Below are 48,152 nucleotides of genomic sequence, written 5' to 3'. Positions count from 1 at the left end.
CCTTGGTCGGGCCGGCATAGCTGTTCGCGCCGCCGAGCGTCGTCGTGCCCGCTCCGGTCTTGATCAGCCCGCCGGCGCCGCTCAGCGTCCCGGTGAAACTATCGGTGCCGCCGAGCCCGCCGGTCGTCAGCGTCGCGCCGAGCAGGACCTGGCCCGCGCCGTTGAGGCCGCCGATCGCCTGGTCGGCACGGATGTCGAGCGTTGCGCCCGAGGCGATGGCGACGGCGCTCGTTGCCGGAATCGCCGAGCCGCTCAGCACCACGACGGTGCCGCCCAGGATGTTGGTCGCGCCGCCATAGCTGTTGGCGCCCGCCAGGATCAGCGTACCGGCGTCGTTCTTGACCAGCCCGCCGGTGCCGCCGATGCCCGCGCCGATCGTCGCGGTGACGCCGGGATCGACGCGGATATTGGTGAGCGCCGTGTCGGTCGTCAGCGTGCCGGTGCCCGAAGCGATCGCATAGCCGTCGGTCATGAACTGCGCGCCGGTTAAGACGATCGCGTCGTCGACCGTGACGGTGCCCGCCGCGCCCTGGAACACGCCGAACGCACCGGCCCAGGCGCTGTTCGCGGCACCGTCGGCATCCGCCCAGTTCGGCAGGCCGTTGATCCAGCTACCGCTGCCGCCTTCGACCGCCCCGTTTCCGGAGGCGCCCGCGCCGTCCCAGAACTGGATCGTGGTCGCCTCCGGCGTTCCATAGACCAGGTTCACCTGGGTCGCGACCGAGGTCTGGATGGTCATCAGCCCGCCATTGGCGCCGCTCGGCACGCCACCGACCACCAGCCCGTTGTCGGTGAGCGCCCCGCTATAGTCGATCAGGCGGTAGACGCCTTCGCCGAAGCCGCCGACATCGGCGATGTTCAGCGTGCCGTCGAGCGTCAGGTCGCCGGCGACGTCGATGCGGTCTCCGGTGCCGGGCGCGGCGAGCTGATAGTTCAGGACCGAGCCCGAGGAGAGCACGAGCCCGGCGGTCGAAAGCGTGCCGACGCCGTCATTGCCCGGCGCGATGGCCGCATCGCCGACCGTGAGCACGCCGCCGATGCTGCCGGCGCCGCTGAGGGTCGTTCCGCTCGCCATCGCCGCCGCTCCGGCCCAGCGGCCCGACAGCGCGATCTCGCCGCCGTCGAGCGCGAGCAGGCCGGTGGCGGTGTTGTCGCCCGAAAGGGTCATCCTGCCGGTGCCGATCTTGGTCAGCCCGCCGAGCTGGCTCATCACGCCCGAGAAGACGGTATTGCCGCCGGCGGCGCCGGTGGTGAGCGTCGCGCCGTTCAACTGGCCGAGGCGCACCGCGCCATCGCCCGAGAGATTGGCGATGGTCTGGTCCCGGCCGACCGGCGCGTCGTTGCCGTCGGAATCCTGGGTCATGTCGTTGAGGTCGAGGATGCCGTTGCCGGTCACCGTCACGGCGGAATTGGCCGAGAAGCTGTCGGCGAGCTGGCCCGTGCGCAGGCGTCCGTCGCCGATCAGCGTGTCGCCGGAATAGCTGTTGGCGGTGCCGAGGACGAGCGTGCCGCTGTTGACGATCTGCAACCCGCCGGTGCCGCTCATCGCGCCGTTATGCGTTATGGTGCGGGTGCGATTGACGATCAGCGTGCCGTTATTGGCGATGGTCCCGGCGACATAGCCGCCCGAACTGGCATCCAGATCGTCGTAGCGCAGCGTCGCGCCGGCCGCGATCGTGGCGCCGTTGCGCAGCGTCTGCGTGCTGGTGATCCCCCAGGTGCCGCCCTGGACGTTCAGCGTGTCGAATCCGGTCGCGGTGCCCAGGATCTGCGATCCCGTGCCGGTCAGATTGAGGATGTCCTCCACCCCGCTCGCGGGGGCGCCCGCGACGCCGCCATCGATGCCGGCGCCGGTCTCGATCGTCAGCGTGTTCACCGTGCCCGCCACGCCGCTGCCGCCGAAGACGACGGCGTTGCCGGAGGCGCCGGCGCCCGTGCCGGCGCTGGTCATGCTGCCCGCGGCGAGGGTGATGTTGTTGAGCGTGCTGGTCGCGCTGAGATTGATCCGGATGCCCTCGCGCGTCGGCGAGCCCGTGCCGCCGTCGCTGCCGCTGATCGTCCCGCGGTTGACGATCGTCGTGTTGCCGGTGCCGATGATGCCGTAAAGACCGGTGATGACGCCGGTGGCCTCGTTGGTCAGGTTCAGGGTGGCGCCGGTGGTGCCGCGCACGCCTTCGCCCTGGCCCGATGTCGCGCCGGTTCCCGTGATGGTTCCGGCATTCACGAGATTGATCGTCGCCGAGCTCACCACGCCCTGCGATCCGCTGATCGTGCCGCCCGCGCGGTTGGTCAGGTTGAGCGTGACCCCGGTGACGGTCACGTCGACGCCCTGCGCCTGCTGGGCCTGCGCGCCGGAGCCGTCAAGGCCGGTGCTGACGATCGTGCCGCTATTGTCGATCGTGACCACGCCCGAATCGCCGCCCGCGGTGCTTTCGCTCAGCCGGATCGCATCGTTGCCGCCGCGGATCAGGCCGCGATTGACGATCGTGACCGTGCGGTCCGGGAAATCGGTGCTGCCGCTGATCGCGCGGCCGTTCGAAGCTGTGGTGGCGACGGCCTCGATGGTGCCGTCGTTGGTGATGACGATGCCGGTTCCCGAGCTCGCGCCATTGATGTTGACCGCCTGGTTGCCCGAAACCTGGAAAGTGCCGGTCTCCGCGACGGTCAGCGTGTCGCTGCCATCCATGTTCAGCGCGTTCGTGCGCGAGGGCGGGACCGTCGTGTCCTGGGCATAGGCCGCGCCGGGCAGCGCCACGAAACAGGCCGAAAGGAGCAGGCGCTTGCGCAGGCCGCGCGTGCGAACCGGAAAAGTCATGGATCACCCTCCCACCGCGGCATGGACTGCTTTGGCTGAGGCCAGTCGTCTGGCCGTCTTCTGATTTGTCATGAGCGGCGGGCTCGCCGGCCGCAGGCACTATTCGAGCGCGGCTATCTTCGCATCCGCATCCAGCATCCCTCTCCTGTTCGCCAGCTTATGCCGCCCCTTGGGGCAGGTGCCGGTCAATTAAGAGGGATAAGGCCAGATCTTAGATCCAGAGTCAACACTTTGGTTAGGCAAATCTGGTATACAAATGTGCATACCAGATGGAGGGGCGCAACTACGACCGCAGCCATGGGGCAGCAGAACGAAACGACCGAGAGGATCGGATCAGGAGAGCTGGGCGCTTATCAGGAAGCGGTTGCGGCTGGCCTCCGCCCTGCGGCGCAGCTCCAGGATTTCCTTCTCTTCCGATGCGTTCAGCATCGCTTCGAGCAAGCGGCTGAAATGCTTGCGCATCGCGGTGCGCGCCGCGGCGGAATCGCGGTTCTTGAGCGCTTCGAGCACGGCCGCGTGCTCGTCATGCCGGCTGTCCTCGTCATGGCCGCAGACCGAGGCATGCAGCGCGCAGATCTCCGGGATCTCGGTGCGCATGCGCCATAGCGTGTTGATGACGAACATGATCGCATGATTGCCCGAGGCCGAGGCGATCGTGAGGTGGAAGGCCCGGTCCGCCTCGGTGGCGGCAGGGCTGCCGTCGTCTGCCTCCGACATTTCGGCGACGAGCGATTCGAGCACCTGGAGTTGCTCGTCGCTGATGGTCGGCGCGGCCAGGGCCGCAGCCTCCGATTCGAACAGCGAGCGCGCCTCGGTGAGCTCGAACGCGCTGACCACCGGCAGGGCGGCGGCGCTCTGCTCGCCGGGATCGCACACATAGACGCCCGAGCCGGTCTTGATCCGCAGCAGCCCCTGCGCCTGCAGCGCGATCTCGGCCTCGCGGATGGTGACGCGGCTCACGCCGAGCCGCTCCGCCATCTCCCGCTCGCCGGGCAGGCGCGAGCCGGGAGGGAAAGCGCCCTCCGCGATCATCGCGGCGATGCGCTCGGCGATATCCTGGAAGAGACGGCGTTCGGCCATGTTGTCCTCAATTCAATTGGATGGGGCGCCTGACATGCCCCAGGCCGCCTCCATTTGGAATAGGCAATTGGTCCACACGATCCCGCTGACCCCGGTTACCGCAAGCGAAGCCGCAGGCTGAGGAAATATTGCGGGCCATAATATTCCACGTTTCGAGTGCTGCCGACGACCGGCATGTATTCGACTCGCGGCTCGTTGAAGATATTGAGCGCCTGGAAGCGGATATCGGCCTCTTTGGTAAGCTGATAGCGCAGGTTCACGTCGAACGTGTCATTGCCTTCCACGTAGCGCAGCTGCGTATTGTCGCTGGTGAATGCCTGATAATAGCGCGAGCGATAGCGATAGATGCCCTGCAGCGAGACCGGGCCGATCTCGTAGAACACCTGCGCCGAGAAGACGTGCTTCGAATAGCCGCTGAGGCTCGCGGCGGGGATCAGGCCCGGAGTGACCTCGCCGCTCGCGCTGTCGACCACGTCGCCATAGCGGATGTCCTGCGTCTCGAAGTTCGACCAGGCGTAATTGTAGCTCAGCTTCGCACCCAGCCCGTCCAGGGGGTGGGGAAGCCAGGTGAACTGGTTCGAAAGCGTCAGCTCGAGGCCGTAGAGGTCGCTCTGGTCCTTGCTGTTGGTGGTCTGGGTGACCGGCACTGAATAGTTTTCGCCGCCGATCAGGAAATCCTCGTCGGCCTCGATCGGGATCCTGCCGCCGGTGAAGCGCTTGTAATAGACCGTCGCGGCGATCAGCGTGTCCTTGTTGGCATAATATTCGAACGCCAGGTCGCCATTCCACGACATGGTCGGCTTCAGGCGCGGGCTGCCGGTGGCGATGATCGAGTTGATCGCGTCGGTGACCGAAGTGAAGCCGGTGCCGGTCTCCAGCGTGATCTGGCGCCCGGCGCCGAGCGCGCTGGGCGCCGGGCGCGACATGGCGCGATAGATGCCGGCACGCACGCGCGTCTTGTCCGAAAGGTCGAAGATCGCGTTGAGGCTCGGCAGCCAGCGCATCGAGCTCGACTTGATCTCGGTGTTCGTGAAGTCGCCGTTCTCGCGCAGGCTGATCGTGCCGTCGGGATTGTCGATCACGTCGAGGCCGCTGCGCAGGCCGCGTGCGGTGACTTCGGTATGGACGCCGCGCACGCCGAAATTGCCGCGCACGGGGATATTGCCCAGATGGCCCGAATAGGTCGCCATCGCATAGCCCGCCAGGGTCTGCTCGGTGACGTCCGCATTCTCCACCGCGCGCAGATCGCCGCTGTTGCCGGGATCCTCGGTGCCTAGATAGTTGCGGAACTGGCAGAGCACGTCGAAGGTCGCGTAGCTGGTGATGGCCGGGCTCGGCGCGTCCGAGAAGAAGCTGCGTTCGGCGAAGGGCGTGCGGCAGGCGAGGTTGACGTCGCGATCGACCGCCGGATCGGTCTGGTCGATGTTGACGTCGTTGCTGTAGCCGAAGAATTTGCGCTGCGCCCAGCGCGCGCCGATATCGACGTGCTCGATGAAGCCGTCGAGCTTGTAGCTGGCATCCAGGCGCCCGGCATAGATCTCGTCGTCGCGGCCGTCCTGCGAGCGGGTCAGCCGGGCATCGTCGCTGAAGGCGTCGTAGTCGGTCGGATCGAAGCGCGAATCATAGGTGAAGACCGGCAGGAAGCTCTGGCTCAGGTCGACATGATAGGGGATGCGCTGGTTGTTGATCGGCGTGCGCACGCCGTAGATGTCGAACGGATCGGTGCGCAGCCGCACCTGGCGAGTGATGTCCAGGCGCTTGGTATGCGAATAGCCGAAATCGGCGGTGAGGGCCAGCCGGTCGGTCGGCTGCCATTCGATATTCCCGCCCAGGCCGAGATATTTCTCGTCGCGCTTGAACAGGCCGGAAAGGGTCTGCAGCGTCGCCGAACCGTCCGCCGAGAGCAGCTCGTGATTGTCGCCGATCTCGACATTGTGGAGATTGTAGCGGCCCTCGGCCGTGCCGAAGTCGTTGCGCGCCTCGCTATATTGGCGGCGCGAATATTGGACGTCGAAATTGATGTCGAGCGTCGGGCTGGGCTGCCACTGGAGCGCGCCGAACACCGCGTTGCGCAGATCCGACGTGATCATCTGCCGATAGGCGTAGGAATTGGATGCGTGGAAATAGGGCGTCCCCGCATTGCCCTGCTGGCGCGTGACCTCGGTGCAGTTCGCCGTCGAGACGACCGCGGCGTTGCAGGTGAACCAGGTCGAACTGGTATAGAAACGCTCGACCGGATCGCTCACATCGTTGCGCTGATAGCCGATCGAGATGCCGATATCGCCGAGCGAACCGGCGTTGAACTGGTCGATATAGCTGACCGTGGCGCGATAGCCGTAAGGGCTCCGGCCGGCGATGCGATCCTGATAGGGATTGTAGTTGCCCTTGATCTCGGCCTGGAGTTGGCGCCGCTTGTAATCGAGCGGCTTGCGCGTCTCCAGCTCGATCAGGCCCGCGACGCCGCCCTCGATCAGGTTCGCCTGCTGGGTCTTGTAGATCTTGATCGCGTTGAACAGCTCGGACGGGAACTGGCCGAAATTCACCGCGCGGTCGCCCGAGCCGTTGGTCGCCTCGCGTCCGTTGAAGGTGGTCATGCTGAGACCCGAGCCGAGGCCGCGGATCGAGACTTCGGTGGGGCCGTAGTTGGAGCGGTCGATCGAGGCGCCGGTGATCGTCGCGATCACTTCGCCGACAGACTGGCCGGGCAGTTCGCCGATCTCCTTGGAGGAGACCGCGTCGACGATCGAATCGGAATTGCGCTTTTCCTGGATCGAGGTCTGGATCGTCTCGCGGACGCCGGTGACGACGATCGCGGCGTTCTCCTCCTCCTGGACCTCGGTGGGTGCGGGGGTGGCTGTCGGCGCCTCGGCCGGCGCCGGAACGGTGTCCTGCGCCCAGGCAGGCGCGGCGCCGATCACCGCCGCGATCGAAGCTCCGGCCAGCAGCGCCAGGCGCACCCTATCCAGGCCGCGCGCGAATCCATGGTTGGTGACGTTCGTCATCCAATTCCTCCCCTAGGTTATTTTTATACCAATTATATGGGCCAATTTCGGCTTGCATGTCAATGCAAGCAAATACCAATTATGCAATCCGGTTGGCCGGGCCGGCTGAAAGAAGGGAGGCGCGGACGAACCGGAATCCGCGCCTCCAGGAACGGAGTCCTCAGGGAAGCAGCTGGCTGCGAAGCTCCGGAACCGCGACCGCCAGGTCATAGGCGACGATCTTCGAGAAGACCTTCGCCCCGGCTTCGCCGACATGCGTGTAGTCGAACTTGGGCGTGACCCGGCCACGCGGACCGATCTTGGGCATGTCGTCCGAAGGGGGGATCTGGGGCGCCGGGCGCGGGCGCAGCGTGGTGCCGGCCCGGGCGGCCTTGAGTTCGTCGGCCGCGGGCGGCGCCATCGCCAGCGACGTCGCATCCGCGGCACCCAGTTCCTCCACCGCCTTGGCGCTGTCGCGATTGAGCTCGAGGATCGGCGTCCGCGTCTCGCTCGCCACCTTGCGAGCTTCGTTCGCCCAGGCGGCCAGCGTGTTGTTGAGCTTGCCGTCGCGGAACTCGCGGCGCGTGAGCGGAGTCACCAGCACCGGAACGGCGCCGGCCGCCCGCACTTCGCTCACCATCTGGCGCAGGTTCGCGGGGAACTCGGTGGCGAGGTCCGTCCAGCGCTCGGCCTTGGTCGACTGGTCGTTATGGGCGAACTGGATGAGGACGTAGGTGGCCTTGTAGCCGCCGACCTTCGCCTCGTTGAGCGCGATCGCCCACGAGCCCTCGGCGCGATAGCTGCGGGTCGAGCGGCCGCCGCGGCCGAGGTTCAGGCAGGCGACGCTCGACTTGACGTGATAGGCGCAGAAGACCGAGGCCCAGCCGCTGCCCGGCGCCATGGTGGAATCGCCGACCAGGATGATCTTGTAGGCCGAGATCGGCGGCGCATCGACGCGCTTCTCGCGCTTTTCGAGCGGCGGCTGCGCCTCGGACTGGGCGAGGGCCGCCCCCGGCACGGCCGCCAGCGCGGCCAGAGTGATCGCAATTTTCAGCATGCTTACCTCCCCGATTGCGGCTCCCGTCCTTCCCTCAGGAGAAGGCGAGGCCGCCGTTGATGTCCAGATTGACGCCGGTGACGAACGCGGCGTCGCTCGACGCGAGGAAGACGACCGCCGAGGCGACTTCGTCCGGATGCCCCTCGCGGCGCAGCGGCGTGTTGCCCGCCGTCGCCTTGCGGCCCTCGGGCTTGGAGAAAATGTCGTGGAAGCTCGTGCCGATCAGGCCGGGGCAGAGCGCGTTGACGCGGATGCCCTGCGGCCCGAGCTCCTTGGCGAGGCTGCGGGTGAAACTCATCAGCGCGCCCTTGGCGGTCGCGTAGATCGAGGCACCCGGACCGCCGCCGTCGCGGCCGGCGAGCGAGGAGAGGTTCACGATCGCGCTGCCCTCGCCGAGATGCGGCAGCACCGCCTTGGTGACGAGGAAGGCCGATTTGAGGTTCAGCTCCATGACATGGTCGAAGAACGCCTCGTCCATGTCCGCCAGCGTCTTGCGCGCGACCATGCCGCCCGCAACATTGACCAGCACGTCGATGCGCTGGCCGAAGGCGGAGACGGTCGCGTCGACCAGCTTCTGCACGTCCCCGAGCCGGGTCACGTCCGCCTGGACGAGGATCGCGGTGCCGCCCGCGGCCTCGATCTCGGCGACGGTGGCCTGGGCCGCTTCCGCGTCGCCGCGATAGTTGACCGCGACCTTGGCGCCTTGCGCCGCGAGTTGCAGCGAAACCGACTTGCCGATGTCGCGTCCGCCGCCCGTTACGATGGCGACCTTGTCCTTCAATTTCATGCTGGGTTCCGTTGCTGTTCAGTCGAGGGGATGCCCCCGGCACGCGGCATGCCGCGTCCGAGGAGCAGGATGGCGAGCAGCGAGAGCGGGACGATCGCCGCGGCGAGCGCGAAGATCGGTGCATAGCTCTGCCGGGTCATGACCGGGACGAGCCAGGTCGTGATGAGGGTGCCGGCCACCGCCGCGGTGCCGCTGATGCCGGCGAGGCTGCCGACGGCGCCGCCGGCGAAATAGTCGCCCGGCATGGTCTGGATGTTGTTGATCGCGACCTGGAAACCGAACAGGATCACCGCGATCAGCAGCACCGCGATGAGCGGGGTCGCGGCCTGGGCAGTGAGCAGCAGCGCGGGCATCATGATCACGCAGCCGATCGCGATGGCGAGCTTGCGCGCGGCGAGCGCGGTCCAGCCGCGCGCGATGAGCAGGCCCGAGAACCAGCCGCCGCCGAGGCTGCCGAGCATCGCGCCGACGAACGGCACCCAGCCGAACAGGCCGATCTGCGCGACGTTGAAGTGGAAGGTGTCGGCCAGATAAATCGGCAGCCACGAGACGAACAGCCACCAGACCGGATCGAGGAAGAAGCGCGCGAGCAGGATCGCCCAGCTCTGGCGATATCGCAGCAGCGCGAGCATGCCGGGGGCGGGCGCCGCCGCGTCCGGGCTATCGGCGGCGGGACGGTGCGCGATATGCGCGCGCTCCTCGGGGCTCAGCCAGGGGTGGCGATCGGGATCGCCGCGATAGAGGAACAGCCAGGGCACGAGCCAGAGCAGCCCGAGCATGCCGACAAGCAGGAAGGTCATCCGCCAGCCAAAGGCCGCGTAGAGCCCGGCCACCGCCGGCGCGGCGATGATCGCGCCGATCGCCGCGCCGGCATTGAAGATGCCCTGCGCGAAGGCGCGCTCCTGCGGCGGGAACCAGAGGGCGTTGGCCTTGACCGCGCCGGGCCAGTTGCCAGCCTCGCTGACGCCGAGGGTCGCGCGGAAGAAGAGAAGGGCGCCGAGCGAGCGGACCAGCGCATGGAGCCCGATCGACACCGACCAGATCGCGATGGCGAGCGTGAATCCCATCCGCGTGCCGATCCGGTCGAGCAGCTTCCCGAACAGCGACTGGCCGACCGCATAGGCGATCATGAACACGGTAACGAGCAGCGCGTAATCCGCCTTGTCCGCGCCGATCTCCTTGGAGACTGCGGGCCACATCACCGCTAGCGCGTTGCGATCGATATAGTTGATGACGGTGACGCAGCCGATCAGCGCGATGACGAACCAGCGCAAGCCCTTGATCCGGGGCATTGCCTCAGTTTCCCTTCGCCGCGTCGAACCGGGCGAAATGGCCCTTCCAGTCGAGCTTCCGGCCGTCGACCGAGGCGCTGTGCGCCGCGTTCGCATCGGCCGAGAAGGCGATGGCGAGCGTGACGCGGCCGCCGTCGGCGAAGTCGATCGTCACCAGATCGGCATCGGCGGTGCGGACATGACCGAGGTGCTTGACGCGGCTCCGGCTGGCGGTGGTCTTCTCCTCGGAAGCGTCATAATTGCCGTGCGGTTCGAGCAGGTTGACGAACTGGACATTCGCGGCGCCGGTCACCCGCTCGATCAGCATCGGCTCGCGGCGCAGGTTGAAGTGCGGATCATTGGCGCCGCTCTCGCCCAGGATCACGCTCGCCCCGGCGGGCGGGAGCATGCGATAGGTGTAGAAGCGGCTGTCGTTGATCCAGGTGACCGCGGCATCGTCCGCGCCCGGCGTGCCCGTCGCATCGACCCAGATGTGCTGATAGCCATTGGCCTTGCCCAGCACCGGCCGCTCGGCGGTGTTCGACAGGAGCGGGAAGGAAATGTCGGTGATTTGCCCGGCATAATGGAGCGGCAGGTCGTAGGTGGCGGGCTTGTCGCCGGCGACGTCCAGGAGGTCGACGATCAGCGGGCTTTCGCCACCCTCGACCGGGAGCTGGACAAGGGTGCGGCGGTAGCGGATGCCGGGCCAGGCGCCTGCCATCTCGGCGGTGCTGATCGTGCCGCGGGCGTCGCTCGACCAGAAGAGCTGCTTGGGCGCGAGTTTGTCGCCGACCTTCCATTTGCCGCCGAAATTGCTGGTCTCGTTCACCACCAGCGTGTTGTGGGCGACGGTCTGCTTCGCCCAGGTCTCGTTTTCCTTGAGGTAGCGCCCGCCGTCCTTGCTCTCGACATTGAGGAAGCGGGCAGCGCCGTAATCGGTGACGATCGGGTGGCCGGCGTCGTAGAGGATCCACGACAGCTTGTCGAAATGGCCATGGCCCATGCCCATCGCGCTGTTCTTGGCAACGAGCACCTGGTCCTTGTCGCCCGGACCTGCGCGCATGATCGCAAGCCCGCCCAGCTCGCCCTTCGGCCCGTCGCTCAGGAACTGCGAGGCGAAGGGGAAGGGCCTGGCCTTGCCGCCAGCGAGATCGCGCGCAACCGCGAGGCCGTCGGGCGTGAGCGTGGTGCGGCCCTGCCACTCGGCGATCGAGAGCAGCGTCGGATCCTTGGTCGCCTGATAGCCGATCGCGACCGACTGATAGAGTTCGTCGGTGCGCAGGCTCTTGTCGGGCATCGCGTCGTTGAACGGGAAGAAATAGCCGTCATAGGTGGTCTGGATCGCGGTGCGGATCGCCTTCAGCAGCACGCCGTCGCGATACTGGAAGATGTGCAGCTCGGGCTGGTTCGCCTCGATGAAGCGCGCGAACAGCTCGAAGGGCAGCATCGCGTAGCGCTGATAATAGGGGCCTTCGGTATAATAGCCGTCCGGCGAGAAGAGCTGGTCGATCTGAGCGAGGAAGCCGAACTTGCCGTCGCCCTTCAATCCCTTGAGCGCGACATTGACCAGGGCCGGATCCCGCAGCGTGTAGCCGATCATGCCAACCGCGGCGCAGGCCCAGGTGGCGTGATTGTGGATCTGGTCGAATTCCGCGGCTTGGCCGGCCGAGAGGAAGGTCGCCATCGGGCGGAAGACCCCGGCGTCGATCGTGGCGCGGTCGGCCTCGGTCAGCATGTCGCGCACCGCGTCATAGCCCTGCACGGCATAGACCGCCCAGACCGCGTCGTTGAGACTCTGCCAGAACAGCCGCCCCGGTCGCTCGCCGCTCGCCGCCGGATGGTTGCCGAGCGTCGGGTAGAGCCTGGCATATTCGAGCAGCATCGCGCGGACGTAATCGGCATAACGGCGCTCGCCAGTGATCCGGTAAAGCAGGCCGGCGCCGTAGATCGCGGTATAGTTCCGCTTGTGCTGCTCGTGCGTGTAGCCGCCGCCCGGATCCTTGGGGACGGGAACGACGATGCCGGCCCGGATCGACTTGTCGACTTCCCTGCGGACGCGCTTCAGCTCGGCGGCGAACAGCGGATAGGCGGTGGCTTCCTTCGCGGTCGCCGCCATCTCGCCGGCGCGGAAGAGCGTGGGCTGGGCGCCGGGCGCAGTCTGCGCGGGTGCAGGGGAGGCGGCGAACAGGGCGGCGCCGGCGAGGAGCAGGGCGATACGGGTCATTGGAGGGTTCCGGGAAGCGGCGAGGGGATGGGCTTGGCATACCAGGAGACGCCGGTATCCTCGCGGCGGATGGGCTGGAGCGTGCGCGGCGCGCCGACCTGGGCGAGCGCGGGATCGGTCGGGTAGAGCAGGCCGTTGGCGGCGCGCGCGAGCGTCACCGCGCGGCGGTCCATCGCGACCGGCAGGGCGGCGGGCCCTTTGGCGGACAGGGCGTTGCCGGTGAAGGCGATGCCCTTGATATCCGAACGCGCCTCGAACGGATCGCCGGCGTCGCGATTGACGAACAGGTTGGCGACGAAGCGCGTCGAGACCGGCGGGAGCGAGAGCTCCTGATCGGCGCCGTTGCCGAGCGTGACATGCGCGGAGTCGATCACGCTGTTGCGCTCGATCAGCGCGTCGTCGACCTGCACGTAGCGATTGAGCGGCGAGTTCGGCACGCCGTTCATCAGCGCGATCGCGCTGTACGAATCTGCGCCCGCGAGCCCCTCGAGATAGTTGTTCCGCACCGTCTGGCGGCGGTTGATCACGCGAATGCCGCCGGTGTGCTTCACGCCGTTGCCGAAGAAGACATTGTCCTCGATCCGGTTGCCGTGACCGTGGCGGAGCACGAACGCGCCCTGGCTCTCGACCACGGTGTTGCGCCGAAGGATATTGGCGCCCGACTTGATCGAGACGATCTCGACCTCGCCGTCGCAGCGCTCGAAATAATTGTCCTCGACCAGGGTGAAGGAGTCGCTCTGCGATTCCTGGCTGGTGCCGATGCGGATCGTCTCGCCGCCATTCTCCCCGAGCGCAGGGCGGGGGCCGAAGTAATTGTGGTCGATGCGGTGGTGGTTATCGAGCGGCACGTTCGCCGCGCGCACCACGACGAGCATCGCGCCGCTATTGGTCTTGCCGAAGAACTGCGAATGATCGACGCGGTTGTTGCGGCCGTAGAGCGCGACCCAGTGATCGGCGTTCGCCTTATCGGGCTTGGAGAAGCCGTCGACGACGATGCCGGTGAGGCGCGAATTCTCGGCCCAGCGCTTGCTGCCGTCGCGGAAGGCGATCAGTTCCTCGCCGGGAGCGGCGCCGTCGCGGAAGACGAGGTTCGAGACGACCAGATAGCGGCCCGCCATGCGCAGGCTCGACTGGCCCGTGAGGACGACCTTGCCCGGCGTCTCGGCGGTGAGGGTGATCGGCTTTGCCTCGGTGCCTTCGCCGGAAAAGCGGATCGCGAAGTCGCGCCATTCGCCATTGGCGAGTACGATCCGGTCCCCGGCGGCGAGCGCCTTCGTCGCGCGAGCATATTCTTGCTGATCGCGGATCAGGTGATCGCGCGCTTCAGCCGGGCTGACGAGCATCGCGAGCGCAACCGCCGTTAGCATCCCAAGTCGCAACGCCCGAATCCTCCCACTCGCCGGCTCTTCTGGCCGATGACTATGGGCTACCAGTTGGGGTCATGATGTGCAAGCCAGTTTGGATGCCAATGTGCTAGACCAAATTTCCGCAATCGGTATTTCAGGTGAAGCCATGTTGAAATAGCCGATCCGGCCGTGCCGGTGCCCGCATGCGCGCATCGCCGGCATGGCGAGAGGACCGGAGAACAGGAAAGACTTGTCATAAGCTCCGCGACGTGACCATCGTCGGAGCGGTAGGTTGCTCCTTCCGAACCAGTGACCATCGAAGCCAAGGAACCTCCATCTCCATCACAATATCGCCAACGCGCGGCATCCATGCGCTATTCTCAGGCCCCACGGCACAAGGCGACCGGTCACGCGGCATATCGACGAATCAATCGGACCAGTTCGGCGATCGCGAAATCGGCAAGGGGATGACGGTCCGCGCGGTGGCATCATGATGCCGATCGAGCTTGTCGATACCGCGGAAATCCCCGGCGGCGGCCAGTTGCGCCTGATGCAGCGCGGCCCGGATTTCTCGATCCAGTTCGGCGAAGACGAACTGATGGGAAGCCAGGCGTTCGACTCCGAAGAGGCGCTGGCGATACTGGCTTGCCGCCGAATGGGCGCGCAACCGGACCGCGTGCTCATCGGCGGGTTGGGCATGGGCTTCACCCTGGGCGCGGCCCTGTCCGCTTTGCCCGAAACCACCTCGGTAATCGTAGCGGAGCTGGTGCCCAAGGTAGTGGCATGGGCACATGGCCCCTTGGCGCATCTCTTCGGTGGCTACCTGACGGATCCGCGCGTCTCCCTGGAGATCCGGGACGTGCACGATGTCATCGAGGGCGCGGCGGGGATTTTCGACGGCATATTGCTCGATGTCGACAATGGTCCCGACGGCTTCATCCATGTCGCCAATGACCGTCTCTACTGCAATTGGGGCCTGCGTGCCGCCTATGCCGCGCTGCGCCCGGCCGGCGTGCTGGCGATATGGTCCGCCTATGGCGACGACGCCTTTGTCGATCGCCTCGAAAACGCCGGGTTTGTGGTCGATGAGGTTCGGCTCGCCGCAACTGGCGGCAAAAAGCGCACGCCCTACACGATTTGGCTGGCTTCCAGGCCCGACTGAGCCGCTTGTCCGCGGACCGGCACGACCCGCCCGCCTCGTGATCGGAAGTCCTCCTAGCAAAGATCGAACTCCAGATGGGACTGTCCCGCTTCTTCTCCCTCACGTCGAACGACATCGCGATCGATCTGGGTACCGTGAACACCGTGGTCTATGCTCGGGGCAGGGGCATCGTGCTGAACGAGCCCTCCGTCGTCGCGATCGAGACCCTCAATGGGGTCTCCCGGGTGTGCGCCATCGGGGCCGAGGCGAAGCTGATGCTCGGAAAGACGCCTGATTATATCCGCACTGTCCGGCCGATGCGCGACGGCGTCATCGCCGATGTCGACATCGCGGAAAAGATGATCAAGCATTTTATCGAAAAGGCGCATGGCGGCCGCAGCCGGTTGCCGCGCCGCCCCGACATCGCGATCTGCATTCCCTCCGGCGCCACCATGGTCGAACGCCGCGCGATCCAGCAGGCCGCCTCCAACGCCGGTGCCGGGAAGGTGTATCTGATAGAGGAATCGATGGCCGCGGCGATCGGGGCGGGCTTGCCGGTGACCGAGCCGATCGGCGCGATGGTCGTCGATATCGGTGGTGGAACTACCGAGGTGGCTGTCCTGTCGCTCCGCGGTCTCGCCTATAGCAATTCGGTCAGGGTGGGCGGCGACCGCATGGATGAGGCGATCACGTCGGGCATCCGGCGCCGGCACAACCTCCTGATCGGCGAATCCACGGCCGAGAGGATCAAGGTCGAGATCGGCTCCGCGAGGCCACCCGCCGACGGGCATGGCAGATCGATGCGCGTGAAGGGGAGGAACCTCCTCAGCGGCTTCCCGGCGGAGGTCGTCGTGAGCGAGGCCGATGTGGCGGGCTTCCTGTCCGATCTGGTGGGGCAGGTCGTCCAGACGGTCCGGTCCGCACTGGAGCAGACGGGACCGGAACTGGCCGCGGACCTCTGCGATCAGGGGATCGTCATGACGGGCGGCGGCAGCCTGTTGGCCCGGATCGATGAGGAACTCGCGGAAGCGACCGGCCTTCCGGTGATTGTCGCGGAAAACGCGCTGACCTGCGTGGCGCTGGGCGCGGGCCAGGCGCTGGAAGATCCGGTCTATCGGGGCGTGATGGCGGAATCCTGACGCGTACGTGCGGCTGTTCGACTGGATCTCCGACAGCAAGCTCAAGATCGGTGATCGGCGAATATCCATCGGCCGGTGCGGCGAAAGCCCATGCCGGCATGCGGAGCCGGGCGACCACGGCACGGGCGAGCTACTTCTGATCCAGTAAGCGAAACCGCGTCGCGTACTTCCCAAGCTCTTGAGCCGAAGGTTGTCCTGGCGCCATATCCATGCGCGAACGGGAGACGGATATGATCCGCGAGATACTGAAGATGGGCGATCCTCGGCTCCTGCGTGTGGCCAGGCCGGTCGAGGATATCCCCGATTTCGAACTGAGGGCGATTACCGCGGACATGTATGAGACCATGCACGCGGCGAACGGCGTTTTCCGTCTGCCTGAAGTGCGGCGGAGGCGCTCGACGACAGGGGCGACGAAGGGCGACACCGCGGCGTACCCGCTGCGGCGCTAGAACCAGTGCGACGCCGGCAAGCCCTATACCCAGCCCCATCCACGCGGCGAGGATCAGCTCGGGCGCGGCATGCGGCACCGTCGCGCGCGACGATGAAGCCGGACGACCACATCAGCACGAACAGGATGGGGGCGGCGGCGAGCAGGCGGCGGCTTTGGCAACGGCCGGAGGAGGTGTCGAGGTATTAAATCCTCACGCCCGTTCGCCCGGTTGCGGACGCGCTCGCGATGTCACCGCATCGTATAGCGCTGCCGCAAGGCAAGGAGATCGACACGGCGCAGGCCCAGCGCATCGCGCAAATACCCTTCGGTGCCGCCTTGGTGCGCGTCGATCACGCGGAAGACCGCTTCGATATAGCTGCGATCCACGCCCATGAACGCCTTCAGGACTTCGGGAGGGAGCTGCCGCCACCCCTGCGAGATGCCGCTATCGACCGCCACGGCCTTTCTCGGATCGAAATAGCGGTTGCTGAGCAGATAGTCCTCGATCACGGTCTCGCGCGGCACGTCGAGCGCCGTCAGGATCAGCGCGGCGGCGACGCCGGTGCGGTCCTTGCCCGCCGAGCAGTTGAAGGCGAGCGGCACATTGCCGGCCAGGAGCTGCTGGAACATGCGGCGATACTGGCCATTGAACTTCTCGAGCGTGCCCGGATAGGACGACGCCATCATCGAACGCGCCTGCTCGGCGGTCCAGCTTCTGGCGGCGCGGAAATCCAGCCCGCCCATGTCCAGCTTATAGTCGTCCGCGAAAACCTTCGGCGTCTTGCCGCCGGGCCAGCGGACCGGCGCCGCGGTGCGCTCCTCGGTGCTGCGGAAATCGCACACCGTGCGGATACCGAGCTTGGCGAGATAGGCGAAATCCGCCTCCGTCAGCCCGTTCATCGCGCCCGAGCGATAGAGCAGGCCCCAGCGCACGGTGCGGCCGGTACGCGTGCGATAGCCGCCTAGGTCGCGGAAATTCTGTCCGCCCTGGAGCGGCAGCAGCCGTTCGTGCGCGGCCTGTGCCTGCTGGGTAGCCCGGGCCTGGCCGTGCACCGCCGAAACGCCGGCAGGGGCCAGGAGAGCGAGCGCGGCGAGCGCGCCGGCGAAGATCTTCGTCTGCATCAGTCTCTCTCCCTTGGCTTTAGAAGCGCAGCGTGCCGTCGACGCCGAAGGTGCGCGGCTCGTTGTAGATCCCGTAATCGCCGCCGATGGAGTAGGCGGCGTGGCTGCGCACGAAGACATGCTGTTCGTTGAGCAGGTTGCGCGACCACAGCGAGACTTCCAGCTTCGCGCCGCGCGTGAGATCGATCCCGCCGACCACGAGGCGGCCGTTCACGATGAACGAGCTGTCGGTGACGGAGGTCGCCTCGCCCGCCATCGAATAATAGCCGTCGGCGATATTGGCATCGAGGTGCGCGCGCAGCATCGTGTCGCCGGCCAGCGGCAGCGTATAGTCGATCGCCCCACTGCCGGCGTTCTTGGGCGTATAGGTGACGTAGACGGTCTGGAGCGCGTTGCCCTGGAACGGATTGGCGGCCTGCGGCAGATGGCCGTCGGTATAGGCATAGCTCGCCGACAGGGTGAGGCGCGGAAGCGGCGTCAGCGACGCATCGACCTCGACCCCCTTGATCGTGCCGTTGCCGGGCGCGTTCAGGGTCTCGATGGTGGTGCGGTTGGTGCCGGCGGTGGGGGCGATGAAGTCGATCTGGATGTCGGTATAGCTCGTCGTGTAGGCCGCGACGTTGAAGCGGCCGCGCTTGTCCCAGAAGCTGGTCTTGAGGCCGGCCTCGAAGGTCGAGACCTTTTCCGGCCCATAGGCACGATAGGTCAGCGAGCGCGAATTGGCGCCGCCGGCGCGATAGGCAGTGCCCCATTTGCCGTAGAGCTCGATATCGTCGCTCGGATCGAGCGTGATCGTCGCCTGCGGATCGAAATGATCCTTGGAGAAAGTGAAGCTGTAGGGCGCATCGGCGCCGTTCACCTTGTAGAGCCGGCCGCTCTTCTTGTCGTGCGTGTAGCGGCCGCCGAGCGTCAGGCGCAGCATATTCGAGAGCACCGCCGGGTTCCAGGTCGCCTGGCCGAAGGCGGCATAGCTGTCGGCCTTGGCCGTGCTGGCGCGATCGGGGAAGGGAGTCGCGGCGCCCGCCGAGAAGGACGGCAGCACCGTCGCGGCGGTGCCGGTCGCGTTCCACTGCATGGTGTTCGGGCTCCAGGCGTCGTCGTCGCCCGCCTCATGATAATAATAGAGGCCCGCGACATATTGCAGCCGGGCGGCATCGCCGACGAGCTGGAACTCCTGGCTGAACTGGTGCTGGCGCATCGACGCCAGGCTGTACCGGCTGAACTGCGCGTTCGGCTGGAACACGCCGGCATGCGCGCCGATGCCGTTGTCGTACTGGTTCTGCTTCAGGTCGCGATAGGACGTGATCGAGCGCAGATCGATGCCCTCCGCGGCGTGCCACTTCAGATGCAGCCCCACACCATAGGTCTCGCCCACGCTGGGCTGTTCCGGTACGCCGATATCGACGGTGCCGGCACGGTCGGGCTGCACCTGGACCAGGGGCGCCAGCGGGGCCAGCGGCGTCGGATTCCGGTTCAGGAGCTGGACGTAATAGGTGCTGGTCGCGTCATAGCCATAGTCGGCGTCGAGCTGTGCGTTGAAATTCCCGCTCGGTTCCCACAGCGCCGCGACATGCGCGCCGCGCCGGTCGACCAGGTTGAAGCCGTCGGCGCCCTGCAGCGTGTTCTTCACGGTGCCGTCGCGCTTGGTGATCATGCCGTCGAACTTGAGGCTGATGTTCGCGAACGAAGGCAGGTCGAGATGCGTCTCGGCGTTGTAGCCGTCGAAGTTGCGCACGCCGATCGTCTGGCGGAGCTGGAATTCGCCCGAGGGCTTGCGGGTCACGATGCTGACCGCGCCGCCGACCGAGTTGCGGCCGAACAGCGTGCCCTGCGGCCCCTTGAGCACTTCGATCCGCTCGACGTCGAGCAGCGCCATGCCCAGGCCCTGCGCGCGGCCGAGATAGACGCCGTCGATATACATGCCGATGCCCGAATCCCGGCTCGGCTGGTTCGAATCGCCGCCGGTGATGCCGCGGATGCCGACGCTCAGGGCCGAGTTGCGCGAGAAGGTGGGCGAGATGCGCAGCGAGGGAACCGCGCCGTCCTGCAGATCGAGCAGGCTCTGGACGTGCCGGTCGGCCAGCGCCTCGCCGCTGAGCACCGAGATGGCGATGGGGGTCTTCTGGAGGTTGGTCTCGCGCTTCTCGGCGGTGACGACGATGTCGGTCAATCCGGCGCTATCCGCTTCGGCCGGAGCCTCGGGCGCAGCGTCCTGCGCGTGTGCGGCAGCGGACAGGGTCAGCGCGCCGATCGCCGCGCCGGCCAGAATCCATGCCCGCAATCCTTGTGAGAATTTCCGTTCCATTGTGCGTCCCCCTTTTCGAGTCGGCCAGCAATTAGAACGGTTGTATGTAACTCCTGTGACACTTGTCTTTGCGGGGCAGATGACAGAATATCGGCGCCATATTCTGGAGGATGCGATGCCCGGCAAGCGGCTGGAAACGGAAGATGCGGCTATTTCCTCGACGCAAAAGCTTGTTTCTGCAACACTTTTGGCTTGGAAGCGGGAAGGGGCAGCCGGCATATCCGCGCGTGCGCTGGCGGGGGCTGCGGGGCTTCCGGTCTCCTCCATCTATTATCACTTTGGCGATCTGGAACACTTGTTGGAGAGCGCGCAAAGCGAGGCGCGCGCCGAAGCGGGCCGCTGGTGCGAAGCGCAGCTGGCCGCGATTCAAGGTGAGGTGCGGGGCGCCGCGGCGCTCGGGCCGTTGCTCGCCACCCTGGTCGACGACTGGTGCGAGACCCGGCGAACGCTCGCCTTCGCCTGGCGCGAATGCCAGCTGATGGCGCTGCGCGACACCCGGCACCTCGCCTCCTCCGCCAAATGGGACGCGCTCTGGCAAGGGTTCTGGCAGGAGATCTGTGTGCGCCTGGAACTCGCCGACATGGCGGTGGCGACGGCCTGGATGTTCGACGGGGTGAGCGCGATGCACCTGCTGCGCTGGCGGCGTCCGGTTGACCGGGCGGCGCTCAGCGAGCTGTGCGATGGCTGGGCTGGGTGGCTCGACGGCCGACTTGCCGCGCCGGCCGCCTGGTTCGAACTTGCGCGCCGCGATGCCGCCGCGCTGATCCCTCCGCCGCCGCATGACGATCCGGTGGCCGACGCCGTCGCAACCGCGGCCGCCGCGACCGTCGCCCATCGCGGCATCGCGGCGCTGACCCATCGCGCCGTGGCGGCGGAGGCGGGCGTGACGCTCGGCGTCGTCTCGCACAAGTTCCGGACGAGCGCCGACCTGCTGCATGCGGCCTTCGAGGCCATTTATCGCCGCATGGTGCCCCATTCGGCAAGCGAGCTGGCCGCCGTCCCGGAAATCGGACGCGAGGAAGCGCTTGCCCGCCTCGATTCCGGCCTCCCGGCACGCGAGGATCTGCTTGGTGCCGACGAACTGCTTTCGGCCAGCGCCCGCGATCCGGCTTTCCACGCCTTTGCCGCGCAACTGCGCTATCTGCGCGGACGGACCTCCGGGCGCTATTTCCAGGCGCTGATGGGTCGCGACCGGCCGATCGGGCCCGCCGACGCGGCAATCGCCTCCGCGCTGATGGCCGGGCGGAGCCGCGCCTATGTCTGTGGCGGCCGGACCCGCACGCCCGACACGCCGACCGGCGATTTCACGGCTTTGCTCGCCCGGCTCGACCGGCGCTGAACGCCGCTACGGAAGCATCGTCACAAACTCGTCATCGCTGCGCTGCACCATGCCCGTGAAAGGGAATTGGAGTGCGCGCAGATTCGCCGGATCGGCTCGGCCTGGCCGGGCTCGCCGCCTTTTCGCTGCCGATGGTCGTCGTCATGGCTGTCGAGATCGCCTGGCGCGTCTATCTTCCGAGCTTCTTCGCGACCACGCTCGGGCTGTCGCTGGGCGTCGCCGGCGCGCTGCTGATGGCCGCACGGCTGTTCGACAGCCTGATCGATCCCGCGATCGCCTGGGCCAGCGATCGCTTCCCCACGCGCTACGGCCAGCGGCGCCCCTGGTTGGTGGCGAGCGCGCCGCCGATCATGCTCGGGGCGGCGGGGGTCTTCTTCGTCTGGCCCTGGACCAGCCTTGCCACCCTGATCGCCTCGGGCCTCTTGCTGCACCTCGGCTATATGATGCTGGTCACGCCGCATGGCGGCTGGGCGTTGGAGATCGCGCGCGATCCCGGCGAGCGGCTGCGGATCATGGGTGCCAAGACCTGGTTCGGAGTCGCGGGCATGATCGTGGTCCTGCTGCTGCCCGCCGCGCTCGAGCGGGGCCTCGGCGTCGGACGGGAGGGGCAGGTCGCGGCGCTGGGCGCGATCCTGCTGCTGCTCTGCCCGCTCTCGGTGTTCCTCATCGTCCGCCACGTCGCCGAGCCCGTGCTGCCGCGGACCCGCGCGGCCGAGCTCGCCAATCCGCTGCGGCTGTTCGCCGGCATCCTCCGCACGCCGGCGCTGCGGCCGATCCTGCTGCTCTATCTGTTCACCGGCCTCACCGAGTCCGCCGGCTCGGCGATCTTCCTCTTCTTCATCGAGGACACGCTCAAGCTCGGGGGCTGGGGCAGCACGCTGCTCCTGCTGCAGGCAGCGGCGGCGCTGGTGACGCTGCCGCTGTGGAGCAAGATCGGCATGCGCATCGGCAGGCGGCCGATGCTGATGCTCGTCTTCGGCTGGCAGATCGCGATCGCGCCGTTCGCACTGCTGGTGCCGGCGGGCATGATGGCGCCGGCGATCGCCTTTCTGCTGCTGCGCAGCCTGTTCATCGGCGTGGACTTCACGCTGCTGCGCGCGATGGTCGCCGACGTGGCGGGCGAGACGGCCGCGACGGGCCTTCGGCACGGTGCGAGCTGCTATTCGATCAGCAACATCACGCTGAAGCTCTCCATGGGCGCCGGCGCATGGCTGGCCCTGTCCGCCATTGCCGCGATGTCGGCCGGAGACGCGGCGCCGTCCGTCGACGATCTCGAAAGGCACGCGATGACGGTGCGTGTCGTCTATGCGTTCGTGCCTGTCGTTACGGGTGCGCTGGCGCTGTTCGTCCTTGGCGCGGGATCGCCGCGTGCGTCGAACGCTCATCGCGGAGCAAATCCGCGCTTGAATGTCGGGCAGGCAATCGGAGGCGGTACGGCGGTGCCAACCCGATCGCAGTGAATGGCAGTCTTGCGAGGCAGTTGCGGTGGCGAAGAAAAATGACAAAAGCGGCGTGATGGCTCTGACACGCGATTTCAGGACGATGATGAAGGACGGAGTGACGCGTGATCCAGCGATCGCCAGCGCGATGCTCGTCGAGTGCGAATGAACCGGAGCCGCGCGATTGGTTGAGCGGCTCTCCCTCAAGGGCGCGCGCCGGATCGCGCTGGCTGCGCAGGGGTTCGGCGTGCGGCATCCCGCCATGGTGGGCGCGGCGCAGTTGCGGCGGACGGTCGAGCGGCTCTCGCTGCACCAGATCGACAGCGTCAATGTGCTGGTGCGCGCGCACTATCTGCCTGCCTTTTCGCGGCTGGGCAGCTACGACCGAGGGCTGATCGAGCGGGATGCCTGGGGGCCGCGCCGCCAGCGTAGGTTGTTCGAATATTGGGCGCATGAGGCGTCGCTGCTGCCGGTCGAACTCCAGCCGCTGCTGCGCTGGCGGATGGCGCGGGCCGAGCGGGGCGAGATCGGCTGGACGATGCTGCGCCGCTTCGCGCATGAGCGGCATGGCGAGGCGAAGGCGGTGCTCGAACGGATCGCCGCCGAGGGGCCGCTCGCCGCGTCGGATTTCGAGAATGGCAGCAGCCAGAGCGGCTGGTGGACGTGGAGCGACGCCAAGCTCGCGCTCGAATGGCTGTTCTGGTCCGGACAGATCACCACTGCGACGCGGCGCGGCAGCTTCGAGCGGGTCTATGACCTGACCGAGCGGGTGCTGCCCGCCGCGATCCTGGACGCGCCGACGCCGGATGCGGCCACTGCACAGCGGGCGCTGGTCGAGCGGAGCGCGCGGGCGCTGGGCGTTGCCACCGCCATCGACTTGCGCGACTATTTCCGGCTCAAGCCCGAGGAAGGGCGCGCGGCGATCGAGGCATTGGCGGAGGAGGGCGTGCTGGTTCCCGCCGAGGTGCAGGGCTGGCGCCAGCCGGCATGGCTGCACCGCGATGCGCGGCGGCCGCGCCGGGTGGAGGGCGCTGCGCTGCTCGCGCCGTTCGACCCGCTGATATGGGAGCGCGCCCGGACCGAGCGGCTGTTCGGCTTCCGCTACCGGATCGAGATCTATGTGCCGCAGGACAAGCGCACCCATGGCTATTATGTCCTCCCGTTCCTGATGGACGGCGCGCTGGTGGCACGGGCCGACCTGAAGGCGGATCGGCAGGGCGGACGGCTGCTGGCGCATCGCCTGACGCTGGAGCCCGGCGCGCCGGCGGAGACGCGGGAGCGGCTGGAAGGCGAACTGGCGCGGATGGCCGAATGGCTGGGGCTTGGCGAAGTGAAGATCGGTGACGTCGTGACGGGAGAAGCAGGATGACCATCCGCTGCAGCTGGGCCGAGGGCGATCCGCTCAACCGGGCCTATCACGACGCCGAATGGGGCGTGCCGCAGCGCGATCCCCGGATGCTGTGGGAGATGCTGATGCTGGAGGGGTTCCAGGCGGGCCTCGCCTGGATCATCATCCTGCGCAAGCGCGAGGCGTTTCGGAAGGCGTTCGCGGGGTTCGATCCGGCCCAGGTCGCCGCGTTCGGCGAGGCGGACGTGGAGCGGCTGATGGGGGACGCCGGCATCGTCCGCGCCCGCGCCAAGATCGAGGCGACGATCCGCGGCGCGCAGATCTGGCTCGACATGGCGGAGAAGGGCGAGGATTTCGCCGATTTCTGCTGGTCGTTCACCGGTGGCAAGGTGTTGACCGGCGAGGGCCATGGCTGGGTCGCCTCGACGCCGCTCTCCGAGACGATCTCGAAGGAGATGAAGCGGCGCGGCTTCAAGTTCGTCGGGCCGACGATCGTCTATGCCTGGATGCAGGCGGTGGGGATCGTGAACGATCATGCGGCGGAGTGCTTCCGGCGGGCCGAAGTGGCGCGGCTGGCGTGATCGAGGCCGCTACCCAAGCCGATGCGGCCGAGATCGTCGCGCTGTGGCGGACCTGCGGGCTCACCCGGCCGTGGAACGATCCGGAAGCGGATTTCGCGCTGGCGCTGGCGACTGGCGGCTCCACGGTGCTGGTTGCGCGGGGCGGGGACGGGATCGACGGGAGCGTGATGGTCGGCTTCGACGGGCATCGCGGCTGGGTCTATTATCTGGCGGTCGCACCGGAGCGGCAGGGGGCGGGGCGGGGCCGGGCGCTGATGGCGGCGGCGGAGGATTGGCTGCGCTCGCGCGGATGCCCCAAGATCCAGCTGATGGTGCGCGCGGGCAATGCGGCCGCGCTCGGCTTCTACGAAAAGCTCGGATTGGAGCGGCAGGAGGTTGTGACGCTCGGCCGTTTCCTTAAGTAGGGCGGCATGAGCATCGCGATCTACGGCATCAAAAACTGCGACACGATGAAGAAGGCGCGTGCCTGGCTGGAGGCCAACGGCATCGACGCGGTCTTCCACGATTACAAGACCGAGGGCGTCGATCCGGCGCGGCTGGCACGCTGGATCGAGACGGCGGGCTGGGAGACGGTGCTCAATCACGCCGGCACCACCTTCCGTAAGCTGCCCGACGAGGCCAAGGCCGGGCTGGACGCGGCGAAGGCGGCGGCGCTGATGCTCGAACAGCCTTCGATGATAAAGCGGCCGGTGCTCGAACATCCGGGCGGGCTGCTGATCGGCTTTGCGCCGGAGCGGTACGCACGCGCGCTCCTCTGAGTTCGCGCGGCTTGCCATCCGATAGTGGCGGATTCCACGATATTGCGGTAACTTAGTCCTGGGGCAAAGGACAATCCCGGGAGAGGGGTCGCATGGCATCCTATATTCGGCAAAAGCCGCCAAGCTGGTTCGTTCCTATCGCCGTATTGCTGGTGGTCTGGGGCGTGGCGGGCTGCACGACGCTCTATCTGCACATCGCCTTCGGCCCCGCGCTCGACCCGAACGCGACCGATTGGGACCGCGCTTATTATGCCGCGCTGCCGCTCTGGCTCACCCTGGTCTATGCCGTGGCGGTGGGTGGCGGGCTGCTCGGATCGCTGGCGCTGCTGACCCGATCGAGGATGGCGGTGCCGCTCTACATCCTCTCGCTGGCCGCGGTGATCGTGCAGTTCGGCTATCTCTTCGGCGCGACCGACCTGATCGCGCACGAGGGCGTGGTGGCGGCGATGGCATTCCCGGCCTTCATCGCGGTGGTGGGGATCTTCCAGATCTGGTTCGCCAAGCGCGCGGAGCGGCGCGGCTGGATCTCGTGAATTGACCGCCGGTTGACTCATTTGACTCGATCGAGGGGTTTCCGGTTGACCAAGTTGACTCGTGCGAGGGGTGTCCGGTTGACCGGGTAACCCGGCCATCCTGCCGAATTTGCTGGGGGAAGGGCGGCTGCGGCGCATCGGGCCACCGCAGCACGCCAAATCCTACATTGGAAGGCTGGTCATTCCCCTTCCCATTGGAAGACCTCCTCCAGCGGCTTGCCGAAGACGCGGGCGATGCGGAAGGCGGCTTCCAGCGTTGGGGAGTATTTGCCCGCCTCGATCGCGGCGACCGTCTGGCGGGTGACGCCGATCCGTTCGCCCAATTCGGCCTGGGTCATCTCGCCGGCGAGGAAGCGCAGCGTGCGGATCTGGTTGGCGATGTGCGGCCTAGCCATGCCAGCCTCGGCGATAGCCGGCGATCTGCGCGCCGTAATGGACGATCTCGGCGATCACGATCGCGCCCATGATGCCATAGGCCATGCCCACCGCGCGGACGCCGAAATGCATGCTCGCGGCGACGCAGACGACCAAAGTGAGCAGCACCGGATAGGCGAAGGCATAGGCACGCCGGGAGATCGCCCGGTCGCGTTCGTCGCTGCCCGCGCTTGCATCCCGGGGCGAGAGTATCGCGGTGACGATGCTGGCGACCGTCACCAGGATCGTCTGCACGATCACCGCGCCGATGAAGCCGGCGAAATAGACCGGGCCGGGATGGCGCCAGCCGGTCGCCGCCATGAAGCCGAAATAGCCGCCCCAGACCAATATGGTCGTGACGACCGAGATCCAGGCGATCTTCTCCTTGAAAGGCATGATGCACCTCATGTTCGAAATTGCATGCTCAATGTTATATATATCTGACATTGAGTCAAGGTTAGTCGACATGGGTGAGCGGTCGGCTGGCATGTGCGGCAGGGCGGGGCTAAGGGGGCGCGCATGTCCCATCAGACTCTCGACGTCGCGCCGAGCCGCGCCACTCCCACGCCCGTGCCGATGAAGCGGCTGACGGTTCCCGCGATCCGCAGCCGCAAGGGCAAGGAGCCGATCGTGATGCTGACCGCGTACACCACGCGGATGGCGCAGCTCCTCGATTCGCATTGCGACGCGCTGCTGGTGGGCGACAGCCTGGGCCAGGTGATCTACGGCCTGCCCTCCACGCTGCCGGTGACGCTCGACATGATGATCGCCCACGGCGCCGCGGTGGTGCGCGGCAGCCATCATTCGGTGGTGATCGTCGACATGCCGTTCGGCAGCTATGAGGCGTCCCCTGAGCGCGCGTTCGAATCGGCATCGCGCATGCTGGCGGAGACGGGCGCGGCCGCGGTGAAGCTGGAGGGCGGCGAGGCGATGGCGCCGACCGTCGCGTTCCTGAGCGCGCGGGGGATTCCGGTATGCGGCCATATCGGCCTCACGCCCCAGGCAGTGAACGCGCTGGGCGGCTATGGCGCGCGGGGGCGCAGCGAGGCGGAGCAGGCCAAGATATTGCGCGATGCCCGCGCGATCGCCGATGCGGGCGCCTTTGCGATCGTCGTCGAAGGCGTGGTGGAGACGCTGGCGAACGCGATCACCGCCGCGATCGCCGTGCCCACGATCGGCATCGGCGCCTCGGCCCAGTGCGACGGCCAGGTGCTGGTGATCGACGACATGCTCGGCATGTTCGAGCGCACGGCGCGTTTCGTGAAGAAGTTCGACGATATGGCCGGCCGCATTTCCGCCGCGGTTGAGACCTATGCCGCCGACGTCCGGTCCCGGGCTTTTCCGGGAGCCGATCAGGTCTATGCGGCACGCGATCAAGGATGATTTGAGCGGCTTTCCCTTGTTGCAGCCCGCGGCTAAGGTCCGCGCCCGCAAGACACCCATGGAGTAGATTTTGGCGCTTCCTCCTTCCGGCACCACCGACGAGGCTTTCCTTCGCGAAGTCGACGAGGAATATCGCCGCGACCAGATGATGAGCATCGGGCGCCGCTATGGCCTCGTGATCGTCGGCGTGATCGTGGTGGGCCTGCTCGCGCTCGGCGGCTGGCTCCTCTACCAGAATCACAGCGCCGGCGTGGCGGGCACGCGCGGCGAGGAATATGACGCCGCGCTGCAGCTGCTCCAGCAGAACCAGCCCGTCCAGGCGCTGCCGGCGCTCGACAAGGTCGCGCAGGGCAAGAGCGACGGCTATGCCGCGCTGGCGAAGATCGCCGCGGGCAATGTGATGCTGGCGCGCAACGACACGAAGGGCGCCGTCGCCAAGTTCGCCGAAGTGGCGAACGACAAGTCGATCGACCAGGCCTATCGCGATCTCGCGCTGGTCCGCCAGACCGCCGCCGAATTCGACGGGCTGAAGCCTGAAGTGGTGATCCAGCGGCTAGGCACGCTCGCCAATCCCGATTCGCCGTGGTTCGGCACGGCGGGCGAGATGGTCGGCGCCGCCTATCTGAAGTCCGGCAACCGCGCCGCCGCCGGCAAGCTGTTCGGCCAGATCGCCCAGGCCGGCGAGGCCGTTCCCGAATCGATCCGCCAGCGCGCGGTGCAACTGGCCGGCACGCTGGGCGTAGATGCCGCTGCCGCTGCTCAATCCAAGGAAGCCAAGGGTCAATGAACAACAAGGTGAGGGTGGTCGCCGCCCTCGGCGCGCTGGCGCTGGTGAGCGGTTGCGGAGTGTTCAAGGGCGGCGGGGGCAAGAAGACCCCGGTGCTGGGCGAGCGCGTTCCGATCCTGGTCTCCGAAAGCGATATCGCGGCCGACAAGACGCTGGCCAATGTCGAGGTGCTGCTGCCCGAGGCGGCGGTGAACGACGGCTGGCGCCAGCCGGGCGGCAGCGCATCCAAGGCGATGGGGCATCTGGCGCTCGGCCAGTCGCTGAGCCGTGTCTGGTCGAAGAACGTCGCCAAGACCTCGAAGCGCGAGCGGCTGGCCGCCTCGCCGGTGGTCGACGGCAACAAGCTCTATGTGATGGATACCGACGGCGCGGTGCATGCGCTGGCGGCCGATACCGGCGCCGAGCTGTGGACCGCCAAGACCTCGACCGAGAAGAAGAATGCCGGCGCGCTGTTCGGCGGCGGCGTCAGCGTCGAGGGCGATCATGTGTTCGCCAGCAACGGGCTGGGTGACGTCGTCGCGCTCAACACCGCGGATGGCACCGAGGTCTGGCGCGTGCGCCCGGGCGGGCCGCTGCGTGGATCGCCGACGCTCGCCAACGAGCAGGTCTATGTGGTGACGCAGGACAACCAGCTCTTCGCGCTGTCTCAGGACAAGGGCGAGGTGAAGTGGACGGTATCGGGCAGCCTCGAATCGCAGGGCGTGTTCGGCGTAGCGGCGCCTGCTTCGGCGCAGGGCACGGTGATCGCCGGCTTCTCGTCGGGCGAGCTCAACGCCTATCGCTATGAGAATGGCCGTTCGCTGTGGGGCGACGTGCTGACGCGCTCGAGCATGTCCACCTCGGTCTCGTCGCTGTCGGATATCGATGCCGAGCCGGTGATCGACCAGGGCCGCGTCTATGCCGTGGGCCAGGGCGGGCGCATGGTCGCGATGGACATCGCCACCGGCAACCCGATCTGGGAGCAGAACATCGCCGGCATCTCCTCGCCCTGGGCGGCGGGCGAGTGGCTGTTCGTGGTGACCGACGATGCCCGGCTGCTGTGCCTGTCGCGCGGCAACGGCAAGGCGCGCTGGATCGCCCAGATGAAGCGCTACCGCAACGTGAAGAAGGCCAAGAACCCGATCAGCTGGGAAGGGCCCGTGCTGGCCGGCGACCGGCTGATCCTGGGCAATTCGCGCGGGCAGATCGTGTCGGTCTCGCCCAAGGACGGATCGGTGCTGTCGACGATGGAGACCAAGGCGCCGATCTCGCTCCAGCCGGTGGTGGCCAACAAGATGATGTTCGTCCTCGACGACAAGGGACGGCTGACGGCGTATCGCTGATTTCTTCCCTTCCCTGAAAGGGAGGGGATAAAGGGGGGGCAAGGAACAGGCGGGGCTCGATGCCTCGCCTGTTCCTTTTGTACTTGCCCTGTATGAGTCTATTGAGCGCGCAGACGCGCGCACCCACCCCCAACCCCTCCCTGAAAGGGAGGGGAGAGGCCAATTCATTATGCCCCTTCCCACCGTTGCCATCATCGGACGGCCCAATGTCGGCAAATCGACGCTGTTCAACCGGCTGGTCGGCAAGCGCCTCGCGCTGGTCGACGACCAGCCGGGCGTGACGCGCGACCGGCGCGAGGGGGATGCGAACCTGCTCGGGCTCGAATTCCGCGTCATCGATACCGCCGGCTATGAGGACGAGGACGCGGCGACCCTGCCCGGCCGGATGCGTGCGCAGACCGAGGCGGCGGTGCGCGATGCCGATGTCTCGCTGTTCCTGATCGATGCGCGTGCGGGCGTGGTGCCGCTCGACGAGGAGATCGCCCGCTGGCTGCGCAGCACCGACAAGCCGGTGATCGTGATGGCTAACAAGGCCGAGGGCAAGGCAGGCGAGTCCGGCGTGCTGGAGGCGATGGCGCTCGGCTTCGGCGATCCGATCCCGTTCTCGGCCGAGCATGGCGACGGCCAGGTCGACCTGTTCGAGGCGCTGCTGCCGCATGTCGACCGCGACGAGGAGGATGCGGACGAAGAGGATCCCGATTCTCCCGACGCGATACTCAAGCTGGCGATCGTCGGCCGGCCGAATGCGGGCAAGTCGACGCTCATCAACCGGCTGCTCGAAGAGGATCGCCTAATTACCGGGCCGGAGGCGGGGATCACTCGCGATTCGATCGCGATCGACTGGCTGTGGGACGACTTTGAGGGCAACAAGCGCCCGGTGCGGCTGATCGACACCGCCGGCATGCGCAAAAGGGCCCGGGTGGAGGAGAAGCTGGAGAAGCTCTCCGTCGCCGACGCGCTGCGGGCGATCGACTTCGCCGAAGTGGTGGTGCTGCTGCTCGACGCGACGCGCGGGCTGGAAGTGCAGGATCTGAAGATCGCCGATCGCGTGCTCCAGGAAGGCCGCGCGCTCATCATCGCGCTCAACAAATGGGACGTGGCCGAGAATGCGTCGAGCCTGTTCAACGGCGTGAAGGGTGCGCTCGACGAGGGGCTGGCGCAGGTGAAGGGCGTGCCGCTGCTCACCGTGTCGGCGGTGACGGGCAAGGGGCTCGACACGCTGATGAAGGTCGCGTTCGAGACGCGCGAGGCCTGGTCGCGCCGCGTATCGACCGGGCAGCTCAACCGCTGGTTCGAAAAGGCGATCGAGGCGAACCCGCCGCCCGCGCCGGGCGGCAAGCGGATCAAGCCGCGCTACGTCACCCAGAACAAGTCGCGCCCGCCCAGTTTCGTGCTGTTCGGCACGCGCGTCGACCTGCTGCCGGTCAGCTATCAGCGCTACCTCATCAACAGCCTGCGCCGCGAGTTCGATTTCGGCGCGGTGCCGGTGCGGCTGACGTTGCGCGCGCCCAAGAATCCCTTCGACAAGGATCGGAGCTGAGGCGCGCGGCGGCGCCGGCATCAACGGGCTGTTTACCCATGCGCCCTAGAACGGATCGCATGCCCCAAATGGGTCAACAGTCGGGGGATGGACGTGACGATCGCAAATGATCCGTTGGTCAATTGGGAGGCCTTTGCGCAGGCTCGAACGGAGCTTGGCGCCAGTTTCGTGCGGATACTCGGATATTTCCGCGAGGACGGCGTGAAATCGGTGCTGCGGATCGAAGAGGCGATGCGCGCCAACAACGCGACCGCGATGGTGGTTCCGGCGCACACGCTGAAGGGCGAGGCGCGCCAGTTCGGCGCCGATCCGCTGGCCGAACTGGCCGAGACGATCGAGATGACCGCGCGCGCCTGCATCGAGCGGCGCGATACGCCGACCCAGGCGCTGGAGCATGTCGTCCAGCTTCGCCCGCTGTTCGAGACGACGCTGGCGATGCTGGAGCGCGAGGCGAACCCGCTGGTCGAGCGCCGGCCGGCTGCCTTCGGCAAGCGTGCCTTCGCGAGCTGACGTATAAAATTCCCCGTCACCCCCGGCACTTCGGCCAGAGTGACGGATGGGGCGACGCCTGCGGCCCCATTTGAATGCCGTACCCGGCGCAGCCCTTACGAGCCCTCTTCGGCCTTGGCGTTGAGCTGGATGTAATTCTCCAGGCCCATGCGCGCGATCATGTCGAACTGGCGTTCGAGCGTGTCGACATGGTTTTCCTCGCTGTCGAGGATCTGGCGGAACAGGTCGCGGCTGACATAGTCGCGGACCGTCTCGCTGTGCTGGATCGCATCGCGCAGCACCGCGATCGCCTCCATCTCCAGCGCGAGATCGGCGCGCAGGGCCTCCTCGACGGTCTCGCCGATGCGCAGGCGGCCGAGGAGCTGGAAATTGGGCAGGCCATCGAGGAACAGGATGCGCTCCGACACCATGTCGGCATGCTTCATCTCGTCGACCGATTCGTGGCGTTCGAACTCGGCGAGCTTCTTGACGCCCCAGTGATCGAACATGCGGTAGTGCAACCAATATTGGTTGATCGCCGTCAGCTCGTTCTTGAGAACCTCGTTGAGATACTCGAGAACCCTTGCATCACCCTGCATTACACGAAACCCCTGTGGAGAAAGGGGCTATCCTAGCGGCAAAAGAACGCCACGAAAACCGCAGAAATCCGCGGTTTTCCTATTGAGAATGTCACGCAGCCGCGCGTTCTTCGGCGATGATCTCACGGGCGAAGGGGACGCATTGGCCGCATTTGGCGGAGCGTCCCAGCGCGCGATAGGCCTGGCAGGCGCTGGTCGCGCCGCTCCGTGCCGCCTCGCGCACATCCTGCTCCCGAATTGCATTGCAAACGCAAACGACCATCGCATCCTCACGCTCTCTGCGACGAGATGTACGGCTATTGAGAGCGATTCGCAAGGGTATTGCGAGGCATTCGCATTACCCGTTTTGCGCCGCGCGAATCGGCTGGAATCGGCCGCGGGCGAGGCTGCGCCACAGCCATTCGAAGGGACCATAGCGGAATCGGGCGAGCCAGGGCTTCGACCAGAGCAGGATCAGCGCCCACACGGTCAGCACGACCAGATAGAGCTGCCAGCGCGAGAGATAGCCGAACCAGCCCAGGCCATAGCCGTTGAAGAAGGTCGCGCAGAGCAGGCTGGTCGCGAGATAATTGGTGAACGCCATCCGGCCGGCGGCGGCGAGGCGGGTGGTGAGTGCGCCGCCCGATCGGGCCAGCAACAGGATCAGGCAGATCCAGCCGGCGATCATCAGCGGGCGGATCGGCGTGGCGAGCGTCATCACCGCGAGCGTGACCGCGAACAGGCTGAAATCCGCATGCACCAGCCAGGCGGCGAGGGCGATATAGGCGGGGAGCGCGATGCCCCAGCAGACCAGCAGCCAGCGGCGATAGCAGCGCGGCTCCCAGGCGCCGGTGAGCATGCCGGTCCGGTAGGCGGCCATGCCGAACAGCATGTATGCCAGCGTCTCGCAGCCATAGAGGCCGAGCATCGCGAGCGGGCTGACCGCCAGCTCGGCGAAGCGCTCGCGGACGATGCCGGCATAATCGCCGCGATAGAGCGCCAGTTCGTGCGCGATCTCGGCCGGGGCGGGGATGCCGAAGGCGGAGGCCAGATCGTAGAGCTGGCGGGCATTGTCCGCGGCCTGGGCGGCGTTCGCCACGGGCTGCTGGAGGTCCAGCACCGAGATCGGCAGCCCGGCGAAGATCAGCGTGTTGCCGAGGACGAGCATCACGCCGAGCGGCAGCATCTGCGCCGGCCGCATCTCCCGGAGCGCAAAGGCGAACATGCCGACCAGCGCGTAATGCGCGAGGATGTCGCCGCGCCACAGCAGCCAGAGATGCGCCAGCCCGAAGACCAGCAGCCAGCCCATCCGCGCGAAATGGACGGCGCCGCCGCTCCTGCCGCCCGCCTCGGCGCGCTCGACCACCAGCAGCATCGACGCCCCGAACAGGAACGAGAAGAGCCCGCGCATCCTGCCGTCGAACAGCACGAAATTGACCAGATAGGCAGCGAGATCGGCGCCGTGCGCCCCGCCATAGGCGCGCGGATTGAAATAGGCCGCCTCGGGCATGCCGAAGCTGACGATGTTGAGCAGCAATATGCCCAGCACGGCGACGCCCCGGACGATGTCGAGCGATTGCAGGCGTTCCCCGGGGGCCTCGATCATGCGCCCCGGTTACAGCCAGGTCGCGATCTGCTCCAGCGGCTTCTTGTCGAGCGCGTGGACGGGGACGGTGGCATCGGTGGCGGCATGGCCCGCGACGATCAGCATCAGCGGCTTTTCGTGGGGCGGGCGGCCGCAGACGCGGTTGAGGAAGCGCATCGGCGCCGGCGTGTGGACCAGCGTGGCGACGCCGGCCTTGTGAAGCGCGGCGAGCATCAGGCCGCAGGCGATGCTCACGCTTTCGGTGACATAGTAATTCTGATGGGCGTCCTCCGTGCGGCGCTGGGCGAAGGCGACGATCAGCCAGGCCGCAGTTTCGAGATAGGGCTTGTCCGCGCCGGTGCCGAGCGGCCACAGCGCCTGGAGCCAGCGGGCGCCGGCCTTGCCGCCATAGAAGATCCGTTCCTCCTCCTCGGCGGCGACGCGGATCGTCGCCTTGGCCTCGGGCGAGGAGATGGCGCAGAAATGCCAGGGCTGGCGATTGGCGCCGTTGGGCGCCGATCCGGCCGCGAGCAGGGCCGCCTCGATCACCTCGCGGGGAACGGGGGCGTCGCTGAACGCGCGGCAGCTCCGGCGCGTGCGCATCGTTTCATAGAAAGCGCGCGCACGCGCGATGCGATCCGAATCGCTCAGATCGGGATAGGATTTCCAAGGCACAGAGTCATGCTGCGGCATAATTTCCCCCATGCCAGCATGGCATAGGTCCATTATGGTTTATACCCAGCGAATCTGCGTAGGTGACTCAGCGATTCTCCTTGCGAATCACAAGCTTGAGACCCGACCAGATTTCATCCACCGCGCAGACCTTGCAATCGACCAGCCCGGTGGGAAGCGCCACGTCGCGCACGACATCCTCGGTCACGTCGGTAGGCACGCCGGAGGTCTTCTTTGGCCAGGAGACCCAGATGAAGCCATGGGTGGCGAGCAGCGGGCGCAGCGCGGCCAGTTCGCGTTCGAGATGCGATCGCTCGGTGACGAACAGGTGTGCGCCCTGCAGGCCGTCCGATGCGGCGGGCTGCTCCTCGACATCGGCATCGGCGATCTCGCGGCGGACGCTGTCGGGCATGTTGTGGAACCAGACGCGCATGCCCCGCTTGAGGCCGAGCTTGTCGACGAGCGAGGTGTCCGAATAGCCTGCGGTCATATCGACCTCCTGGATGCGAGAGTAACGCATGCGCAGCCCATCGACTAGCATGGCGGACGACTCGCACAATCCGGGACATGCCCAAGGGGGCGGAGAGCCGGGCGGCGACGGGCGGAATGAAGCCGAATCGGCTTCCCGCAGGCTGATCCATCGAATGGACACCCCTCCCCGGCGAAGGCCGGGGCCGAGTTGCCACCAAGTCGCGATGGCGCCGCGCCGCTTCCTTTATGCCGAAACTGGGCCCCGGCCTTCGCCGGGGAGGGCTGGGGGCAATGCCGGATCTCTCGCTAAAGCGCGCGACGCCGCAACGACGCGACGAGGTCAAGGCGCGATGGCGGCGGTAGCACTTACCCGCCCATGGCCGCCGCATGCGCCGCGCGGGCCAGCTCCTCGCGGAAATCGGGATGAGCGATGGCGATCAGCGCGTCGGCGCGCTCGCGCAGCGTCTTGCCCTTCAGGTTCGCCGCGCCGAATTCGGTGACGACGATATGCGTGTCGTTGCGCGGCGTGGTGACCGGGCCGTCGAGCCGGGGCACGATGCGCGAGACGGTGCCCTTGGCCGCTGTCGAATGGCAGGCGATGATCGATCGGCCGCCCTTCGAGGCATAGGCGCCGCGCACGAAATCGAGTTGTCCGCCCGCGGCGCTGAACTGCCGGCCGGCGACGAACTCGGAATTGCACGCGCCCTGAAGGTCCACCTGCACCGTGGCGTTGACCGACAGCATCTGCGCGTTGGCGGCGATTATGGCCGGATCGTTCACATAGTCGACTGGCCGGCTTTCCAGCGCCGGGTTGTCATTGAGGAAGTCGTAGAGCGCCCGGTCGCCCATCGCGAAAGTGAAGACGGCGCGGCCGGGGAGGAGCGTCTTGCGGCTGTTGTCGATCACCCCTTCGCGCATCAGCGCGGCGAGACCCGGGGTCATCAGCTCGGTATGGATGCCGAGGCCCCGATGGTGGCGGAGGGCCGCGCACACCGCGTCGGGCAGCGCGCCGATGCCCATCTGCAGGCAGTCGCCGTCGCCGGCGAGGCCCGCGATGATCTCGCCGATCGCGCGGTCCTCCGGGCCGATCGCCGCTGCGGGGATCTCGGTCAGGGGCACATGGTTTTCGACCAGCGCCGTCACCTGGTCGATATGGATGCGGCCCTCGCCCGCGACGCGGGGCATGGCCGGATTGACCTCGACGATCACCTGCCGTGCGGTGCGCGCGACGGGGAGAGCATAGTCGGTGTTGGTGCCAAGGCTCAGCCAGCCCTCGGCGTCGGGCGGCGAGACGGTGGTGAGCAGCACGTCCACGTCGATCTGTTCGCAGAGCACGCGCGGCGTCTGGCTGAACGAGGTCGGGATGAAGTCGACCAGCGGCACGCCGGCCGTGGCGGCCTCTTTGTCCAGCGCGCGCTCGATGCCGCTGTGGAACAGGCTCATCGGCCGCACCTTGTCCCGGAGCTCGGTGCGCAGGATCGAGGCGGCGGGGGCGGTGGAGAGAAGATAATAGATCGCGGCCGAGTCGATCCCGCCCTGGCGTGCCCGATCGGCGAGGGTGGCGAGCAGGAGCGGGGGCTGGGAGACGCCCAGTCCCATGGCGATCTTCGCCGTGCGGGGGATGAGCGCGATCGCGGCTTGGGCGGGCATGCGGCGCGCCGGATAGGCGCTGCTGGGCGAGATGGTCATGGCGGTGGAACCTGACCCGGCGAGCGGGGGGCGTCAACGATTGGCGGTGGTTGGTTTGCAAATCCTCCCCCAGCTTGCTGGGGGAGGGGGACCGCGCCCGCAGGGCGTGGTGGAGGGGCCGGCCAAAGGCCGGTGAAGCGTGCGGCGAGGGATAACGGCGCTTCGCGCCGCCCCTCCACCATGCTGCGCATGGTCCCCCTCCCCGAGCAAAGCTCGGGGAGGATTGAAGAGGAATCAGGCCAGCGCGGCGTCTTCGCCCATCAGCGCGGGGAAGAAGCCTTCATGCGCGGCCTTGAGGTCGGCGAGGGGGACGCAGTAATCGCCGTCTTCCAGCTCGAAGATCAGCCGGCCGGCGATGGTGCGGCCGATCGGATCGGCGGCGAGGCCGGCATTGTCGGCGGCGACCAGGAAATCGGCGAGCGCTTCGTCCTTCACCGTGACGACGTACAGCCCCTGATCCTCGCCGAAGAAAGAGCCGGCGATGCCGAAGGGCTGGGGCTGGTCGATGATCGCGCCGATGTTCGACGCCAGCGCCATTTCGGCCAGCGCAACCGCGAGGCCGCCGTCGGACACGTCATGGCAGGCGGTGATCGCGCCGCCGCAGATCGCCTTGCGGACGAAGGCGCCGACGCGGCGCTCCATCATCAGGTCGACCGGTGGGGGCGGGCCTTCCTCGCGGCCGTGGATCTCACGCAGCCAGATCGACTGGCCGAGATGGCCGGAGCGTTCGCCGAGCGCGATGATGATGTCGCCGGTGCCCTTGAAGGCGATCGTGCAGCTCTTGGTCCAGTCCTTGAGGAGGCCGACGCCGCCGATCGCGGGGGTGGGGAGGATGGCGGAGCCGCCGCCGGTCGCCTTGCTCTCGTTGTAGAGGCTGACATTGCCCGAGACGATCGGGAAGTCGAGCGCGCGGCAGGCTTCGCCCATGCCCTCCAGGCAGCCGACGAACTGCCCCATGATCTCGGGGCGCTGCGGATTGGCGAAGTTGAGGCAATTGGTGACGGCGAGCGGCGTCGCGCCGACCGCGCAGAGATTGCGCCATGCCTCGGCGATGGCCTGTTTCCCGCCCTCGACCGGATCGGCGAAGCAATAGCGTGGCGTGCAATCGGTGGTGATCGCCAGCCCCTTGTCGGTGCCGTGGACGCGGACCACCGCGGCGTCGCCGCCGGGGCGCTGGACGGTGTCGGCGCCGACCATGTGGTCATACTGCTCCCAGATCCAGCGGCGGCTGGCGATATCGGGCGAGGCCATCAGCTTGAGCAGATCGGCGGCGATGTCGGTGCTTTCGGGCACGTTCTCGAGCGGCGGCCGCGGGGGCGTGGGGACGTGCGGGCGATCGTAGAGCGGGGCTTCGTCCGCCAGCGGGGCGAGGGGGATGTCGGCGACGGTCTCGCCCTTCCACTTCAGCACCATGTGGCCGGTATCGGTGACATGGCCGATCACCGCGAAATCGAGCTCCCACTTCTCGAAGATCGCCTGGGCGAAGTCCTCGCGGCCGGGCTTGAGCACCATGAGCATCCGCTCCTGGCTCTCCGAGAGCATCATCTCATAGGGCGTCATGCCGGTTTCGCGCTGGGGCACGTCGTCCATCACCAGCTCGATGCCGACGCCGCCCTTGCTGGCCATCTCGACCGCAGAGGAAGTGAGGCCGGCCGCGCCCATGTCCTGAATCGCGACGATCGCGTCGGATGCCATCAGCTCCAGGCACGCCTCGATCAGCAGCTTCTCGGTGAAGGGATCGCCGACCTGGACGGTGGGGCGCTTCTCCTCCGAATCCTCGCCGAAATCCGCGCTCGCCATCGTGGCGCCGTGGATGCCGTCGCGGCCGGTCTTGGAGCCGACATAGACGATCGGATTGCCCACGCCCGAGGCAGCCGAATAGAAGATCTTGTCCTGATCGGCGACGCCCACGGTCATCGCGTTGACCAGGATGTTGCCGTCATAGGCCGGGTGGAAGTTCACCTCGCCGCCCACGGTGGGGACGCCCACGCAATTGCCATAGCCGCCGATGCCATGGACGACGCCGGCGATCAGGTGCTTCATCTTCGGATGATCGGGCCGGCCGAAGCGCAGCGCGTTCAGGTTGGCGACGGGGCGCGCGCCCATGGTGAACACGTCGCGCAATATGCCGCCCACGCCCGTCGCCGCGCCCTGATAGGGCTCGATGTACGAGGGGTGGTTGTGGCTCTCCATCTTGAAGATGGCGGCCTGGGGTTTTCCGTCCGGTCCTGGGCCGATGTCGATCACGCCGGCATTCTCGCCGGGGCCGCAGATCACCTGGGGGCCGGTGGTGGGGAGCTTCTTCAGGTGGATGCGGCTCGATTTGTAGCTGCAATGCTCGGACCACATGACCGAGAAGATGCCCAATTCCGTCAGGTTGGGCTCGCGGCCCAGCGCCTTCAGGACGCGGGCATATTCCTCGGGCGACAGGCCGTGCTCGGCCACCATCTCGGGCGTGATGTGAGTCATGAGGCGAGCCCTTAGCGAGGGCCGGAGGCTTCGTCACCCCGCAGCGTGTCGCGGCGGCGGCCCGGCGCGTCTAACGCGCGGTTAACCTGCGGAGCCTAAACCGGAATCATGTCGGCGTATCCATGGATAGAAGCGCTCCAGGGCCGCGATGCGGACCTGGGCGAAATCACGTCGCTTCCTGCATCCTGGGAATGCGACCTTGCCGATAACGCATTGCGCTGGGCGCCGGGGGTGTTCGATCTGTTCGGCATGCCGCGCGGTGCCCGGCTGGACCGGTGCGCGATCGTCGAGATGTATGTCGGCGAATCGCGGGCGATGCTCGATCGGCTGCGGGCCGAGGCGATCGCGACCTGCGGCAGCTTCACCTTCGACGCGCAGATCCGGCGGCCGGACGGCGAACTGCGCCGGATGCGGCTGACCGCGGACGTGCTTGCCCGCGGCGGCCGCGCGGTGCGGCTCTATGGCACGAAACAGGATGTGACGGCCGAGATCTAGGCTTTCCGCTGGCCGATCAGTGCCGGCAGCCGATCCTGGATCCAGTCCACCAGCGTCTCGACCTGCCCGGCGGCCTCCTGGCCCAGCGGAGTCAGGCTGTATTCGACATGCGGCGGCACGACCGGATAGCTGCGGCGCGTGAGCAGCCCGTCGCCCTCGAGCTGCTGGAGCGTCTGGGCGAGCATCCGCTCGCTGACGCCGTTCACCGTGCGGCGCAGTTCGCTGAACCGCAATGTGCCGGGGCGCAGCGCGATCAGGATCAGCACGCCCCAGGTGCTCGTTATATGCTTCAGCACCTCGCGCGACGGGCATTCGGTGGAGAACACGTCGCCCCGCGCCATGCGGTCGGCGAGGCGGGGGGAGGTCTGCTTCAACATTTTTCCATACTTACTCTGATGTACGTACTTACGATCAGTAAGTTAGGGGATTAGATGGCGGCGATCAACCACGTCCGTTCGAAAGGAAATGCCATGTACGCCGTCACCGGAGCCTCGGGCCAGCTGGGCCAGCTGGTCCTTCACGCGCTGATCGCGAAAGTCGATCCGGGCACGATCGTCGCGCTGGTGCGCGATCCTGCCAGGCTGGCCGCGTTCGCGGCGCAGGGCGTCGTCGTCCGCCGCTTCGACTATGATGCGCCCGAGACGCTGGCGCCGGCGCTGGAAGGCGTCGATCGGCTGCTGCTCATTTCCGGCAACGAGATCGGCAAGCGCGTGCCGCAGCACCAGGCGGTGATCGAGGCGGCGAAGGTCGCGGGCGTCGGCTTCATCGCCTATACCAGCATCCTCCATGCCGATACGATCCCGTTGGCGCTGGCGAACGAGCATCGCGCGACCGAGGCGCTGCTGCGGGCGAGCGGCGTGCCGCATGCGCTGCTGCGCAACGGCTGGTATACCGAGAATTACCTGCCCGGTGCCTTCTCGGCGCTGGAGCATGGCGTGCTGCTGGGCAGCGCGGGCGAAGGCCGCATCTCCACCGCCACCCGCGCGGACTATGCCGAAGCGGCGGCGGTGGTGCTGACGGGCGAGGGCCTTGGGGGCCAGGTGTACGAACTGGCGGGAGACGAGGGTTTCACGCTCGCCGAATTCGCCGCGGCCATCTCCGGGATCGCGGGCAAGGCCATTCCCTATCGCGACCTGCCCGAGGCGGAATATCGCGCGGTGCTGGAGGGCGCCGGCCTGCCCGCGCCGCTTGCGGCGGCACTGGCGGACAGCGACGCCAAGGCTGCGGAGGGTGCGCTGTTCGACGACGGCCATGCGCTCAGCGGGCTGATCGGGCGCCCGACCACGCCCTGGCGCGAGACGCTGGCGGCGGGGTTGAAGGGGTGAGGGTCCGGCGTCACCCGAAAAATTCAGGTTGGTGACACCATAAATCCCGACCAATCTCCGGCTGCTCCAGGACCGGCACGGCAATGTCTGTCGAATCAAGGAGCAGTCTGGAGGTGATTGTTATTGATGTGAACGTCGCAACAATCATCATCGGCATCGCAATGCTGATGGTGGCAACCATCACGATGGTCCTGAAGATTATCGAGGTGGCCCACTCCAAGTAGCGGCGGGCGGGGGTCGGGCGGCAACTCGGCCCCCAAACGATTTGAGCCCCGGTCGCGGCAACGACCAGGGCTCGATCCGGGATGACTGTCATCGACAGAACATCGCAACAAAACCCAGATAGCGTAGCCGCCTTCAAAATTCAATGAAGCAGCCTGCTTCAGAGAATCTCCCGCACCTTTTCCGGAGGGCGGCCCAGGCGGACGCCCTTTTCGGTTTCGACCAGCGGGCGCTCGATCAGGATCGGATCGGCCGCCATCGCATCTAGGATCGCATCCTCGGTCGCGTCCTTGAGCGCCTTGGCGCCGTCCTCGGCCTTGCGCAGCCCCTCGCGTGGGGTGAGGCCGGCGCGGGCATAGAGCCCGGCCAGCTTCGCGCGGCTCGGCGGGGTCTTGAGATATTCGACGATCTCGACCTCGACGCCCGGTGTCTCGTTCAGGATCGCCAGCGCCTCGCGCGATTTCGAGCAGCGGGGATTATGGTAGATCGTCGCTTTCATGATGCCTCCGTTCGCGAGCAGGCGCGGCCGAGTCAAGAGAGCCAGCCGCGCGCCCTGAGCTCCGGGACCATCGCGCGGGCAACGGGAACCTGGCGGCCGTCGACCAGGCGCAGGACCACGGCGCGATCGCGGCGAAGCACCTCCGCCACCGCATGGCGCGCGACCCACCAGCTGCGATGGACCCGGGCGCCGTCCAGCCCGGCCAGATCCTCCACGGCGTCGCGCAGGCGCATCAGCAGCAGCGCATCGCCCTCGCTGGTATAGGCGCGGACATAATGATCCTCGTTGCCGAGATAGAGCAGGTCGCGCCCGAGCCTGGGCGGAAGCTGGGCGAGCAGCGCCGGCTCGCGCGATGGGGGGAGGGGCGCCGCCGGCTCGGCCGCTGCGGCGGCGGGCACGGGGCGCCGGAGCGCCACCTGGATCGCCGTGACCACCGCGCCCAGCAGCAGAACCTTCGGATAGAGTTGCAGCAGTTCGCCCAGCGTCAGCCGTTGCCAGCCCATGCCTGCCATTGCCCATGCGACCAGCAGCGTGGTCGGGAGCGCGGCCAATGCTGTGGCGGCGCCGAGCGCTGCCCAGCGGGGCAGGCCGGTCTGGGCCGAAAGCGCGCCGGCGGCGGCGATCACCGGGCGGAAAAAGGCATAGCCGCCCAATGCGAACAACAGCCAATCGGCCAGCCGCGTGCCGAGCGGCAACGCGAAGGTGCCGAACGGGCCGATCAGGGCCGCCACCAGTCCGGCGGCGACCATGATGGCGAACTCGGTCGCCAAGGCGCGATTCGGGGGATTGAGGTGTGTACCGTTCATGCTTCGCGAACGGTACAATGCGGGCGCGGCTGCCGCATCCACGAATTTCTCCGTTCCTTTCCTGCGCTTCGCCTTCTCCGCTAACCGGCCGCCGTCAGGCTGTGGGCAACGCAAGACGGAGAACGCAATGACCGCCACCACTGCCATCCCCGGCCGCGCGCGCCGCGACACCGCTATCGTGATCGCCGCCGCGCTGCTGTTCGCATTGCTGGCCGTCGCGCTTGCGCATCGGCTGGCGGGCGGCGGTGCGCTGATGCCTGCCGACCATAATCTCTGGCTCCGCCTGCATCTGGCGACGGTGATCCCGGCGCTGCCGCTGGGCGGCTGGATATTGCTGCGCCGCAAGGGCGACCGGCTGCACCGGATGCTCGGGCGAGCCTGGGCGGCGCTGATGCTGCTCACGGCCCTGTCCAGCTTCGGGTTGCGCTATGTGACGGGTGGGCTGAGCCCGATCCATCTGCTGTCCGTGCTGGTGTTGGTGAGCGTGCCGCTGGCGGTGCGCAACGCCCGGCGCGGCAATATCGCCGCGCATCGGCGGGCGATGACGATCGTCTATGCCTCGCTGGTGATCGCGGGATTCTTCACCTTCCTGCCGGGAAGGCTGATGGGGCAGTGGCTGTGGGGATAGGGGACGCCCTCTCCCCGAGGGGAGAGGGGTATCGGAGGCTCAGGCTTCGTCCTGCCTGGCCAGCCATTCTTCCAGCCACTTGATCGTATAGTTGCCGGCCTGGAAATCGGGATCGTCGAGCAGCGCCTGGTGGAGCGGGATGGTGGTCTTCACGCCCTCGATCACGAACTCCTCGAGCGCGCGCCGCAGCCGCATCAGGCAGCCCTCGCGGGTGCGGCCATAGACGATCAGCTTGGCGATCATCGAATCGTAATAAGGCGGGATCCGATAGCCCGCATAGATGCCGCTATCGACGCGCACATGCATGCCGCCCGGGGCATGGAAATGCGTGATCTTGCCGGGCGAGGGGGCGAAGGTGCGCGGATCCTCGGCATTGATGCGGCATTCGATCGCATGGCCGCGGAACTCGATATCCTCCTGGCGGACCGACAGGCCGTGACCTTCCGCGACGCGGATCTGCTCGCGGACGAGATCGAGGCCGGTAATCATCTCGGTCACCGGATGCTCGACCTGGAGCCGGGTGTTCATCTCGATGAAGTAGAACTCGCCGTCTTCCCACAGGAACTCGATCGTGCCGGCGCCGCGATAGCCCATGTCGGCCATCGCCTTGGCGACGATCCCGCCCATCCGCGCGCGGTCCTCGGCGCCGAGGACGGGAGAGGGCGCTTCCTCCAGCACCTTCTGGTGGCGGCGCTGGAGCGAGCAGTCGCGCTCGCCGAGATGGATCGCATTGCCCTCGCCGTCGCCGAACACCTGGAACTCGATGTGGCGCGGATTGCCGAGATATTTTTCGAGATAGACGGTGGCGTCGCCGAACGCCGCCTTGGCCTCGCTGCCGGCTTGCTGCATCAGCGTCTCGAGCTGGTCTTCCGACGTGCACACCTTCATGCCGCGCCCGCCGCCGCCCGAAGCCGCCTTGATGATGACCGGATAGCCGATCCGCGCGGCGATCGCCTTGGCCTCGGCCACGTCGCTGATCGCGCCGTCCGATCCGGGGACGAGCGGCAGGCCGAGCGCGCCGGCGGTGCGCTTCGCCTCCACCTTGTCGCCCATCGTGCGGATATGCTCGGGCTTGGGGCCGACGAAGAGCAGGCCGTGCGCCTCGACGATCTCGGCGAACTGGGCGTTCTCCGAGAGGAAGCCGTAGCCCGGGTGGATCGCATCGGCACCCGAGATCTCGGCGGCGGAGATGATGTTGGGGATGTTGAGATAGCTCTCGGCGGCGCTGGGCGGCCCGATGCAGATCGCCTCGTCCGCCAGCCGCACATGCATCGCATCGCTGTCGGCGGTGGAGTGCACCGCCACCGTCCTGATGCCCATCTCGTGGCATGCGCGATGGATGCGCAGCGCTATTTCGCCGCGATTGGCGATCAGGAGCTTCTTGATCTCGGGCATTTGGTTTCTACTCGACCACTACGAGCGGCTGGTCGAACTCGACCGGCTGGCCGTTGTCGACCAGGATTGCCTTCACGGTGCCGGCGGACGGCGCGTGGATCGGGTTCATCACCTTCATCGCCTCGATGATGACCAGCGTATCGCCAGCCGCCACCTTCTGGCCGACCGTGACGAACGGCTTGGCCTCGGGATTGGGCGAGAGATAGGCGGTGCCGACCATCGGCGACTTGACCGCGTTGAATGCCGCGGGGGCAGGGGCGGCTTCGGCGGCCACGGGCGCGGCTGCCGCGGCGGGCGCCGGAGCATAGGCAGGCGCCGCGACCTGCATCGGCGCGGCGGTGACGGTGCGCGCCACGCGGACGCGGCGTTCGCCGTCCTCCACTTCGATTTCGGTGAGCTGCGTATCGTCGAGTACAGCGGCGAGCTGACGCACCAGATCGATATCGACCTGCATCGCTCCCGTCTTGTCGTTTTTGTCGGCCATGCGACCCTTCTTTTCGATGAAACCGCGCCCTCTGTCAGAAGCGCGCGGCGGCTTCAAGCGCAAGCATGTAGGAAAGCGCCCCGAAACCCGCCACGGTGCCCCGTGCGGCGCGGCCGACGAAGCTGGTGTGGCGGAATTCCTCGCGGGCATGCGGATTGGAAAGATGGACCTCGATCACCGGCGTCGTGATGCTCTTCACGGCATCGTGCAACGCGATCGAAGTATGGGTATAGCCACCGGGGTTGAGGATGACCGCCTTGGCGCCATAGGCCTGGGCCTCGTGCAGCCAGTCGATCAGATGCCCCTCGTGATTCGACTGGCGCAGATCGATCTCCAGGCCGAGTTCGCGGGCGCGATCCTCCATCCGTCCGGCGATGTCGTCCAGCGTGTCGTGCCCATAGATTTCGGGCTCGCGCAGGCCCAGCAGATTGAGGTTGGGGCCGTTCAGGACGTAGATCGTGTCGGCCAAAGCCAAGCCTTTCGGTTGCGGGCGGAGCGCGGCCCTCCCTATATGAGCGCGCGTTCCCGATCAAATATTCCCAAGGCCATGTACATGCATATCGACGGCACCGTCTCCATCAGCGTCAACGGCGAGCACAAGCGGGTCGCTGCGGGGCTGACCATTGCGCAACTCGCCGAGGAATTGGGGCTGGTGCCCGAGAAGATCGCGGTGGAGCGCAACCTGGAGGTGGTGCCGCGCTCGACGCTGGGGCAGGTGCTGGTCGAGGACGGCGACGAGCTGGAGATCGTGCATTTCGTCGGCGGTGGCGATCATGCGCGGCCCGTGGACGCGGACACATGGACCGTGGCGGGCCGCACCTTCCGATCGCGGCTGATCGTCGGCACCGGCAAGTACAAGGATTTCGAGCAGAACGCGGCGGCGCTGGAGGCTTCGGGGGCGGAGATCGTCACCGTGGCGGTGCGCCGGGTGAACGTCAGCGATCCCAAGGCGCCGATGCTGACCGATTATATCGACCCGAAGAAGGTCACCTACCTGCCCAACACCGCGGGCTGCTTCGATGCCGAATCGGCGATCCGCACGCTGCGCTTGGCGCGCGAGGCGGGTGGCTGGGATCTGGTGAAGCTGGAAGTGCTGGGTGAGGCGCGGACGCTCTATCCCGACATGGTCGAGACGCTGCGCGCGACCGAGGTGCTGGCCAAGGAGGGCTTCCTGCCGATGGTCTATTGCGTCGACGATCCCATCGCCGCCAAGCGGCTGGAGGATGCCGGCGCGGTGGCGGTGATGCCGCTGGGCGCGCCGATCGGTTCGGGGCTGGGCATCCAGAACCGGGTGACGATCCGGCTGATCGTGGAGGGCGCCAAGGTACCGGTGCTGGTCGATGCCGGCGTGGGCGCCGCGTCCGATGCGGCGGTGGCGATGGAGCTGGGCTGCGACGGCGTGCTGATGAACACCGCCATCGCCGAGGCGAAGGATCCCGTGATGATGGCGGCGGCGATGAAGGCGGCGGTGGAGGCCGGGCGGCTCTCCTATCGCGCCGGGCGGATGGGCAAGCGCATGTATGCCGATCCGTCGAGCCCGCTCGCGGGGCTGATCTGATGCGCGGCGCGGCGGTGCTGGCGGCGGCCCTGGCAGTCGCGGCGTGCCATCCGGCGCCCCAGGCGCCGCCGCCGGTCAATGCCGGGCCGATCTCGGCCGAGCCGGTGACGCTCACCGCGGCGGACGGCGTGCAGGTCGCCGGCGTCTATACCAAGGCGTCGAACCCCAAGGCGGTGATCCTGCTGTTCCACCAGGCCGAATCGGGCAAGGACGAATATGCGCTGATCGCGCCGCGGCTGGCCGAGGCGGGCTATTCGTCGCTGCGGATCGACCAGCGCGCCGGCGGGAATCTCTACGGCGTCAACGAGACGGTGAAGGCGCTGGGCCGCTCGACGCTCTATTTCCAGGCCAAGCCGGACATGGAAGCGGCGCTCAACTGGGCGCAGGACAAGAAGCTGCCGGTGATTCTGTGGGGCAGCAGCTATTCGGCGTCGCTGGCGTTCCTCGTCGCCGCCGATCATCCCGAGAAGGTGCGCGCGCTGCTCGCCTTTTCTCCGGGCGAATATTTCGACGACAAGAAGCTGGTGGCCAAGGCGGCGGCGAACGTGAAGGCGCCGGTGTTCGTCACTTCCGCGCAGGACGGCAAGGAGATCGACGCGGCGCGCGACATCCTGAAGGCCGTGCCGGTGGCGGGCAAGGAGCAGTTCGTGCCGAAGCTGGGCGGGGTCCACGGCTCCTCGACCTTGCTCCGGGCGAAGAATCCCGAGGGCGCGGAGGATGCGTGGAAGGCCGTGATGGCGTTCCTGGCGGGCGTGACGAAGGGCTGACCCGGCTTTCAAGGGGGGGCGCGATGCTGGTTCTTGCGTTGGCGATGCATGTGGCATTGGGGAGCGATGATCCGTGTATGCCCATCGGCGGTGGTCCGGCGGAGGGTATGTGCGCAGGGCCGGTGGTGGAGCGGTTCGAAGGTGGGCTTGAAATGGTCGCGCTCCTGCCGGCGGCCGCACCTGGACCAAGTCTGGCCCCGGAAATATCCAGAACGATCGCCGCGCTTCTGGAAAGCCGCCGCGACATGCTGCCCACCTTTCCACCGGAATTGCTGGTGGAAGGGGCGACCGGCGAATTCTGCGCGCGGTTCTCCGACGACTGTCGCAAGGCATCGCCCTTGAAGCCGTGGCCGCTGGGGCGCGAATTCACGCCGGCTCAGCCTTATTTGCTGAAGGATGGCCGTGTCCGCATCGAATGGATGCGAGACGGCAAGCTCGTATATCTATCCTTCATCAAGTTGGATGGCGCGAAAGTGCGGGATATCTCGACTGCTCCGGCGCAAATCCCGGTCAAGCGGACGTCCTGACGGCGCTTGCCTAATCCGCCTTCCGCGCCAGCCAGACCGAACGGCCGCCGGTCGCGAAATCGTCGGGGGTGAAGGCGATTTCCATCAGACCGAGTTCCGCGAACAGCATGCGATATTCGGCGGGGTCGAGGCTGGCATGATAGAGCGGCTCGCCGAACTGGCTGCCGGTCACTTCGCCGCGCGCGGGGCCGGTGTTGAACAGGAACATGCCGCCCGGCGCCAGCCAGCCGGCGACGCGGGCGATCGTCGCGGCCTGATCCTCGGGCTGCAGATGGAACAGGCTGTCCCAGGCGAGCGCGCCCTGGAACGGACCGCCGAGCGGCACCGTGCGCATGTCGCCCCTGAGCCAGC

48 protein-coding genes (1 of these 48 running past the window's edge) are annotated in these 48,152 nt (G+C 67.1%); 21 read left to right on the top strand and 27 right to left on the bottom strand.

The features are described 5' to 3' along the window. The 8 genes from HB724_RS08175 to HB724_RS08140 all read right to left on the bottom strand — a co-directional run. Positions 1-2,815: autotransporter-associated beta strand repeat-containing protein (locus HB724_RS08175; RefSeq protein WP_213980421.1), on the bottom strand; the 2,815-nt coding region annotated here is incomplete at its 3' end. A 333-nt stretch (positions 2,816-3,148) separates the two neighbouring features. After that, positions 3,149-3,895: a FadR/GntR family transcriptional regulator gene (locus tag HB724_RS08170; RefSeq protein ID WP_213980420.1), complete on the bottom strand. Its 747-nt coding sequence runs from the start codon at positions 3,893-3,895 to the stop codon at positions 3,149-3,151. A gap of 95 nt (positions 3,896-3,990) precedes the next feature. Beyond that, on the bottom strand, positions 3,991-6,897 hold the full coding sequence (locus HB724_RS08165; RefSeq protein WP_213980419.1) for a TonB-dependent receptor: 2,907 nt from the start codon (positions 6,895-6,897) through the stop codon (positions 3,991-3,993). Between the two features lie 160 nt (positions 6,898-7,057). Beyond that, a complete protein-coding gene (locus tag HB724_RS08160) occupies positions 7,058-7,933 on the bottom strand; it encodes a rhamnogalacturonan acetylesterase (RefSeq protein ID WP_213980418.1) in 876 nt (291 codons plus the stop codon). A 34-nt stretch (positions 7,934-7,967) separates the two neighbouring features. Then, complete coding sequence (locus tag HB724_RS08155; protein WP_213980417.1) at positions 7,968-8,720, bottom strand: 3-oxoacyl-ACP reductase family protein; 753 nt, start codon at positions 8,718-8,720, stop codon at positions 7,968-7,970. Further along, positions 8,717-10,012: an MFS transporter gene (locus tag HB724_RS08150; RefSeq protein ID WP_213980416.1), complete on the bottom strand. Its 1,296-nt coding sequence runs from the start codon at positions 10,010-10,012 to the stop codon at positions 8,717-8,719. Before HB724_RS08150 ends, HB724_RS08155 begins: the two co-directional genes overlap by 4 nt. 4 nt (positions 10,013-10,016) lie before the next feature. Next, the gene (locus HB724_RS08145) at positions 10,017-12,215 is read right to left on the bottom strand and encodes an alginate lyase family protein (protein ID WP_213980415.1); all 2,199 of its coding nucleotides are present in this window, start codon (positions 12,213-12,215) and stop codon (positions 10,017-10,019) included. Next, entirely contained in the window at positions 12,212-13,582 is a 1,371-nt protein-coding gene (locus HB724_RS08140) for a polysaccharide lyase 6 family protein (protein WP_256731388.1), read from the bottom strand. Before HB724_RS08140 ends, HB724_RS08145 begins: the two co-directional genes overlap by 4 nt. Positions 13,583-14,051: 469 nt before the next feature. Here HB724_RS08140 and HB724_RS08135 point away from each other — a divergent pair, with 469 nt between their 5' ends. The 3 genes from HB724_RS08135 to HB724_RS08125 all read left to right on the top strand — a co-directional run bounded on the left by HB724_RS08135 (position 14,052) and on the right by HB724_RS08125 (position 16,290). Next, on the top strand, positions 14,052-14,723 hold the full coding sequence (locus HB724_RS08135; RefSeq protein ID WP_213980414.1) for a spermidine synthase: 672 nt from the start codon (positions 14,052-14,054) through the stop codon (positions 14,721-14,723). A 74-nt stretch (positions 14,724-14,797) separates the two neighbouring features. Then, the gene (locus HB724_RS08130; RefSeq protein ID WP_213980413.1) at positions 14,798-15,841 is read left to right on the top strand and encodes a rod shape-determining protein; all 1,044 of its coding nucleotides are present in this window, start codon (positions 14,798-14,800) and stop codon (positions 15,839-15,841) included. A 230-nt stretch (positions 15,842-16,071) separates the two neighbouring features. Continuing rightward, on the top strand, positions 16,072-16,290 hold the full coding sequence (locus tag HB724_RS08125) for a peptide deformylase (protein WP_213980412.1): 219 nt from the start codon (positions 16,072-16,074) through the stop codon (positions 16,288-16,290). Between the two features lie 230 nt (positions 16,291-16,520). Here HB724_RS08125 and HB724_RS08120 read toward each other — a convergent pair whose 3' ends face one another. After that, entirely contained in the window at positions 16,521-17,393 is an 873-nt protein-coding gene (locus tag HB724_RS08120) for a tyrosine-protein phosphatase (RefSeq protein WP_213980411.1), read from the bottom strand. 19 nt (positions 17,394-17,412) lie between these two features. After that, complete coding sequence (locus HB724_RS08115; protein WP_213980410.1) at positions 17,413-19,698, bottom strand: TonB-dependent receptor; 2,286 nt, start codon at positions 19,696-19,698, stop codon at positions 17,413-17,415. A 79-nt stretch (positions 19,699-19,777) separates the two neighbouring features. Between HB724_RS08115 and HB724_RS08110 the strand changes: the two genes are divergently transcribed. The 7 genes from HB724_RS08110 (at position 19,778) to HB724_RS08080 (ending at position 25,696) form a co-directional block, all read left to right on the top strand. After that, positions 19,778-21,037 (top strand): TetR family transcriptional regulator, encoded by a 1,260-nt coding sequence (locus HB724_RS08110; RefSeq protein WP_213980409.1) that lies wholly within the window; start codon positions 19,778-19,780, stop codon positions 21,035-21,037. 71 nt (positions 21,038-21,108) lie between these two features. Then, positions 21,109-22,497, top strand: a complete 1,389-nt coding sequence (locus tag HB724_RS08105) for an MFS transporter (RefSeq protein ID WP_213980408.1) — start codon at positions 21,109-21,111, stop codon at positions 22,495-22,497. 163 nt (positions 22,498-22,660) lie between these two features. Further along, positions 22,661-23,845, top strand: coding sequence for a crosslink repair DNA glycosylase YcaQ family protein (locus HB724_RS08100; protein WP_256731387.1), 1,185 nt, complete (start codon positions 22,661-22,663; stop codon positions 23,843-23,845). After that, a complete protein-coding gene (locus HB724_RS08095; RefSeq protein ID WP_213980407.1) occupies positions 23,842-24,405 on the top strand; it encodes a DNA-3-methyladenine glycosylase I in 564 nt (187 codons plus the stop codon). Before HB724_RS08100 ends, HB724_RS08095 begins: the two co-directional genes overlap by 4 nt. Then, positions 24,402-24,809, top strand: a complete 408-nt coding sequence (locus HB724_RS08090; protein ID WP_213980406.1) for a GNAT family acetyltransferase — start codon at positions 24,402-24,404, stop codon at positions 24,807-24,809. Before HB724_RS08095 ends, HB724_RS08090 begins: the two co-directional genes overlap by 4 nt. A gap of 6 nt (positions 24,810-24,815) precedes the next feature. Then, on the top strand, positions 24,816-25,163 hold the full coding sequence (locus tag HB724_RS08085) for an ArsC family reductase (protein ID WP_213980405.1): 348 nt from the start codon (positions 24,816-24,818) through the stop codon (positions 25,161-25,163). A 92-nt stretch (positions 25,164-25,255) separates the two neighbouring features. Further along, positions 25,256-25,696 (top strand): hypothetical protein, encoded by a 441-nt coding sequence (locus HB724_RS08080; RefSeq protein WP_256731386.1) that lies wholly within the window; start codon positions 25,256-25,258, stop codon positions 25,694-25,696. Positions 25,697-25,875: 179 nt separating this feature from the next. Here the strand turns inward: HB724_RS08080 and HB724_RS08075 are convergent, their stop codons facing one another. Both HB724_RS08075 and HB724_RS08070 read right to left on the bottom strand, forming a co-directional pair. After that, positions 25,876-26,091 carry a helix-turn-helix transcriptional regulator gene (locus tag HB724_RS08075; RefSeq protein ID WP_213980404.1) on the bottom strand — a complete coding sequence of 72 codons (216 nt, stop codon included), beginning with the start codon at positions 26,089-26,091 and terminating at the stop codon, positions 25,876-25,878. Next, on the bottom strand, positions 26,084-26,506 hold the full coding sequence (locus HB724_RS08070) for a hypothetical protein (protein ID WP_213980403.1): 423 nt from the start codon (positions 26,504-26,506) through the stop codon (positions 26,084-26,086). The genes HB724_RS08075 and HB724_RS08070 overlap by 8 nt, the downstream gene beginning before the upstream one ends. Positions 26,507-26,629: 123 nt before the next feature. Between HB724_RS08070 and panB the strand changes: the two genes are divergently transcribed. The 5 genes from panB (at position 26,630) to HB724_RS08045 (ending at position 31,652) form a co-directional block, all read left to right on the top strand. Further along, on the top strand, positions 26,630-27,493 hold the full coding sequence (panB, locus tag HB724_RS08065; protein WP_213980402.1) for a 3-methyl-2-oxobutanoate hydroxymethyltransferase: 864 nt from the start codon (positions 26,630-26,632) through the stop codon (positions 27,491-27,493). A gap of 70 nt (positions 27,494-27,563) precedes the next feature. Beyond that, positions 27,564-28,280 (top strand): tetratricopeptide repeat protein, encoded by a 717-nt coding sequence (locus HB724_RS08060; protein ID WP_213980401.1) that lies wholly within the window; start codon positions 27,564-27,566, stop codon positions 28,278-28,280. After that, positions 28,277-29,602, top strand: a complete 1,326-nt coding sequence (locus HB724_RS08055; RefSeq protein WP_213980400.1) for a PQQ-binding-like beta-propeller repeat protein — start codon at positions 28,277-28,279, stop codon at positions 29,600-29,602. Before HB724_RS08060 ends, HB724_RS08055 begins: the two co-directional genes overlap by 4 nt. A 169-nt stretch (positions 29,603-29,771) precedes the next feature. Further along, positions 29,772-31,142 (top strand): ribosome biogenesis GTPase Der, encoded by a 1,371-nt coding sequence (gene der, locus HB724_RS08050; protein WP_213980399.1) that lies wholly within the window; start codon positions 29,772-29,774, stop codon positions 31,140-31,142. An 87-nt stretch (positions 31,143-31,229) separates the two neighbouring features. Next, complete coding sequence (locus HB724_RS08045; RefSeq protein ID WP_213980398.1) at positions 31,230-31,652, top strand: Hpt domain-containing protein; 423 nt, start codon at positions 31,230-31,232, stop codon at positions 31,650-31,652. A 95-nt stretch (positions 31,653-31,747) separates the two neighbouring features. On the opposite strand, the gene bfr is transcribed toward HB724_RS08045, so the two are convergent. From bfr to purL, 7 genes are all read right to left on the bottom strand, one after another. Then, positions 31,748-32,230, bottom strand: a complete 483-nt coding sequence (gene bfr, locus HB724_RS08040) for a bacterioferritin (protein WP_213980397.1) — start codon at positions 32,228-32,230, stop codon at positions 31,748-31,750. A gap of 91 nt (positions 32,231-32,321) precedes the next feature. Then, positions 32,322-32,492 (bottom strand): (2Fe-2S)-binding protein, encoded by a 171-nt coding sequence (locus tag HB724_RS08035; RefSeq protein WP_213980396.1) that lies wholly within the window; start codon positions 32,490-32,492, stop codon positions 32,322-32,324. Positions 32,493-32,567: 75 nt separating this feature from the next. Beyond that, a complete protein-coding gene (locus tag HB724_RS08030) occupies positions 32,568-33,815 on the bottom strand; it encodes a DUF418 domain-containing protein (RefSeq protein WP_213980395.1) in 1,248 nt (415 codons plus the stop codon). 9 nt (positions 33,816-33,824) lie between these two features. After that, on the bottom strand, positions 33,825-34,487 hold the full coding sequence (locus HB724_RS08025) for a nitroreductase family protein (protein WP_213980394.1): 663 nt from the start codon (positions 34,485-34,487) through the stop codon (positions 33,825-33,827). 67 nt (positions 34,488-34,554) lie between these two features. Further along, positions 34,555-34,956: a DUF3052 family protein gene (locus HB724_RS08020; protein WP_213980393.1), complete on the bottom strand. Its 402-nt coding sequence runs from the start codon at positions 34,954-34,956 to the stop codon at positions 34,555-34,557. Positions 34,957-35,303: 347 nt separating this feature from the next. After that, a complete protein-coding gene (locus HB724_RS08015; RefSeq protein WP_256731385.1) occupies positions 35,304-36,626 on the bottom strand; it encodes an acetyl-CoA hydrolase/transferase C-terminal domain-containing protein in 1,323 nt (440 codons plus the stop codon). Positions 36,627-36,860: 234 nt separating this feature from the next. Next, positions 36,861-39,095 carry a phosphoribosylformylglycinamidine synthase subunit PurL gene (gene purL, locus HB724_RS08010; RefSeq protein ID WP_213980392.1) on the bottom strand — a complete coding sequence of 745 codons (2,235 nt, stop codon included), beginning with the start codon at positions 39,093-39,095 and terminating at the stop codon, positions 36,861-36,863. A gap of 108 nt (positions 39,096-39,203) precedes the next feature. Between purL and HB724_RS08005 the strand changes: the two genes are divergently transcribed. Further along, the gene (locus HB724_RS08005) at positions 39,204-39,590 is read left to right on the top strand and encodes a diguanylate cyclase (RefSeq protein WP_256731384.1); all 387 of its coding nucleotides are present in this window, start codon (positions 39,204-39,206) and stop codon (positions 39,588-39,590) included. Here HB724_RS08005 and HB724_RS08000 read toward each other — a convergent pair. After that, complete coding sequence (locus tag HB724_RS08000) at positions 39,587-39,967, bottom strand: helix-turn-helix domain-containing protein (protein ID WP_213980391.1); 381 nt, start codon at positions 39,965-39,967, stop codon at positions 39,587-39,589. The genes HB724_RS08005 and HB724_RS08000 overlap by 4 nt on opposite strands. A 93-nt stretch (positions 39,968-40,060) precedes the next feature. On the opposite strand from HB724_RS08000, the gene HB724_RS07995 reads away from it, so the two are divergent. After that, positions 40,061-40,915 (top strand): SDR family oxidoreductase, encoded by an 855-nt coding sequence (locus HB724_RS07995; RefSeq protein ID WP_213980390.1) that lies wholly within the window; start codon positions 40,061-40,063, stop codon positions 40,913-40,915. A 10-nt stretch (positions 40,916-40,925) separates the two neighbouring features. Here the strand turns inward: HB724_RS07995 and HB724_RS07990 are convergent, their stop codons facing one another. The 3 genes from HB724_RS07990 to HB724_RS07980 form a co-directional block, all read right to left on the bottom strand. Beyond that, entirely contained in the window at positions 40,926-41,096 is a 171-nt protein-coding gene (locus HB724_RS07990) for a hypothetical protein (RefSeq protein WP_213980389.1), read from the bottom strand. 201 nt (positions 41,097-41,297) lie between these two features. Then, positions 41,298-41,636 carry an arsenate reductase (glutaredoxin) gene (gene arsC / locus HB724_RS07985; RefSeq protein WP_213980388.1) on the bottom strand — a complete coding sequence of 113 codons (339 nt, stop codon included), beginning with the start codon at positions 41,634-41,636 and terminating at the stop codon, positions 41,298-41,300. Between the two features lie 32 nt (positions 41,637-41,668). Then, positions 41,669-42,442: a LytTR family DNA-binding domain-containing protein gene (locus HB724_RS07980; protein ID WP_213980387.1), complete on the bottom strand. Its 774-nt coding sequence runs from the start codon at positions 42,440-42,442 to the stop codon at positions 41,669-41,671. Between the two features lie 127 nt (positions 42,443-42,569). Here HB724_RS07980 and HB724_RS07975 point away from each other — a divergent pair, with 127 nt between their 5' ends. Next, positions 42,570-43,070 (top strand): DUF2306 domain-containing protein, encoded by a 501-nt coding sequence (locus HB724_RS07975; RefSeq protein ID WP_213980386.1) that lies wholly within the window; start codon positions 42,570-42,572, stop codon positions 43,068-43,070. Between the two features lie 39 nt (positions 43,071-43,109). Here HB724_RS07975 and accC read toward each other — a convergent pair whose 3' ends face one another. The 3 genes from accC to aroQ are packed head-to-tail and all read right to left on the bottom strand — an operon-like array spanning position 43,110 to position 45,418. Continuing rightward, on the bottom strand, positions 43,110-44,465 hold the full coding sequence (gene accC, locus HB724_RS07970; protein ID WP_213980385.1) for an acetyl-CoA carboxylase biotin carboxylase subunit: 1,356 nt from the start codon (positions 44,463-44,465) through the stop codon (positions 43,110-43,112). 7 nt (positions 44,466-44,472) lie between these two features. Further along, positions 44,473-44,949, bottom strand: coding sequence for an acetyl-CoA carboxylase biotin carboxyl carrier protein (gene accB, locus HB724_RS07965; protein WP_213980384.1), 477 nt, complete (start codon positions 44,947-44,949; stop codon positions 44,473-44,475). A gap of 34 nt (positions 44,950-44,983) precedes the next feature. Further along, entirely contained in the window at positions 44,984-45,418 is a 435-nt protein-coding gene (aroQ, locus tag HB724_RS07960) for a type II 3-dehydroquinate dehydratase (RefSeq protein WP_213980383.1), read from the bottom strand. Positions 45,419-45,502: 84 nt separating this feature from the next. Between aroQ and thiS the strand changes: the two genes are divergently transcribed. From thiS to HB724_RS07945, 3 genes are read left to right on the top strand one after another with little or no spacing between them, the layout of a single operon-like run. Then, the gene (gene thiS / locus HB724_RS07955; RefSeq protein WP_213980426.1) at positions 45,503-46,507 is read left to right on the top strand and encodes a sulfur carrier protein ThiS; all 1,005 of its coding nucleotides are present in this window, start codon (positions 45,503-45,505) and stop codon (positions 46,505-46,507) included. Then, positions 46,507-47,274 carry an alpha/beta hydrolase gene (locus HB724_RS07950; protein ID WP_213980382.1) on the top strand — a complete coding sequence of 256 codons (768 nt, stop codon included), beginning with the start codon at positions 46,507-46,509 and terminating at the stop codon, positions 47,272-47,274. The genes thiS and HB724_RS07950 overlap by 1 nt, the downstream gene beginning before the upstream one ends. 23 nt (positions 47,275-47,297) lie before the next feature. Then, on the top strand, positions 47,298-47,801 hold the full coding sequence (locus HB724_RS07945; RefSeq protein WP_213980381.1) for a hypothetical protein: 504 nt from the start codon (positions 47,298-47,300) through the stop codon (positions 47,799-47,801). Between the two features lie 10 nt (positions 47,802-47,811). On the opposite strand, the gene HB724_RS07940 is transcribed toward HB724_RS07945, so the two are convergent. Next, positions 47,812-48,152, bottom strand: partial view of a class I SAM-dependent methyltransferase gene (locus HB724_RS07940; RefSeq protein ID WP_213980380.1) — the 3' portion only. It continues 256 nt past the right edge of the window; the window shows 341 of its 597 coding nt (coding positions 257-597); its start codon lies beyond the right edge, outside the window; its stop codon occupies positions 47,812-47,814.

Origin of the sequence: Sphingomonas sp. dw_22 (genome assembly GCF_018449795.1) — a bacterium.
Lineage (GTDB): Bacteria > Pseudomonadota > Alphaproteobacteria > Sphingomonadales > Sphingomonadaceae > Sphingomonas.
Note: the sequence above shows the minus strand (reverse complement) of the source record. Positions and strands in the feature narration are given on the sequence as shown.

What these genes read in the sequence shown, in the direction of transcription:
- HB724_RS08170 (WP_213980420.1), bottom strand. Translation starts at nt 3,895, where the DNA reads ATGGCCGAACGCCGTCTCTTCCAGGATATCGCCGAGCGCATCGCCGCG.
- HB724_RS08165 (WP_213980419.1), bottom strand. Translation starts at nt 6,897, where the DNA reads ATGACGAACGTCACCAACCATGGATTCGCGCGCGGCCTGGATAGGGTG.
- HB724_RS08160 (WP_213980418.1), bottom strand. Translation starts at nt 7,933, where the DNA reads ATGCTGAAAATTGCGATCACTCTGGCCGCGCTGGCGGCCGTGCCGGGG.
- HB724_RS08155 (WP_213980417.1), bottom strand. Translation starts at nt 8,720, where the DNA reads ATGAAATTGAAGGACAAGGTCGCCATCGTAACGGGCGGCGGACGCGAC.
- HB724_RS08150 (WP_213980416.1), bottom strand. Translation starts at nt 10,012, where the DNA reads ATGCCCCGGATCAAGGGCTTGCGCTGGTTCGTCATCGCGCTGATCGGC.
- HB724_RS08145 (WP_213980415.1), bottom strand. Translation starts at nt 12,215, where the DNA reads ATGACCCGTATCGCCCTGCTCCTCGCCGGCGCCGCCCTGTTCGCCGCC.
- HB724_RS08140 (WP_256731388.1), bottom strand. Translation starts at nt 13,582, where the DNA reads ATGCTAACGGCGGTTGCGCTCGCGATGCTCGTCAGCCCGGCTGAAGCG.
- HB724_RS08135 (WP_213980414.1), top strand. Translation starts at nt 14,052, where the DNA reads ATGATGCCGATCGAGCTTGTCGATACCGCGGAAATCCCCGGCGGCGGC.
- HB724_RS08130 (WP_213980413.1), top strand. Translation starts at nt 14,798, where the DNA reads ATGGGACTGTCCCGCTTCTTCTCCCTCACGTCGAACGACATCGCGATC.
- HB724_RS08125 (WP_213980412.1), top strand. Translation starts at nt 16,072, where the DNA reads ATGATCCGCGAGATACTGAAGATGGGCGATCCTCGGCTCCTGCGTGTG.
- HB724_RS08120 (WP_213980411.1), bottom strand. Translation starts at nt 17,393, where the DNA reads ATGCAGACGAAGATCTTCGCCGGCGCGCTCGCCGCGCTCGCTCTCCTG.
- HB724_RS08115 (WP_213980410.1), bottom strand. Translation starts at nt 19,698, where the DNA reads ATGGAACGGAAATTCTCACAAGGATTGCGGGCATGGATTCTGGCCGGC.
- HB724_RS08110 (WP_213980409.1), top strand. Translation starts at nt 19,778, where the DNA reads ATGACAGAATATCGGCGCCATATTCTGGAGGATGCGATGCCCGGCAAG.
- HB724_RS08095 (WP_213980407.1), top strand. Translation starts at nt 23,842, where the DNA reads ATGACCATCCGCTGCAGCTGGGCCGAGGGCGATCCGCTCAACCGGGCC.
- HB724_RS08085 (WP_213980405.1), top strand. Translation starts at nt 24,816, where the DNA reads ATGAGCATCGCGATCTACGGCATCAAAAACTGCGACACGATGAAGAAG.
- HB724_RS08080 (WP_256731386.1), top strand. Translation starts at nt 25,256, where the DNA reads ATGGCATCCTATATTCGGCAAAAGCCGCCAAGCTGGTTCGTTCCTATC.
- HB724_RS08075 (WP_213980404.1), bottom strand. Translation starts at nt 26,091, where the DNA reads ATGGCTAGGCCGCACATCGCCAACCAGATCCGCACGCTGCGCTTCCTC.
- HB724_RS08070 (WP_213980403.1), bottom strand. Translation starts at nt 26,506, where the DNA reads ATGCCTTTCAAGGAGAAGATCGCCTGGATCTCGGTCGTCACGACCATA.
- panB (WP_213980402.1), top strand. Translation starts at nt 26,630, where the DNA reads ATGTCCCATCAGACTCTCGACGTCGCGCCGAGCCGCGCCACTCCCACG.
- HB724_RS08055 (WP_213980400.1), top strand. Translation starts at nt 28,277, where the DNA reads ATGAACAACAAGGTGAGGGTGGTCGCCGCCCTCGGCGCGCTGGCGCTG.
- der (WP_213980399.1), top strand. Translation starts at nt 29,772, where the DNA reads ATGCCCCTTCCCACCGTTGCCATCATCGGACGGCCCAATGTCGGCAAA.
- HB724_RS08045 (WP_213980398.1), top strand. Translation starts at nt 31,230, where the DNA reads ATGGACGTGACGATCGCAAATGATCCGTTGGTCAATTGGGAGGCCTTT.
- bfr (WP_213980397.1), bottom strand. Translation starts at nt 32,230, where the DNA reads ATGCAGGGTGATGCAAGGGTTCTCGAGTATCTCAACGAGGTTCTCAAG.
- HB724_RS08035 (WP_213980396.1), bottom strand. Translation starts at nt 32,492, where the DNA reads ATGGTCGTTTGCGTTTGCAATGCAATTCGGGAGCAGGATGTGCGCGAG.
- HB724_RS08030 (WP_213980395.1), bottom strand. Translation starts at nt 33,815, where the DNA reads ATGATCGAGGCCCCCGGGGAACGCCTGCAATCGCTCGACATCGTCCGG.
- HB724_RS08025 (WP_213980394.1), bottom strand. Translation starts at nt 34,487, where the DNA reads ATGCCGCAGCATGACTCTGTGCCTTGGAAATCCTATCCCGATCTGAGC.
- HB724_RS08020 (WP_213980393.1), bottom strand. Translation starts at nt 34,956, where the DNA reads ATGACCGCAGGCTATTCGGACACCTCGCTCGTCGACAAGCTCGGCCTC.
- HB724_RS08015 (WP_256731385.1), bottom strand. Translation starts at nt 36,626, where the DNA reads ATGACCATCTCGCCCAGCAGCGCCTATCCGGCGCGCCGCATGCCCGCC.
- purL (WP_213980392.1), bottom strand. Translation starts at nt 39,095, where the DNA reads ATGACTCACATCACGCCCGAGATGGTGGCCGAGCACGGCCTGTCGCCC.
- HB724_RS08005 (WP_256731384.1), top strand. Translation starts at nt 39,204, where the DNA reads ATGTCGGCGTATCCATGGATAGAAGCGCTCCAGGGCCGCGATGCGGAC.
- HB724_RS08000 (WP_213980391.1), bottom strand. Translation starts at nt 39,967, where the DNA reads ATGTTGAAGCAGACCTCCCCCCGCCTCGCCGACCGCATGGCGCGGGGC.
- HB724_RS07995 (WP_213980390.1), top strand. Translation starts at nt 40,061, where the DNA reads ATGTACGCCGTCACCGGAGCCTCGGGCCAGCTGGGCCAGCTGGTCCTT.
- HB724_RS07990 (WP_213980389.1), bottom strand. Translation starts at nt 41,096, where the DNA reads ATGGTTGCCACCATCAGCATTGCGATGCCGATGATGATTGTTGCGACG.
- arsC (WP_213980388.1), bottom strand. Translation starts at nt 41,636, where the DNA reads ATGAAAGCGACGATCTACCATAATCCCCGCTGCTCGAAATCGCGCGAG.
- HB724_RS07980 (WP_213980387.1), bottom strand. Translation starts at nt 42,442, where the DNA reads ATGAACGGTACACACCTCAATCCCCCGAATCGCGCCTTGGCGACCGAG.
- HB724_RS07975 (WP_213980386.1), top strand. Translation starts at nt 42,570, where the DNA reads ATGACCGCCACCACTGCCATCCCCGGCCGCGCGCGCCGCGACACCGCT.
- accC (WP_213980385.1), bottom strand. Translation starts at nt 44,465, where the DNA reads ATGCCCGAGATCAAGAAGCTCCTGATCGCCAATCGCGGCGAAATAGCG.
- accB (WP_213980384.1), bottom strand. Translation starts at nt 44,949, where the DNA reads ATGGCCGACAAAAACGACAAGACGGGAGCGATGCAGGTCGATATCGAT.
- thiS (WP_213980426.1), top strand. Translation starts at nt 45,503, where the DNA reads ATGCATATCGACGGCACCGTCTCCATCAGCGTCAACGGCGAGCACAAG.
- HB724_RS07950 (WP_213980382.1), top strand. Translation starts at nt 46,507, where the DNA reads ATGCGCGGCGCGGCGGTGCTGGCGGCGGCCCTGGCAGTCGCGGCGTGC.
- HB724_RS07945 (WP_213980381.1), top strand. Translation starts at nt 47,298, where the DNA reads ATGCTGGTTCTTGCGTTGGCGATGCATGTGGCATTGGGGAGCGATGAT.